Here is a 57,671-nt window from a genome sequence, read left to right as displayed (position 1 = left end):
TTGTTCCTTTGGTTGTCGCAGCAAGTGCAGCATCAATCGCAAGGCGGTACGTTTTCCTATTCCGGGAAGTTGGGACATTTCGTTGACCGCGTTTTCCAATAATTTTGAAGAAAATTCCATAACTGCGAATTTAGTGAAATTTATGGCTTTTGAAAGGTGCTGCCATCCTTCCGAAGAAAAAAACTGCCATCTTTTTGAGATGACAGTTTGTGTTAAATACTGTTTTAATTAGCGCTTAATTGACCATGATTTTTTTAGTGACTTCGCCTTTGTTGGTGTTGACCTTTAAAAAATAAAGCCCAGAGGCAAAGTTTGAAACATCAATTTGGAGTCCGTTTTTGATGTTATCATTTTTATCGTAGAACATGATTTTTCCTTGGGTGTCATAAATTCTTATGGTCACTTCTTCGTTTTGGTCCCATTTTAAATTGATGTCATTAGAGCTGGGATTAGGATAGACGTTCAAGTTTTTCAGCTTAAAATCGGAAACATTCAAAGTGGTATCGTATAAATTTGAAGCCCAAAGTCCGCGACCATACGTACCCACATAAATTTTATCTGTGGCATAATTGATTTCCAATTCACTAATCATCACATTGGGGAGACCGTTGCTGAAGGGTTGCCACTCGCTCATGGTCTGGTCTATGTAAAACACACCGTAATTCATGCCGAGATAAAGGCCGTCTTTCCCGTTATCTTGCCATACCAGCGCTTGGGCGCTAAAATTGGGAAGGTTGATTTTGTAAGAGGTCCAAGAGCTGCCACCATTTATGGAGACAAAGACATTTTGATTGCTGGTGGTGGCAATGGCGACTTTATTGGGGTCTGTTGGGTGAATGGCAATTGCATTGATGTTGCCGCTAAAACCATTTAGTTGTGTCCAGTTTCCGGTGGTGCCAACATTTGTGTTTTTATATAATTTGTTCCCTCTGGCGGCGTATTGAAAATTGCCATTTGTAGGTGCGATTTTGAGGTGGTTCAAGTTTCCGCCGAAACTTTGGGAGACTGACGTCCAGGTATCTCCACCATTTACCGACTTATAGACCTGATCATAACCTGTATAAATGGTATTTGGCTGAATGGGATCTTGCTCAAAAGGCGTAACCCAATTGCCCGATTTGTTTTCGGGAGCGTCCAGTGAAAAAATGTTGTTTCCGCCATCGATGGATTTGTAAAGTGCACCATATTGAACGGTTCCGTACAGGGTGTTGCTTAAGGTTTTATCGACAAAAGATTCCATACCATCAGCACCAAGCCAATCGCTCCAAATCCCATTTGCACCCAATACCGAGCTGCCATTGTCTTGTGAGCCAGCAGTAACAATGACCGGATTGGTTTGGCTCACACCAATCTTGTAAAATTGGCGAATTCCCAATCCTGTGGTAAGATCGGTATAATAGGAGCTGCTTACGCTTGTAGGGTCTTGAGCCACGTATATGCCACCGTCACTGAGCACATAAAGTTGATCGCCCACAAATTCTAGCATATCCACATCGGCATGGCAATAGCCAATATTCTCAAATGCAGCGCCTTGAGGTGTCCATTGGGAACTGATGTTGAATGTGGTACCACCATCGGTTGAGCGCCAAGTGTTGATGCCTGCGAGGTGCACGTCGTCGCTGTTGCTGGGATGCACAGCAATATCCATATCCCGAGGTGCTTGGCCAAAAGTGGCATCTGCTAAATCTTCCGGGTCTGAGCTATACCCAAAATAATTTTTACCCGAGTGGCCGAGTCTTGTGAAGCTGCTACCGCTGTTGGTTGATTTGTGCAGGCCGCCAAAAACGTTATCCACTGCTTCCACTACATAAACGAGTTCAGGATTAGCAGGGGTGACCGCGATCATTTTTGGTCCACCGCCAAAGCTATTTGTTGCCGATTCAAATCCATCTACAAAAACGATGCTTCCTAAGTCATTTCCCACCATGATATCGTCTATGGTTAAGCCGCGACCGTAATTTGAAGTGCCTTCAAAAGCGATATAATACGTGGCGCTGGGGTTGGGGAGGTTTAGGTTGATGTCATTCCACGAAGCAGATTCTGTGGTGTAATTTGCCAACTCTATCCAATCGCCCGAGGCAGTTGTCTTGTACAGTATTTTAAGGGCATCTATATCTCCGGCCCAGCTTACATTGGTAAACGAGAACTTTAATTGCGGATTCGTAATGCCCGATACATCCAGGGCAGGCGTTACCAATTGTGTAATGGGCATCGAAAAATTATCGATACTGAAAATTGCCATAGAATTACCCGTTCTTGGGACTACGGAATTGTTTTGATTAAAAGCCGATGTCGTCCAATTGGTGTTTCCGCTAAGGTAGTTTTGGGACCACACATCCAGTCCGTTAGGGACTTCAAAAGTGTCGCCACCATTGGTGGATATAAAAAAGGCGTTTCCAGAAGCATAAACAACATTGGGATCTCCCGGTTTCAACTCCACATCGTAGCCATTGGTGGCTGCACTGTTGATTGAAGTCCATGTATTGCCCGCGTCAACCGATTTATAAATGCCACCAAACTCTACGCTGCAGTACATTTTATTGGTATTGGATGGGTCAATGAGAATCTTATTCACATTGCCAATGCCGGTTTGTGCCAAGATGTTCCATGTTGCGCCAGCATCTTCAGATTTAAAAATAACGCCTCCTGTGGAGCCCCAAAAATAAGTATTGGTGTTAGTGGGATCAATAGCAAGCGCATAGACACTTAGGTTGGAAAGATTATCGGTCAACACCGCCCAGGTGCCTCCGCCATCCAAGCTTTTCCAAACACCGCCGGTATTTGCGCCTACGATGATGTGATTGGGATTATCACTGGCTGCAGCAAAGGAGGTGATTCGGCCTACACCAGGATTCCAGCCACTGGTTTGGTTGATCGAGAGCGGGCCTAACTGCTCCCAAGTGCCAACCGTGGTTCTTGCTTGAATATTGGCATTGTTGAGGTAACTGTTGTAATCTTCCAACTCCTTAACATAAAACTCTGGGGATTTTAGCATTCCATTTTCGTCCATGCGTCTCAAGGCTTGGTATTCCCAACGCTTGTAAGGTTTGTAGCCTTTACCTCTTTCTCTGCCAACTTGGTCGAAATGAGCTTGGGCTGCTATTTGAATCTCCTGAACGCTAAAGCTGCCAGCAGCAATCATACGTTTGTAGTCCTGAGCATGGCAAAGCACTGAAAGCAAAGCGGCTAAGATTGGAATGTAAATTTTTTTCATATTAGTTCGGGGTTTTATGGGTTGGTTTTAGCAAAAATACTACATTTCGAGGTATTTAATATTAAAACGGTTTTCATGTCCAGCACGCTCATAATCCTGCTCATTGCGTCTTATTTTGCAGTCCTTATATTAATCTCTTTACTCACTGGAAGAAAATCCACCAATGATACGTTCTTTAAGGCTAACCGGCAATCGCCTTGGTTTGTGGTTGCATTTGGGATGATTGGGGCTTCACTTTCTGGTGTCACGTTTATTTCTGTTCCAGGTTGGGTAGAAGCCTCCAAGTTTAGTTATATGCAAGTGGTTTTGGGCTATATTATTGGCTATTTTGTGATTGGCACCGTCTTGTTGCCTTTGTATTACCGTTTGAATCTAACCTCAATTTATACCTACCTTGAAGGTCGCTTTGGTGCTTATTCTTATAAAACCGGCGCCTCCTTCTTTTTAATTTCTAGAGTAGTAGGTGCAAGTTTTAGACTGTATTTGGTGGCTAATGTACTACAAATAATATTGTTTGACGACTTGGGGGTTTCCTTTTGGCAAACCGTAACGATTACGGTCATGTTGATTTGGTTATACACGTTCAAATCGGGCATAAAAACCATTGTTTGGACCGACACGCTGCAAACACTATTTATGCTGGTAGCAGTGGGCGTTGCCATTTATTTTGTAAGTGATGAACTCGGGCTTAGTGGTGGTGGCATTTTAGGCTACGTGATGGACAGCGATCTTTCCCAGGTCTTTTTCTTTGACGACTACAAGTCTAGTGATTACTTTTGGAAACAGTTCATTTCTGGGGCTTTCATTGCCATTGTAATGACAGGTTTGGATCAAGACATGATGCAAAAAAACCTGACTTGTCGCTCGTTGAAGGATGCCCAAAAGAACATGTTTTGGTTTACCATCGTTTTAACGATCACCAATTTTGTGTTCTTGAGTTTGGGACTTTTGTTGACGGTTTATGCGCAACAGAACGGTATTGATGCGCAAAAAGATGATTTGTTCCCGCTGTTGGCTAAGAATCATTTCGGGATAGGGGTGTTTGTTTTCTTTTTACTGGGACTTATCGCGGCAGCATATAGCAGTGCAGATAGTGCGCTTACTGCGCTCACAACCTCCTTCAGTATCGATATTATGGAGATAGAGAAAAATAATTCCGAAGCAAAACAAGTGCGTTTACGCAAACGCATTCACATTGCCTTTTCTTTTGTGCTCATTTTTGTGATTGTAGCCTTTAAATATGTGATCAAAGATGAAAGTGTGATCGCCAAACTTTTTGTGTTTGCCGGCTACACCTACGGGCCGTTGTTGGGATTGTATGCGTTTGGCTTATTCACCAAATGGAATGTAAAGGATAAATTGGTGCCATTTATAGCCATTGCTTCTCCAATACTTTCTTACATTATAAGTTTCTACAGTCAAAAATGGCTTGGATTTGAATTCGGATTCTTCATTTTGATCCTCAACGGACTTGTGACCTTTTTAGGACTAATATTGGTTCGTAGACAACATGACTAAAGTGCAGGCCTCTTGAAAGGGGATATGTGCTTGTTGCAACAAATTCTGAAATTCTGGATTCTCTGTTCCAGGATTGAAAATAACACGTTCCGGCCTTAGTGAAATGATATAGTCATAATAGCTCTTTTGACGCTCAGGGTTGAGGTAAAGTGTTACTGTATGCACATCTTTATAGGCATGTAGGTTGGTGTCAATGTCAATGCCAGCGACCGTACCTTCCCTAAGACCAAAAGCGACCACCTCATTTTTGTAGCTTACAAGTCGGTTAATGGCAATATTAGAATAGCGTTGCGGTTTTAATGATGCGCCAATGACCAGGGTTTTTTTACTCATGGGTTTGAAATTTAGGTTACTGAAATTATTACAAAGTAAGATATACATTTGTAATGTGCCAAACTAATTATAGCCAGTCATGGCGTGTTAAAACCCTGTTAAGCCTCCTAAATTGCGCAACAATAAGACAAATAAATGGTCTATGCTTTAGAAAATGGTCAAGAGGTTCACAAAAATCTTGATTTTTTGATGGCCGCTCAAATTATGATGGTTAGTATAGTATGGTGGACATCAAAGCATAAACCCAAGGTTTTATGGACCTTGGGTTTTTATTAGTAGTGTAACCCAAATGTTAAATTATGAGTTAAAATTTAATTCTGACATAATAAAACTGAAGTTTTCGCGTCTTTATAGTGTATTCTATTATGAAGCCTTAATTTAAAAGGATACAGTTTCATAATTTAATTTGTGTTAGTTAGATTGTTTAATAGCTAAAAAAAATCCGATACTTAAATGTATTGGGTTTTTTTAATTCATATATTCTCGCTTTACTGGAGAAATTTGCTTATACAAATTATGTACTTATACTTGAGAATCTTTATTCTGTTATTAATAATCACCGCAATTGCGTTTTTCGCAAAATGGCAGTTAGGTAAAATTCCATTTTTTAAATCTCGTAGAAAATCATTATATGTCACTTCTGGATTAATTGGTATTATGGCAATTATTGTTTTTGCTGTAGGTTGGACCTATTTCATAACCCGAATGCCTCAAGAAAAATTCAACGAAACTATTTGGGTTAACGATATACAAGAACGCAATAAAATGATAAAGGATTTACTGGAATCGGATTATTTGATAGGTCAAAAATCAAGTCACATCAAAGCTGTGTTCGGCAAGCCTGAAGCTGTTAACCATGAGGAAGGTGTTTTAACCTATACGCTGATAGGTCACACCGCGTTGGATTGGAAAATTATTAGCTTGAAATTATTCATGAAGGATAGCATAGTAAAGAAATTTACCTATGATACTAGAATTGCCCACTAAAAACAATAACGGTGTTACAATAGGAGAAATGTTAATTTCATGACCCAGCCAACGCTATTCATGTAGATAATATCGAAGAATTTGACTCTTTAAGAAAACAGCTCTTTAAGCGATTTAAAAATGTCAAGAAAAGTACAAGCAAGAAAGATTCTTTATAATAATTTGTTTTCTCGTACTTGTTTTTTTCAATATGTTAAAAATTCTTAACTCTAACACCTTTCGGCGCTTTTTCATGACGATCTACGCAGCATATTGAACTCTTATTCAGACCTTAAGTGAAATTGAATTAAAACTCAAAAAGCCGTGATGTGACATCACGGATTTTTTGATTTGTTTCTATGTTTACTTCTGAAAGCATCGCGACGCCCCTGTTTTTGATTTCGAACGATGCCAATTTGATGATGAGATCCCTTTTCTCAAAAGGCGTACGTTACCACTTAATAATCACACTCCCCCAAGTAAATCCACTCCCAAAAGCAGCGAGTACCACCGTATCACCTTCCTTGATTTTGCCTGCCTCCCAAGCTTCAGTTAAAGCAATAGGAATAGAGGCTGCGGTGGTATTTCCATATTTCTGAATATTATTGAACACCTGATCGTCACTTAATTTAAATTTCTTCTGAATAAATTGTGAAATCCTCAAATTAGCTTGATGCGGGATCAACATGTCAATGGCATCAACGCCTAAATTATTTTTCTGTAGGCCTTCCATAATCACCTCGCTAAAACGAACCACTGCATTTTTAAATACAAATTGTCCGTTCATATGTGGAAAATAACTTTCGTCATTAGGGTCATTGTCCTCAAGGATATCGGTTACCCAACGGGTTCCCATACCAGGAGCCTTAACAACCAATTCTTCAGCATGTTCTCCCTGTGAATGTAAATGTGTGGATAAAATACCTTTGTTATTGTCTTCTTCCCTTGATAATACTGCGGCACCTGCACCATCACCAAAAATCACTGAAACGCCTCTGCCACGAGTCGTCTTGTCCAAACCGTGGGAGTGGAGTTCGCTTCCAATCACCAGCACATTTTTGTACATACCAGTTTTAATGAAATTATCTGCTACTGAAATGGCATACACAAATCCAGAACATTGGTTTCTCACATCAAGCGCACCAACTGTTTTAATGTCCAAGGCATGTTGCACTTGCACACCTGGACCAGGAAAATACATATCTGGACTCAGGGTCGCAAACACAATGAAATCAATATCATCCTTGTCGATACCCGCGCGCTCAATGGCGATTTTTGCAGCTTTCACGCCCATGGTCGCAGTGGTGTCACCAGAGCCTTCAACTGCCCAACGACGCTCCTTGATGCCGGTGCGTTCTTGAATCCACGCATCGTTGGTGTCCATCATCTCAGACAGCGCTTCATTGGTAACCACATTATCGGGCACATAATGCCCCAAACCTATTATTTTGGAATTGTACATCTAAAAATTATTTGTTTTTTTCCGCGCTGGCGGGAGTCTTGTTGTTTATTTTATTCTTTTAAGTCCGATTTTACCGAAAGTAAATCATCACGCGAAAATGCGTCACGCAATTTAACCAATTCCACCAAACAATATTTTAAACCTTTGGCTATTCGTTATGCATGCATAGGAAAGCCCTGGGAATTGAAATTGAAGTTGAAATTGAAGTCGACCTGCGAGGTTTCAAAAACCTTGTAGGTCTGAATGTAATTGAAAAATGTCGTGTCAGTTTGTCACGTTTCTAGGCTTGGTACTTTTTTTGACTAGTCTTAGTCTAGTAAATAAAACCAATTATAAACAGTTTCCCGCTTTTGTGGGAATGACAAATAAAATTATTTATCATGACAAAAGGTAATATTAATGTATCGGTAGAGAATATTTTTCCGCTGATAAAGAAATTCCTCTACAGTGACCACGAAATTTTCTTACGTGAGCTCATCAGTAACGCCACAGATGCGACTTTGAAATTGAAGCATTTAACCAGCATTGGCGAAATTAGTGTTGAATATGGCAGCCCAAAAATCGAAATTAAAATTGATAAGGAAGGCAATAAATTACACATTACAGACCAAGGTGTTGGGATGACTGCGGAAGAGGTTGAAAAATACATCAACCAGATTGCATTTTCTGGCGCTGAAGAGTTCTTGGAAAAATATAAGGAAGCTGGAAAAGATACTGGAATCATAGGTCATTTCGGTCTCGGTTTCTACTCCGCATTTATGGTGGCAAGCAAAGTAGAGATCATCACAAAATCCTATAAAGATGAACCTGCAGTGCATTGGATGTGCGACGGTTCTCCAGAATTCTCTTTGGAAGAAACCGAAAAGGCCGAAAGAGGCACTGAAATCATTCTGCACATGGCAGAAGATTCCACCGAGTTTTTAGAGGAAAGTAGAATACGTGAACTGTTGACCAAGTACAACAAATTCATGCCCATCCCTATTAAATTCGGAACCAAAGAAATAAACGATCCTGAATTTACACCTAAGGAAATCAAGGATAAAGAGGGTAAGGAAACCACCGAGCCACACAAAAAGATCAGCGTTGATAATATCATCAACAATCCAGATCCTGCCTGGACCAAGCAACCAGCAGATTTAGAAACCAAGGATTACCAAGAATTCTACAGGGAATTATACCCTATGCAATTTGAGGAGCCTTTGTTCCACATTCACTTGAACGTGGATTATCCGTTCAATTTGACTGGGATTCTTTATTTCCCTAAGATGACCAACGATTTGAACATACAACGCGATAAGATCCAATTGTATCAAAATCAGGTTTTCGTAACCGATAATGTAGAAGGCATCGTGCCCGAATTTTTGACGATGTTGAAAGGGGTCATTGATTCTCCAGATATTCCGTTGAACGTGTCAAGGTCTTACTTACAGGCAGATGGCGCGGTTAAGAAGATTTCGTCTTACATCACTAGAAAAGTGGCCGATAAGTTGAAATCCCTTTTCAACGAGAACCGCGAGGATTTCGAAGCAAAATGGAATGATATCAAGATTGTGATTGAGTACGGCATGCTTTCCGAAGATAAATTCTTTGATAAGGCAGATGCTTTTGCACTCTACCCAACGGTTGATGGCAAGTACTACACCTATCAAGAATTATTCGATAAAACCAAAGAAAAGCAAACCGATAAAGACGGTAAACTGGTGGTGCTTTATGCATCTAATGAAGATACGCAACACTCGTACATCGAAGCCGCGAAAGCGAAAGGCTACGAAGTCTTGTTGTTGGATTCGCCAATCGTGCCGCACTTGATCCAGAAATTGGAAAGCTCAAAAGAGAACATTTCCTTTGCTAGGGTTGATGGCGATCATATTGATAATTTGATCAAGACCGAAGAAACCGCGATTTCCAAATTATCTGACGATGAGAAAAAACAGTTGGAAGACATCTTGAAGGACGCCATTCCTGCGGAAAAATTCTCAGTGCAATTGGAAGCGATGGATAGCGATGCGTCGCCGTTTATCATCACACAGCCAGAGTTTATGCGTCGTATGAAAGAGATGCAACAAACCGGTGGCGGTGGTGGAATGTTTGGGATGGGCAATATGCCAGAGATGTACAATCTTGTCGTGAACACCAATTCTGAATTGGTTGGCGAAATCCTAAACACCAAGACCAAGAAAAAACAAGAACGTTTAATTACCCAAAGTCTCGACTTGGCGCGATTGTCACAAGGCTTGCTCAAAGGTAAGGAGCTAACCGATTTTGTGAAACGCAGCTATGAGATGATCAAGTAGCACATTCCTGCGCAGGCAGGAATCTCATGATAAAAGCACTGAAGCCACTTTGTGAAAACGAAGTGGCTTTTTTCGTTTTTAGACGTTGATTTCAAATTACAGATCCAGTTTTTACGGCACATGCCTGCGCAGGCAAGAATCTCATGATAGAAGCACTAAATTCACTTTGTAAAAACGAAGTGGCTTTTTTCGTTTTGGATATTGATTTCAAATTACAGATCCAGTTTTTGCGGCACATTCCTGCGCAGGCAAGAATCTCATGATAGAAGCACCAAAGCCACTTTGTGAAAACGAAGTGGTTTTTTTATGTTTAGAAATCCCTATGACTGTTCAGAAGAAAGCTCAAATTGGACGAAAGACCAATAATTTTAGGAGATTATATTTTATATAATTGATCTTCAGTTGTATGTGCTTATAATTTGCGTCCCACTACCCACTACCTACTACCCACTACCTACTACCTAAAACACCTAAACCCCACGCCGTCCCTCGACTTCTAACGACAATTTGAGACCAAACCAAAAGCTGAGTTCTGCTGCCATACGCATTCCTAACTCATCGAAAGTTTGGGTTTACGCATCGAAACCTATGCTTGCCTAAATGCTCATTTTTAGATATGCAATAGATGTTTAGGTTTGAAGTACTCTAACACTTAAAACCGTTTGTCATGAAAAATTTAATGAGTTTAAACATCAAAACAGCTTGTTCCGAAAAATTTGACCATTTTACACCCACTGCAGATGGTGGTTTTTGTGGGTCTTGTCAAAAAAATGTCATTGACTTTACACAAATGAAGTCAAAAGACATTGCTGCCCATTTCGAAAACAAATCATCCCATAACACCTGCGGAAGGTTCTATGGTGCCCAATTGGCAATCCATCTTCAAAAACGGAAGCAGATTAACGTTTTAGCCGGAATTGGTATGGCATGTCTGTCAATCTTTTCAATGCTAAGCTCACAAGCCCAGGAATCCATTAAGTCATTGCGCTCATCTCAAAAGGCTCCAACGGGTAAGGAAACGTCCCAATTTCAGAACTATATTAGTGTCAAAGGCAATGTGTCTGAAGGCGATACAGTTCTACCCGGAGTTAACGTTGTTTTAGAGGGAACCACCAAAGGCACTTCAACAAATTTTGATGGTGATTTTGAATTCCCTGATCAACTTAAAGTGGGCGATGTGCTCGTGTTCAGTTATGTGGGTTTCGCTTCTCAAAAAGTCATAATCGAAAATAAAGACTCCGCGTCTAAAATCGACCTAAAAATTGACATGAAAATGGATTCCTGCATCATCATGGGAAAAGTCGCCGTAAAGGAAGTTTACAAATCAGTAAAAGATTAACACCTCATGTTTCTAAAGAAAAGTCTGTTATTTTCCATTTTAATTCTAGTTCTAGGTCAAAGTTATGCGCAAATATCCGATTTTGAATCAATCAATTTTACTAGAGCCGATAACCGTGCTGTGCTGCATGAAGGTCGCAGTTTGGAAAATTTACCAGTACTCGCACATGATCTCACATTCAATTTGGACACTGAGGTTGAAAAGTTCAGAGCCATTTATAGATGGGTTTGTCATAACATCAGCGGCGACATCAGGCAAAATAATATCACGAGTCGTAAACGTGAAAAGTATAGAAACGATAGTATAGCTTATCTCAAATGGAATGCGGAATATAAAAGAATAGCCTTCAAGACCTTATTAAGACGAAAAAAAACGATGTGTACCGGTTACGCCTATTTGATTAAGGAATTATGTTTTTTAGCCAATATTGAAGCGGTAATCGTAGATGGCTACGGAAGAACAGTAGCTTCGAACGTTGAAGCTTTAGACATGACCAACCATTCTTGGAATGCGGTAAAATTAAACGACAAATGGTATCTCTGTGACGCCACTTGGTCCAGTGGTTATATGGTTAATGATGCGCTTTTTATAAACGATTATAATGCCGGCTACTTTCTGGCTGAGCCCAAATTATTTGCGAAAAACCATTATCCCATTCAGAAAAAGTGGTTGCTCAATGCGATACTTTCAGCCTCAGAATTTGTGGAATCTCCATTGATCTATGGCGCTACTTTTGAGCACCAAATCATCCCTGTAAGCCCAACACGATTAACGACTAATACAGGCACAGATACTGAAGTCCATTTCAGTTTTAAGACCTTAGAGCAGGTTGATGGTGAAAGCATTCAGCTTATTCAGTCTTCTGGATCAAGGGAAAAGGCTTTTAAGATTGAAGGGTTCAAAAATGAAAATGGAACAGTTAGGTTTACCACTAAATTTAGGCACAAAGGCACTTATGATGTCCATTTGAAAATAGGGAGCGATGTGGTGGCTTCCTATACCATACGAGTAGATAAGGTATAGCTGAAGATCATGATGCGATTAACAAATTTGCAATTTTGTAATCTCAGAACTATGTTGTGAAAACAAAGTGGTTTTTTGAGTTCGTTTTTTCTTCGGAATAATAAAGTGTAACTTTAACTACTGTTTTTAAATTCCGCATTATGGCCAACCCTATTTTTAAAGCCGTCTACAGCCATCCTGAACTCAAAACAGCAGATTTGGAGGCCATTCAAGCGGCACATGAACCCTTCGGTTTTTCAAAAGGAGAGGTGTTTCTGAAAGCTGGACAGACCGCTAATAATTATTTTTTGATTGAAACCGGATTGTTGCGTTCATTTGCCCATGATTTCGACGGAAATGAAATCACGACAGGATTTACAGGCGCAAATGAAATCATGATCGAAGTGGCTTCTTTGTTTCAGCGGAAGCCTTCCGTAGAAAATTTCATTGCGTTGACCGATGGTGTCGCATGGAAAATAGAGTTCGAGGATTTTCAGAAATTATACCATGACATACCAGCTTTCAACGAATGGGGGCGCGCCTGGATGTCGCATCAGCTTTTTGTTGCCAAGCAGCGCAACATCGATATGCTCACCAAAAGTGCTACCGTACGCTATGTGAACTTATTGAAGGACAAGCCCCAAATTGTTCTGGAGGCACCACTAAAGCACATCGCCACTTATTTGGGCGTTACCAATACCTCATTGAGCAGAATAAGAAAAGAAATTGCGACCTAAAGCCAGAACTTGTCCTATGGCAAGTGCCTTACGCAACATAATTATTAAATTTGAGACTAATTCTTCTTAAAACTCAAAATTATGGCATCTCAAAATCCAATTGTATGGTTTGAAATTTATGTAAAAAACATGAAACGCGCCCAAACTTTTTATGAAGAGGTCTTTGATGTAAAGCTCAGCGAACTCCCAACGCCAGATACTCTGGATGGCCCAATGCAAATGATGGCCTTCCCAAGTGAGATGGACGGACCTGGCGCTGCTGGCGTTTTGGTAAAAATGGAAGGCTTTGAGGCTGGCAATAACTCGACCTTGGTCTATTTTCGAAGTGATGATTGTCAAGAGCAAAAACGCATCGAAAAAGCTGGCGGAACAGTGTGTCAAACCAAACAATCCTTGGGAGAACATGGCTTTATGGTCTTGGCAAAGGATACTGAAGGCAATATGTTTGGGATTCACTCAATGAAATAAACATTTTAAAACGCAAAAAATGAACGCATTCTGGTTTAATCTTCCAATACATAATATTGAAAAATCAAAGCGCTTTTATACTGAAATCGGCTTTATAAATAACGAAAGCTATCAAGACGACGGGTCAGCCAGTTTCTTTATTGGCGAGCACAAGTTCGTCATGATGCTGTTTCAGCACGAACAGTTCCAGCCAATGCTTGGCAACGGGATTACCGACACCGATAAAAGTAACGAAGTGCTTTTCAACTTGAATGCAAATAGTAACAGGAGGTTGATGATTTTGCAATGACCGTTGAAAAAGCTGGTGCAGAAGTATATTCAAAACCTGCCGAATTTCAAGGCTTTATGTATGGTTTTGGATCCAAGGACCTCGATGGCCACCATTGGAATATGTTGTATATGGATATGGCGAAGCCAGCATCGTAAACGATAGATCAAATAAAATGCTAACAAATGAACCATCTTGTGAATACAAGGTGGTTTTTTATGGTCAACGTAGATTTTTACACCAATGGTTGTGCTGCCCTTTTCTTAGTCGATTAAGGGTTTTGAGTGTTGATTTTTGTTTTTTCCTCCCATATTTCAGCAAGTTAAACCAGTGCACTGGAAAAAGTCAAAAAATTCAAATGGCTTTATTGGTATTATAATTTTTTAAATATACCTTATAGCCATCATGACATTGCTATGGAAGAAAAGTTAATTTTAAAGAAAAAACCGGTATATCCCATTACCGATGCACTCTCAAAATACCTCACGGTAGAAGGCAGGAATATCAATATTCCTGTATTTTATGACGACTTGCTTCGTTTTCAAGGCGGGGTCAATATCTTAGACGATAATGATAAGGACACGCTGTGGCTCAGCTGTTATTATTCTGAATTTGAGCGTGAAGAGCTTGAACTTAGCCTGAAACAAATGTACTCGATCCTGCATTCCGATGGGAGTGATTCCATTTTACCATATCTCAGTATTGATAGTATCGATTTTTGCACTTTTGGCAATACCAAGCCTTTTCGGGTCAAGGTGCGAAATATCTTGAATGATAACTACATGTTTATCTACGTCAAAAAAGCCGATGCCTCACGAATATATGGTTTGGAGTTGGAGCATATTTTATCGCCAAACCATATCAATTTCTTGGTGCATAAAGACACCTTGATTGAAGATCATATTTTAGGGATTCCGGGAGATATATTTATTGAAGAGCATCTCGATACCATTTCAGAGCAAGATAAACGGGCGCTCGCGAAAGAATTTGTTAAATTCAATGAGCGCTGTTTTGTAAGACTCTTGGCAGATATGCGCTCTTACAATTACGTCATCGTGATTACCCATGATTTTGATCGCATCCAATACCGCATTCGCGCAGTGGATTTTGACCAACAAAGTTATGAGGGCAACCCAAAGGTCTACAGACTTCAATTTCTCAAGGAGAATAATGCGCTTGTTAAAATGTCACTAGATGTTTTGGCCAAAGAATCCATAGAACAATATAAAAAGGAAGAGCGCTCTTTATTGGCAAAACGGGCTACGAGTGAGAAGGAACGTCTTCAGGAGTTGATAAAATGCATGAGCGAAGATTCTATTTCTTCCCTAGAAAAAGTCAAGGAACTTAGGCGGGGCTTATATCAGCTTACTAACGACGTCAATTTTAAGAAAGCTGTCAACATGGGCGAATTGCTAAATGCAGCTCTTGATTTTATCATTCGTAATTACCAGAGTGAAAATCCATACATCATTAAATAACACAACATAAATAACATCATTACAAATGAAAATCAAAAAGGTTCTAATTGCCAATAGAGGAGAAATAGCGATTCGGGTTTTGCGTGCCTGCACCGAGCTCAATTTAAAAACGGTCGCTGTTTACACCTATGAAGATCGCTATTCCCAACACCGCAATAAAGCAGATGAATCCTACCAGATTGGAGAAAACGATCAGCCTTTAAGACCTTATTTGAATATTGATTTACTCATCAGGTTAGCAAAGTCAAAAGGGGTGGATGCGATTCATCCTGGTTATGGTTTTCTTTCTGAAAACTCAGAATTTGCAAGGCAATGTGCTGCAAACGGAATCATCTTTATTGGTCCAGAACCAGAGGTAATGGATGCTTTGGGTGATAAGATCACCGCAAAAAAAGTGGCGGTAAAATGCCATGTGCCGATTATTGAAAGCAATAAAAAGAAACTCAGTTCGCTCAAAATCGCAATAGCCGAGGCAAAAAGCATAGGCTATCCATTAATGCTCAAAGCTGCATCTGGTGGTGGAGGCCGAGGGATGCGCATCATTAAAAAGGAAGAAGACCTCGAGAATAATTTTGACTCTGCAAGAAACGAGGCGGCTAATGCTTTTGGCGATGACACCATGTTTTTGGAGAAATATGTGGAAAACCCAAAACACATCGAAGTGCAAATTGTAGCCGATAATTATGGTAACATTAGACATTTGCATGAACGGGATTGCTCGGTACAACGCCGCCATCAAAAAGTGGTGGAAATTGCGCCATCGCATAATGTGAGCGATAAAGTAAAGCAAGACCTTTACAAATATGCAGTCGACATCGCAAAACAAGTGAATTATAATAATATTGGTACGGTCGAATTTTTAGTGGACAAAGAAGACCAAATTTACTTTATAGAGGTCAATCCAAGAATCCAGGTTGAGCATACGGTTACAGAAATGGTCACTGGCATTGATTTGGTAAAAACTCAGATTTTCGTGGCTGGTGGGTACAAACTGGATAGCAAACAAATCAAGATTTATGGGCAGGATTCCATTTCAACCTACGGTTTTGCTTTGCAATGCCGTTTAACCACGGAAGATCCTGCCAACAATTTCACGCCAGATTATGGCAGCGTCACTACCTATAGAAGTGCTTCGGGTATGGGGATTCGTTTAGATGCCGGCAGCATTTATCAAGGGTATAATATCAGTCCGTTTTTTGACTCCTTGTTGGTCAAGGTGTCTTCACATGGCAGAACGCTGGATGGTGCCACACGTAAAATGGTGCGTGCCCTAAAGGAATTCAGGATTAGAGGCGTCAAGACCAACATCCATTTTCTTCAAAATGTGATTCAGCACCCTACGTTCAAGGATGGTAAGGCGACGGTTAATTTTATTCAGAATACGCCGTCGTTGTTTAAAATAGATTTGCCTCAGGATCGTACCTCCAAAGTGGTCAATTTTTTGGCGGAAGTGATTGTCAATGGCAATTCCGACGTTAAAAATATTGAAGAGAACAAGGTGTTTAGAAACCCAAAAATTCCGAAGTTCGATTCGGAAGCAACTCATCCAAAAGGCAGCAAAGACATGCTTACGGAAATGGGGCCAGAAAAATTTTGCCAATGGTTGATGGCTGAGAAAAAAATCCATTTTACAGATACCACCATGCGCGATGCGCACCAATCGCTATTGGCCACAAGAATGCGAACCTTTGACATGATGAAGGTGGCCGAAAGTTATGCCAAAAACCATCCTCAAATTTTTAGCATGGAAGTATGGGGAGGGGCCACATTTGACGTGTGCATGCGATTTTTGTACGAGAGCCCGTGGACCCGACTAAGGCAACTACGCCAGGCCATGCCAAATGTGCTGTTTCAAATGTTGTTGCGGGGCTCAAATGCCGTGGGCTACAAAGCATATCCCGATAATTTAATCGAGAAATTTGTTGAGAAATCATGGGAAAATGGGGTGGATGTCTTCAGGATTTTTGATTCCCTCAACTGGGTAAAAGCCATGGAACCGAGCATCAATTATGTGCGCAATAAAACCGGAGGTATTGCAGAAGCTGCATTGAGCTATACCGGCGATATTTTAGATGTCAAGGAGACCAAATACACCTTAGCCTATTACACCCAATTGGCCAAGGATTTGGAGAATGCAGGAGCACACATGATTGCCATAAAGGATATGGCAGGTTTGTTGAAACCTTATGCTGCGACCGAGTTGGTTGCCGCTTTGAAAGACACTGTGAAGCTACCAATTCATTTACATACCCATGACACCTCGTCACTACAATCGGCCACCTATTTGAAAGCGATAGAGGCTGGTGTTGATGTCGTGGATGTGGCATTGGGTGGTTTGTCTGGCTTGACGTCTCAACCAAATTTCAACGCCATTGTTGAAATGATGAAGAATCAACCAAGAGCGCATGACTTTGATATGGTAAAACTGAATGAATTCTCCAATTTTTGGGAAGATACCAGAGAATTGTATTATCCATTTGAGTCTGGCTTAAAAGCGGGTACTGCGGAAGTATTTCAACATGAAATCCCAGGCGGTCAATATTCCAACTTGCGGCCTCAGGCCATCGCCTTGGGCATTGGAGATCGCTTTGATGAAGTCAAGAGAATGTATGCCGCAGTAAATACACTTTTTGGCAACCTTATCAAGGTAACACCAAGCTCTAAAGTGGTTGGCGATATGGCGATTTTCATGGTTACCAATAATCTAACTACCGATGATGTGATGCAACGTGGCGAGGAAATTTCCTTTCCAGAATCTGTGATTAGTTTCTTCATGGGCGATCTGGGGCAACCCACAGGCGGATTTCCTAAAAAACTTCAAAAGATCATCCTCAAAAACCGTAAACCCTTTACCAATAGACCCAATGCGCATTTAGAGCCCATAGACTTTGATGGTGAATTTGAAGCGTTTAAGAAAAAGTTCCAAAAGGGGTTCACAAGAACTATGGAGATGGAAGATTTCCTCTCTTACACCCTGTATCCAAAAGTATATGAGAAGGCGCACGAGAACTATAAAAAATATGGTAATCTTACCTTGGTACCCACCGAGAACTTTTTCTACGGCATGAAACTCCGTGAAGAGATCTTGATTGACTTGGAACCAGGCAAAACGGTTATCATCAAATTATTGTCTGTAGGGATTCCTAACGACACGGGCGTTAGAACGGTGTTTTTCAAAGTCAATGGTGAAAACAGATTCGTTGAGGTTTTGGATACGTCCTTGAATATTAAAGTGGAGCAAAACACCAAGACCGATCCCGAAAACACCAACCATGTGGGAGCGCCTTTACAGGGTTCTTTATATAAGATCTTGGTTAAAAAAGGACAGGCTATCAAGGAAAATGATCCCTTGTTTGTGATTGAAGCCATGAAGATGGAAACCACAGTAACCGCCTTTAAATCGGGGAAGGTAAAAGCGGTAGCGCTTAAGGAAGGTGCCATGGTCAAACAAGATGATCTTGTGATCACTATGGAATAAGGTTTTAATCCCAGAGGCTTGCCCCTAGCTTATTGATTTTTGAGAACTTGATCTTTACGCAGTCAACAGGTTTGGATATTGGTATTTGGAATTTTTTCATTGGAATTTCTTCCGTTGTAACCAATCCTCCAGTCCTGTCGTCCTATTTATAAATCATTCATAGCAATCAAAACAATTTATCTCATGAAACACGTCGCACACATTTTAAAATTAAGCTTAATCTTAGGGTTTATACTTTCAGCAAGCTTTACCAACGCTCAGGATTTGGAGCAACAAATCAATAGCTATGTGGCTTCCGAATATAATGCTGACACACCTGGCGTTTCCATTCTAGTCGCCAAAAACGGAAAAATAATTTACGAGAATGCCTTTGGGATGGCCAATTTGGAATTGGATGTCAAGGCACAACCCAATAATGTCTTCGAAATCGGTTCTATTACCAAACAGTTTACTGCGGTCGCCATCTTGATGCTGGAGGAGCAGGGCAAACTCAAGGTGAGCGATGATATCGTGAAATACATTCCAGAGTATCCAACCCAAGGCAAAACAATTAGGATCCACAACTTATTGAACCATACTTCAGGTATAAAAAGTTATACCAACATGCCCAGTTTCATGAGTTCTGCGAGAACCGACATGACGCCGGTTGAATTGATAGATGTCTTTAAAAATGAGCCTTCTGAATTTGATCCAGGCACGCAATACAATTATAATAATTCAGGATATATTCTGCTTGGCCATATCATTGAAGTGGTGTCCGGCATGAGCTATTCCGATTTCATACAGGCCAATATTTTCGATAAAGTGGGTATGGAAAACTCGTATTATGGCAGCATGACCCAGCTCATTCAAAATCGCGCGAGTGGCTATTCTGAAACAGAGACTGGCTATCGCAATTCCGATTATTTGAGTCTGACCTTGCCTTATGCAGCGGGGTCCATTATGAGTACCACAGCCGATTTATTGAAATGGCAAAACGCCATCAGCGCCAATACTTTGATTGAGAGAAGCTCCCTTGATAAGGCCATCAATGGCAGTGAACTGAATGCTGGCGACGCGATTCCCTATGGTTATGGATGGCAAAAGGGCGACATCAATGGCTCAAAGACGGTTGAACATTCGGGTGGTATTTTTGGCTATTCTTCCAACGGGATCTTTCTGCCAGAAGAAAATGTTTATGTGATTGGCTTGAGTAATTGCGACTGCGGAAGTGTAGGTGGCATTACCGCCAACATTGCTGCCATGGCGATAGGCAAACCCTTTCCGAAGAAGGAAGACGCCATCACATTGACCGAAGCCCAATTGCAAAAATGGGTAGGGGCTTATGCTTTTAACAATGATGTGATCAGGCACGTCTCCCTCAAAGAAGGACAGCTCTACAGTTTGCGCGAAGGCAGTAGAACGATGGAAATCTACCCAATGACAGAGGTCAATTTCATCTTTGACGGTGGCGCAACTACCTATGAGTTTTATACGGAAGACGGAAACCGAATGGTAAAATTCACCGCCAACGGAAACACAGAAATAGGTAAAGGCATTGATAAAGCGCTGCCTTCTGAAAAAGAATCCATAACATTACCAACAGAGACGCTCAAGCAATACCCAGGTAAATATGAGTTACAGCCCACATTCCACATCGTTATTGAAGTTAAGGACGATAAGGTTTTTGCAACCGCAACCGGGCAGCAGCAATTTGAGGTTTTCGCCAGTGCAAAAGATGAATTCTTCCTTAAAGTAGTGCCTGCGGAAATTGTTTTCAACAGAACAGCAGATGGAACTGTCGAAAGCCTGACCTTAAAGCAGGGTGGAAACAATATGCTTGGTAAGAAATTGGAGTAAAGTTGATTAGCCTTGAGCCTTGAGCTATGAGCTATGAGAGTTGAGACCTATACGAGTGAGTACCGACTTTTGCCGTTTAGCGGAATGTAAACATCTGCTGCGTTTGTTCGTCTGAAAGAAGTAGAACATAAAAAGAACAGCGCGAAAAGTAAAAGCAATGATTTAAAAAAATTGAAAAGAAAACAGATCCTGTAAATCTCAGCAGCATCCCATTTTGGTATTATAAGCGTGATAAAAAAAGGAACGATTAATCCGAAAACCTTCAAGCGTTCTATAAATCCAGAATTTAAGATCATAATCACGCATCTTTTTCAGCAGTTTTAGTATAGTCCGCTTAATTTGTAATTTAGTCACAATTGAGTCTTGGCTCTTACGTCTAGTAGCGAAGCGCCTGCCTGCCTGCCGGCAGGCAGGGTCTCATGTCTTTCCGAGTAGCAGTGCTTTTAAAATGAATTTATTCCGCTTAATCTTTAAAAACAGCTTTCAAATCGTTAATTTTGCGTCTTTAAAATCCAAAGGATATGTTCAATAGTTTAAGCGAAAAGTTAGATAAAGCGTTACACGTATTAAAAGGACACGGAAGCATTTCCGAAGTCAACGTGGCAGAAACACTCAAGGAAGTACGACGTGCGCTGTTAGATGCCGATGTCAACTTTAAAATCGCCAAAGAATTTACCAACACGGTCAAGGAAAAAGCAATGGGTCAAAATGTATTGACCAGCTTGCAACCGGGACAATTGATGGTAAAGTTGGTCAAGGATGAGCTTACTCAATTGATGGGTGGCGATGCGGAAGGCATCAATCTTTCTGGTGATCCTACCGTGATTTTGATGTCTGGTCTCCAAGGTTCTGGTAAAACAACGTTTTCTGGAAAATTGGCCAATTACCTCAAAACCAAAAAAACAAAACGACCGCTTTTGGTGGCCTGTGATGTGTATCGCCCAGCTGCGGTAGATCAATTGCATGTGGTAGGTGGTCAAATTGGCGTTGAGGTCTATAGCGATAAAGGCAATACCGATCCTGTGGCGATCGCCAAAGCAGGTATTGCGCATGCCAAAGCCAAGGGGTTGAATGTGGTTATTATTGATACCGCAGGTCGTTTGGCGGTTGATGAGGCGATGATGGCCGAAATTTCGAACATCCATAAAGCCATTCAACCTCAAGAAACCTTGTTTGTAGTGGATGCCATGACGGGTCAAGATGCCGTAAATACGGCCAAGTCCTTTAATGATATATTGAATTTTGACGGGGTCATCCTTACCAAATTGGATGGTGATACCCGCGGTGGAGCGGCGATTTCGATAAAATCAGTTGTAAATAAACCCATCAAATTCATTGGTACCGGTGAGAAGATGGAGGCGATTGATGTCTTCTATCCCTCACGTATGGCCGATCGTATTTTGGGCATGGGTGATGTCGTATCCCTGGTGGAACGCGCACAAGAGCAGTATGATGAAGTGGAAGCGCGAAAAATTCAGAAGAAAATTGCCAAGAACCAATTTGGTTTTGATGATTTTCTGAAGCAGATCCAGCAGATCAAGAAAATGGGGAACATGAAGGATTTGATCGGGATGATTCCTGGCGCTGGCAAAATGATGAAGGATGTGGATATCGATGACGATGCCTTTATGGGAATTGAAGCGATCATCCATTCCATGACTCCAGAAGAACGAAGCAATCCCACGGTTATTAATGCAAGTCGGAAAAAGCGGATAGGGAAGGGTTCAGGCACTTCGGTGCAGGAAGTGAACCAATTGCTCAAACAGTTCAATCAAATGAGCAAGATGATGAAGATGATGCAAGGCGGAAAAGGCAAAGCGATGATGCAGGCGATGAAAGGAGGGATGCGTTAAGGTTTAGTTTTCAGTCTCAGTCCCAGTCTCAGTTTTCAGTCTCAGTATCTGCGGTTGGTTAATGGATTGACTTTAGTTTGATTATTTTTATTTGAAAAATAAAAAAATTTAGAAATATGGATTTCAAAAACTTGTTGGCATATCAAAAAGCATTTGATTTTGCCATGAAATTTTTGAGTTTTCTAAATCTTTTCCAAAGGAAGAAACGTATTCGCTTAAAGACCAAATAAGGAGAAGCTCTCGAGCAGTCAATGCTAATAGGGCTTAGGCTTATAGAAAACGACAGTATCCAAGGCATTTTACTAGTAAAATGACCGATAGCGATGGCGAGAATTCTGAAGCGAGTGCTTGGTTGGATTTCGCATTTGCCTGTAACTACTTATCTGAAGAAACCCATATCAAGTTAACAAATGACTGTGTTGAAATCGGGAAGCTTATCAATTATAGGATTAACAACCCAGAAAAATTTGGAGTGAAGTTAGAGTAAAATTGAAAACTACAACTGAAAACAAAAACACGCAAGAGTAAGCCCTGAAACTGCGACTGCGACTGAAGACTAATTTTTAACTGCAAACTGAAGACTAAAAAAAATGACTATACTAGACGGAAAAAAAGTAAGCAACGACATTAAAGATGAAATCAAGGCCCAAGTGGACAAGATGATTGCCAAGGGCGAAAAAGTGCCACATTTAGCGGCAGTGATCGTAGGTAATGATGGGGCGAGTTTGACGTATGTGGGCAGTAAAGTGAGGGCTTGTGAACGTGTGGGTTTTGAATCTACCATGGTGCGCTTGTCCAATACCACCAGTGAAATAGAATTATTGGATAAAATTGAAGAGCTCAACAAAAATGATGATATCGACGGCTTCATCATTCAACTGCCATTGCCAGAGCAGATCAATACCCAAAAAGTATTGATGGCTGTCGATCCCAGTAAGGATGTTGATGGTTTTCACCCAGAAAACTTCGGAAAAATGGCTTTGGACATGACTACGTTTATTCCTGCAACACCATTTGGTATTTTAGAATTATTGGATCGTTATGGTGTAGAAACCAAAGGAAAACACACCGTTGTAATTGGGCGTAGCCATATTGTAGGCAGGCCAATGAGTATTTTGATGGGACGTAAAGGTTTTCCCGGAAACTCCACAGTGACCCTAACCCATAGCCACACCAAGAACATCACCCAAATCACCTCTCAGGCCGATATTATTATCTCTGCATTGGGAGTGCCAAATTTTTTAAAGGCTGAAATGGTCAAGGATGATGTTGTCATCATTGATGTGGGTATTACCCGTGTCCCAGACGATTCTACATCAAAGGGCTATCGCATTACGGGAGATGTCGATTTTGAAAATGTGAGTAAAAAAGCCAGCTACATAACGCCTGTTCCCGGAGGTGTAGGGCCTATGACCATTGCCATGCTGCTCAAAAACACGCTTTTGGCACGTGAGCAACGCCTTTAGGTCGCGATTTTGATAATAATTCAAGGCAGCATCATCTTAGGCAGGGTTCAACTATTGAGCCTTGAGCACCTTTTGCCAATTCTTTTGGCAGTTGGGGTGTTTTTACTATTGATCCTCCACGGAAAAAGAAGTAGTATTAAAACTCAAAGCCGTCTCATGCATGGTATTGCATTGGCTGTGTCCTTAACGGTTATTGCGTTCCATCTGCATAAAATGCTAACTTCCTACTACGATCTAAGTAAGGATTTGCCCTTGTACCTTTGCAGTCTATTAGCGCTTTTGATTCCAATTTACACTTATTTTAGAAAGTATTGGATGTTTGAGATTTTGGTGTTCTGGATTATTGCGGGCACCTTGCAAGCAGTTATCACGCCAGATATTGCAGAAGGATTTCCTAGCTTCGATTACTTTAGGTATTGGATTGTGCATTTAGGTTTGCTTACGATTATACTCTACAGCATTTTTGTATTGAAGCTAAAGCCAAAATTCACAAGCGTTTTCAAATCCTTTTTTGCATTGCAAGGCTATGTTATTTTAATGGTGATCATCAACTACTTTTTGGATGCCAATTATTTTTATCTGAATGAAAAGCCCAAATCAGCCTCATTATTGGATTATTTTGGCGATTGGCCGTATTATCTAATTGTCACGCAGCTCATTGTTTTTCCCTTATTCCTAATCATCTATTTGCCTTTCAAGCTTTCTGAAGTAAAAAAAAGGAAAACTCATTTAGCAAACAACTGACTCATATCCTTGAAGGCTTTAAATTCTAAAGCATTGCCTGCAGGGTCCAAAAAAAACATGGTGGCTTGTTCACCAACTTGGCCTTCAAATCTAATGTACGGCTCAATTACAAATTCAACATTGTTAGCTTTAAGTTGCATGGAGAATGTTTCAAAAACATCCCATGGCAATACCACACCATAATGCGGGACAGGTACATTTTTGCCGTCGACCAAATTGGCATGTAACTTTTCTTGAGTTTTGGGCTTATAATGGATGACCAATTGGTGGCCGAATAGGTTGAAATCGACCCAATGGTCACTGCTTCTGCCTTCTTCGCAATTGAGACTGTTTTTGTAAAATGCGCGGCATTCCTCGAGGTTGTGTACGGGAATGGCGATGTGAAATGGAGAAACTATTGTACTCATAAATTTACTTTGTTGGTTCGTCTTTTCGGTATTTCAACATGGAAACGCCAGAGATAAAAAAGATACCTCCCAAAATGGCCAAGGCCCAAGGACTCAAAGCGACTAAATTGTTGCCAAAGATGCCCAAAACGCCAAGTACAAGAGCAATCATGCCGCCAATGGTAAGTATTAGAGCGAGTATTCTAATCATGATATTAGTGTTGATTTAAGGTTAAATTTTTTGTGATTTCACTTCCGAATACATCTAAATCAAGTTTAAAATTATTCGAAAGCTCAAGAATTCAAGGCAACTTTTTTTTTGCCTCGTGCTTTTTTGTAGAATCCTCCAACATCGCCTCAAGCGTTTCAAATTCCGTTTTGCTGAGCTCGCGGTATTCCCCAGTGGGCATGTCTAAAGGGATGTTCATGATGCGTGTACGTTTCAAGGCCAGTACTTCATAATTTAAATACTCACACATGCGACGAATTTGACGGTTTAGACCCTGGGTTAAAATGATGCTAAACCTATTAGAATCCAATCTTCTGACCTCGCACTTTTTGGTGGTTTTGTCTAGATCTTCCAAATAGATGCCACCAGCCATGCGCTGTACAAAAGTTTGGGAAATGGTTTTATCAACCGTCACAATGTATTCCTTCTCGTGATTGTTGCTGGCGCGAAGGATTTTATTGACTATATCGCCATCATCTGTCAATAGAATAAGGCCTTCACTGGGTTTATCCAATCTACCAATTGGGAAGATCCGTTTGGGGTAGTTGATGTAGTCGATGATGTTGTCCTTTTCCACGCGAGTGTCTGTGGTGCACACAATACCAATAGGTTTGTTGAAGGCGAGATATACAAAATCTTCTTTAGAGTTTTTGATCAGCTCCCCATCCACATGGACTTTATCATTGGGCGCAATTTTAGTGCCCATTTCTGGGACTTCGCCATTGATGGTTACGCGTCCAGCTTCAATGAGTTTATCGGCAGCACGGCGGGAGCAATAGCCAGCTTCACTTAAGAATTTATTGATTCGTGTCAAATTTTCGTCCATGTTTCAAAAGTACAAAACTATTGAGTAATGAATTCTAAAATGTGGGCATTAACCTCATCGGTTTTTAAACCATGTCCAAGCCCTTCCGTAGTAATCAATTTCGAGGTTTTATAGAAATTTTGGAAGTCCTCGGCATCGCTATATGGGATGATTTTATCGAATTTGTCGTGAATGACTAAGCCTTCCGCAGTGACACCTTCTGCGAATTTTGCAGCATTGAAATGTTCTGGCATGTAACTGAATTGTTCAAATATCAATTGGTTTATGGCCTTAGCGACCCGCTTATTGTAGCCCATCATCTCAACATAGCGCCCAAAAACCCCTTCGAAATTAGAAGGTGCGCCAAGGAGTACGATTTTTTTAACCGAAGGCATCTTGTATTTGCTCAAAAAATAAGCGGTGGACATACCTCCTACAGAATGACCCACAATAATTTGGGCTCCAAAGCGCTGCGCGACAACATTGATGCACTCGGCATAAAGGATGGCGTTGAACTTGTTTCCGCTAGAATACCCATGGGCAGGCGCATCCAAAGCGATGATGTTGTAATCGAGTGTCCTTAGTTTGATAATGAGGTTTTTCCAGCGGAAGGCATTACTTTCCCAACCATGAGCCAGTATAACAGTTTCTTTTTTTCCCAACCAACGGTAGGTTTTGATGCTGAGGTGTTCATAATCGACATCTTCAATGAAGGCGGTATCCAAAAAATCCTTTTGGAGTTCCTTGATTTTGACACGTCGTGGTGAGGAAAATAGTTTCAAGGCTATTTTGCCTGCAGCTTCTGCTGAAACGAAACTCCAAACATTAGTAAAGAACCCTATGGATTTTGCTAAGAACCTACGCATCTAATCTTCGCGATTTACCAAGTCCATCGAGAAAGCAGGTGTGCAAATAGAAATATACTCACAGACTTCAGTAAACGGATTTGAATATTGAACTTTGGTGTTTTTATCAATTTTAATGGATTGTCCGGCTTTGAGAATAATGGTCTCATGGTCGATGATGAACTGTTTTTTACCTTTGAGAATTAAGGTGTATTCATCAAATTGCGGCGTTTGAAAAGGTTCGCTCCAGCCGGCGGGTGCCTTCATGTGCGCAATGCTTATCTCTTTATTGCCGTCTGTGGCAAGTCCGAAATGCTCGTTTATCACTTTGCCATCTGTTGTTGGCACTGCAAAGGGTTGCTTTTGTATGGTGTAAGGTTTCATCTTATTTAAAGGATTTCTTTTTGATCATTCCACCTTTTAAATCTTTAACCACGGTCATGATTGTAAAGGCGTTTTTATCTATTTTTTCAATTTCGGTATGTAATCTAGGTAATTCCAATCTGGTAATGATAATAAAAATAACAGATTTATCATAATGGGCAGTTTCATTTTTATACCCGCCTTTGGCTGGGTAGATGGTGCAGGCGCGTTCCAGTTTTTCGGTAAGCACCTTTCTTATGTCCTCATGAAATTCAGAAATAATGGTCACGCCAATATATTCTTCGACGCCATCTACCACAAAATCAACGGTTTTGGCGGCCGCTAAATAGGTTAGTATGGCGTAAAGTGCAATTTCGATGGAAAGTACATAGGCGCCAAAAGAGAAGATAATAATGTTGATGAGTAAAAGTACATCGCCAATGGTAATGCTCAGTTTTCTGCTTAAAAAAATAGCGAGCACTTCAGTACCGTCAATAACACTGCCACCTCGCATGGCCAGGCCTATGCCCAAGCCCAGAAAGAACCCTCCAAAAATGGCGATTAATAATTTGTCTTCGGTAATTACAGGGTATTCGACAAAATGCACCACCAAAGCCAGAAACATAATGGATATGATGCTTTTTATGGCAAATTTCTTTCCTATGGTTTTGGTCGCCAAAAGTATGAATGGCAGGTTGACTAAAAGTAAAAGGATGCCTAAAGACATGCCGCTCAAATTCTGTATCAATAGAGAGATCCCTGTAGCGCCACCATCTATGAATTTGTTTGGCAATAAAAACCCTTTTAGACCAAAGCCTGCTGAAAATACGCCAATGATTATGAATGCATATTCCTTTATGGCATGCATTAACTCCACGTAAAGATTGTTCGCAATAAGCGCTACCTGGTTTTGAGAGTTCGGGGCTTTTCCTGGTGCCAATTTTTCATCGACACGCTTTTGCGCAATCTTGAGCAGTATTTTAGTGATGAATGGATTCAATGGTTTTTAAAGTGTTTTTAATGGATTAATATTATGCTGAATGGAGTCATGTTCAATGAATTGTAGTTGAGCTATTGAAAAATTCAAAACCTTACCAATGAACCATGAAATATTTGATTTTGGCATTATCAGGAATTTGAACAGCATCAATTTTGAGATCCATGTCAAACCTAAGGTTGGCAGGAAGTTCACTTTTATCAATCGTAAACGAAGCGTTGATTTCATTTACTGAAATCACTACCGTTCTAATCAAATTATTGATGCTCGAAATTTTGTACTGCTCCTGGATGTCCTTAAAGGTACTCAAAGTACTAATATTTTTGGTCGTTTTGAAGCGTTGGTCAAAAAACTGGACACTCTTAATCATAGCCGTGGAATCTTGACGCGTTTTTGGGGTTAGCTCCAATAATTTTTTCCCTGAGCTGTCGTAAATATCAATCTCTGCGTTTTGGCGGTTGATGCCGTTGATGTTGGTAAAGGTCACTATGGAGTCATTGGGAAAGATCAATTCTAAATCCTTGACCTGAGTGGAGTCTGTTAAACTGCCCACATAAGTTTTTCCAACTTCAAAAGGGTCACGCTCTTTTTCTGAGGAACAACTTGTTAAAATGATTAAGCCAAAGATAAGGAAAGTTAATTTTTGCATTGATTTTGATTTAGTAATTTAGAATTTGAGCTTGTTTTTTATTTAAATGCGGACCGATCTATTTCATCATTTTGGTCAAGATTCCCAAAACGCTTCGTATCACGGTTGGACTCGTCAATACCTTTATTAACGGATTTTGTCTGGAGCTATTTCGCCTGTAAGTGCCCCGGCTACTGGCTTTTTCGAGCGCTTCTTTTTCTTCGCGTGCTTTTGCTTTTGCTTCTTCGGCTTCAGCAGCTTCAATTTTTTCATTGAGCATTTCATAAGCGCTCTCACGATCAATGGTTTCGTTGTATTTTCTAGCGAGTTTTGATGTGCTTATTAGCGCGTCCAATTCAGTATCGGTCAAAACATCCATTCGGCTCATTGGAGCGCGCATCATCGTGGCTGCAAGGGGAGTAGGTCTGCCTTTTTCATCCAATGCGGACACTAGCGCTTCGCCAATACCCAAGGAGGTCAAAACCTCTGTGGTATCATAAAAATCTGTTTCCGGATAATTTTGGGCGGTCAACTTAATGGCTTTGCGATCATTGGCGGTAAAAGCCCGAAGCGCGTGTTGTACCTTCAATCCCAATTGGCCTAAAACAGCCTCTGGCACATCGGTGGGATTTTGGGTCACAAAATAAATGCCAACACCTTTACTCCTTATGAGTTTGACGATGCTTTCGATTTGGTTCAATAGTGCTTTTGAGGCTTCATTGAAGATCAAATGCGCTTCGTCGATGAACATGATGAGCTCTGGCCTGTCACTGTCTCCCTGTTCTGGGAAGGTGGAATAGATTTCAGCCAAAAGACTTAGCATGAAGGTCGAGAATAGTTTTGGTCGGTCTTGGATATCGGTAAGCCTAAGGATGTTGATGTAGCCTCTTCCGTCATCATCCACGCGCAAGAGATCATCGACCTCAAAGGAAGTTTCGCCAAAAAAACGCTCGCCACCTTGTTGTTCAATCTCTACGATTTTTCTTAAAATGGCGCCGGTGGATGCGGTTGAGATCCTTCCGTAGGCGTCGGAAAATTCATCTTTACCTTCCTGTGTGGCATATTGAAGGATTTTCTTGAAATCTTTTAAATCCAAAAGCGGGTATTTATGATCGTCACAGTATTTGAAGATCACGGCCACAATACCAGACTGTGTTTCGCTTAAATCTAAAATCCTTGAGAGTAAAACCGGGCCAAATTCACTAACGGTCGCCCGAAGCCTCACACCATCTTGTTCAGAAAGGGTCATCACTTCCACAGGAAATGCTTTGGGCGTGAAGGGGAGACCAATTGAGGCGTGACGCTCATCAATTTTGGCGTGTCCTGCGCTTGGTTTTGCCAATCCGCTAAGATCGCCTTTGATGTCCATAAGTACTACCGGGATTCCTTTTTCGCTGAGATTTTCAGCCAATACCTGTAAGGTCTTTGTTTTTCCAGTTCCCGTTGCCCCTGCAATCAAGCCATGTCTATTCATGGTTTTCAAAGGAATATTCACATAAGCATTGGTCAAGGTTTTGCCATCCAGCATTGCTGAACCCAAGGTAATGAACTCCCCCTTAAAGGTATTCCCTGCTGTGATTTCGGCTAAAAAATCATCGGTTTTACTCATAATTAAAAATTTGTTTAAAAGTAGTATAATTTTGGGACGTATGGCAAGCGAGCTTGGTTTTTAGTCCAGTTTCCAGTTTCCAGTCGCCAGTCTTCAGTTTCCAGTCTTCAGTCTCAGTCTCAGTCTTCATCTTCATCTTCAACTTCATCTTCATCTTCATCTTCATCTTCAACTTCAACTTCAATTTCAATTTCAACTTCATCTTCATCTTCATCTTCAACTTCAACTTCAATTTCAACAGATTTCTAACAACAAATGAATACCTTTGCGCGCTATGACGAGAAGTGAACGACAAGACTTGATAGACCAAGGGCTTTTATTGCCTTTAATGGAAGAATTTTATACCATTCAAGGTGAAGGATTCCACAAAGGCACTGCTGCTTATTTTATAAGAATTGGTGGTTGTGACGTGGGTTGCCACTGGTGCGATGTGAAGGAAAGTTGGAATGCTGAATTGCATCCACCTACCGAAACCGCCAAAATTGTTGAAAATGCTGTAAAATATAGCGAAACCATTGTGGTTACAGGTGGTGAGCCACTAACTTGGGACATGACCGAATTGACCAAACAGCTAAAAGCAAAAGGCTTGCAAACACATATTGAAACTTCTGGCGCCTACGAGCTCACGGGAGAATGGGATTGGATTTGCTTGTCACCAAAGAAAATGAAGCTGCCCACGCAAAAGGTTTACGATAAGGCACACGAATTGAAGTGCATCATATTCAATAAAGATGATTTCCGTTTTGCCGAGGAGCAAGCTGCAAAAGTAAATGGGGATTGCATTCTCTACCTTCAACCCGAATGGAGCAAACGCGATAAAATGGTACCGCTTATTGTAGATTACGTGATGGCAAACCCGAAGTGGAAAGTGTCGTTGCAGACGCACAAGTATTTGAATATCCCTTAAAGTTTAGTTTTCAGTCGGCGGTCTTCAGTCGCGGTCTTCAGTCGCGGTCTTCAGTCTTAAATGAATTTTCAGTAAATATAATTGCATAACTTCTGTAATAAAAAAATGGCCTCTACTCAATTCGTAAAGACCATTTCTACATTTTTTTCTAGCATCTAGCATCTAGCATCTAGCATCTAGCATCTAGCATCTAGCATCTAGCATCTAGCATCCTATTTCTTAAACGGAACTGCAACGCGCATCGTTCCCCAGCCCAAATGCATATCCACGCCACCTTCTGCTTTTTCAAAAGCGATGGAAAAGGCTTCTAAAGACTCCTTACCTTCGGTAACAGGGACGCTTATTCTGGCAACATCTTGGTCTTCCTTGTAAAAATAGCTTCCCCAAACATTGAGGTCCTTATTAATGATGGCGGTCCATTCTTTCTCACCCGGAATTACATAAAATGTGTAAGTGCCTGGCTCGATTTGAGTGCCACCTAAGGTCATTGGTGTATAAAGTGTCAACTCGGCGGCCTCATTGGCTCCGGTACGCCATACTTTTCCGCTTGGCGCGAGATCCTCAATCTTGCGGTCATTTAGTTGTGGTCTGCCGTAAGTGATTCTAATAAGTTTATTGGCATCCTTATAATCTGAAGGAAAAGCAGCGCCGTCCATAGGGCTTTTATCCAGTCCCTTAAAATCCTGCGCACTCATGGATACTGCAAACAACAGCGCCATTGCAAAGCTTAGTCTTGAAATAATTGATTTGATGTTCATAAAATAGTTCGTTTTTAAAATTGGTTAATTGTATGATTTAAATGTTAATCCTCTAAAGGTCGGTATTTGTAAGCGAAATTTACAGTTCACAATAAAAATAATAGAATAAAACGCATAATAGTGTCATTTTTATGGTAAATTATAAAATATACTTTTAAATTGTAATCTAATTAGGGTAAAGTGTTTTATATATGTTACCATAAACCCATATTTGCCTAATCAAATGAAATAAAACTCAAGACTTAAAATAAATGTATTATGTGCGGAATTGTATGTGCTTTCGATCTTAAGCAGAAATCAGAAGAATTAAGACCACAATTGTTGGAAATGTCAAAAACCCTGCGCCATCGCGGTCCAGATTGGAGCGGTATCTATAGCAACGATAAAGCGATCATGGCGCACGAGCGCCTGGCGATCGTTGATCCAGCTTCAGGAAAGCAACCCTTGGTAAGTGCCGATAATAAGTTAGTGTTGGCAGCCAATGGGGAGATTTATAACCACCGTGAACTGCGGAAGCAATTTCCAGATTATAAATTTCAAACGCAAAGTGATTGCGAAGTTATTTTGGCACTTTATGAGAAAAAGGGTGCAGATTTCATTGATGAGATGAATGGCATCTTTGGTTTTGCCATATATGATGCTGAAAAAGACGAATATTTTGTGGCCCGTGACCACATGGGGATCATTCCCTTATATATAGGTTGGGATCAAAACGGCACCTTTTATGTTGCTTCAGAGTTAAAAGCTTTGGAAGGCACTTGCTCTAAAATAGAATTGTTTCCTCCAGGACATTATTTAAGCAGTAAAGACGGAAAGTTCGTGCAATGGTACAAGCGTGATTGGACGGAATACGACGCCGTTAAGGACAATGAAACCAGCATCGCCAAAATCAAGGAAGCGCTAGAGGCCGCAGTGCACAGACAATTGATGAGTGATGTGCCTTACGGGGTGTTGCTTTCTGGCGGATTGGATTCTTCGGTTACATCTGCAATTGCCAAGAAATATGCTTCAAAACGAATAGAAAGTGATGACACCTCTGAGGCTTGGTGGCCACAACTGCACAGTTTTTCCGTGGGCTTGGAAGGCTCTCCAGATTTAGCTGCAGCCCGAAAAGTGGCAGACCATATTGGTACCGTGCACCACGAAATTAAATTTACCATCCAAGAAGGTCTGGATGCGATACGTGATGTGATCTACAACCTTGAAACCTATGACATCACCACCATTCGTGCTAGTACACCAATGTATTTGATGGCTAGGGTCATCAAATCCATGGGTATTAAAATGGTATTGTCTGGCGAGGGTGCCGACGAATTATTTGGAGGTTATCTCTATTTTCACAAAGCCCCAAATGCCAAGGAATTCCATGAGGAAACGGTACGAAAACTCAGCAAACTGCATCAATACGATTGCTTGAGAGCCAATAAGAGCCTTGCGGCTTGGGGCATTGAAGGCCGTGTTCCATTTTTGGACAAGGAATTTATGGATGTGGCGATGCGCATCAACCCGCAGGATAAAATGATCAACGGCGAACGTATGGAAAAATGGGTAGTGCGTAAAGCCTTTGAAGATATGCTGCCCGCAAGTGTGGCATGGCGTCAAAAAGAACAATTTAGTGATGGCGTTGGCTACAGCTGGATTGATACTTTAAAAGAAATGGTTAACGAGGCGGTAAGCGATGAGCAAATTAAAAACGCCCACTTTCGATTTCCATTACAAACACCACAGAATAAAGAGGAATTTTACTACCGTTCTATTTTTGAGGAACATTTTCCAAGTGACGCAGCAGCCTTATGTGTGCCTCAAGAGCCTAGTGTGGCCTGCAGTACAAAAATCGCCTTGGAGTGGGATGAGGCTTTTAAGAATATGAACGACCCAAGTGGGAGAGCAGTTTCTAAAGTGCATGCCGATGCCTATTAATGAGATGCCTGATTTTCAAGACGAAGTTGCAGAAAATTCGGAAAATCGAATCAATCCCGCTAATTAAGCGGGATTATTTTAGAATTATAGTGATTCCAAAATTTCAAGATGGAGTTGCAAAAATATAGCAAATCGAATCAATCGCTCCTAAAACGTATACCCAATTCTCAAATCAAAAAAATCTGCCACATGACGATGTGCTTTTAAGTTAAAGCCTGCAAAAATATGTTTATTGAAACTGTAGGTCAATCCATAGCGCTGGTATACATCATCAGTTGTTCGATACTCATTGAAATAATACACGCCCAACTGCTGGCTAAAGTTTACTCTTCCGAGCCAGAATTCATGCCCCACCAATGCACTGCCCTGCAGAAAACTGGAGTTGCCACCATCTATTTTTATCTGTTCTTTTCTGGAATAATCGAAAATCCATTCCGTGCCTACCATTATAGCACTTCTGTTGCCCACCCATCTACTGTAATTGGCAGTAAGACCAAAAACATAAAATTTGTCCTTATCACCTACATTAGCATTGCTCCAACCGGAAAAATGTATCAATGAGAATCTCGTTTTATCCTCTGGAGCTTCGCGTTTACCTATTTTTGATAGAGACGGATATTGCACATCCTCCAGACTCGTATGCACACCCAAACTCAAAGTGGGAAAGTTCAAACCTTTATTGGGCGTGCTCACACCACCATTGGAGGTATGGTTGTATTTTGCGGCGAGACGGATATTTAATTTTTCGGTCAAACGGTAATTAATCCCTAGGCCAGCCATAAGGGCAAAGCTCAAGTGAGTGCTGTATGATTCGTTATTTGGATTTGAACCCTCGTCAAACGGGTTTGTAAGGTATGCGCCACCAATACCCATCGTTAAAAAAATATTGGTTTTCTTTTGGGTCCTAAAATACGGTTCTACATAACCCATAGCAAGTACGCCATTGCCTAAAACGTCAGGGTTGTCCCAATTCCAATAAGATAGATTAACACCCAGCTTAGGAAAACAATTACAGAAATCCCATGCCTCTTGTGTAAGCAAAAGTTTGCTCAAGTCCACACTCAAGGCACTGGGATGGGAATTGTCCATGTCACGCAAAGATTCGGTGTGCCTGATTAGAAAGCCATAATCCAAATTGACGCCAATAAAAGTCGGTCTACTTTCTTCAATACGCAATGAATCGGTTTGTGAGTATAAACTTATGGAAACGAACAGATAAAGAATGACCGAATGCGATGGTCTTGTCATGAGGAAATTTATTTAGTATCCTAAAAATATGCATTTTTCCAGAGAAGCACTAACTATAAATTTCAGCCATTCATTTACACCTTTTCTTTAAAATCTTCGTAACTGTTCAGGTTTTATTGTGGCTATCGTTTTGAATACAGCCAAAACATTTTGACCATTTTTTATGCACGTACCTGTTACCAACCGAATGCTGGCGTGTGCTCAACAATGCTATCTGGGGCTACTGTCATTTCTATAGTACTGCCCTCGTGCCCTAATTGTCCACCTACGCTTTTGCCCTGACTGAGACGGAGACGTTCGCTTTTTAAAGCTCTATTTTCATCTTTTGATGACGAAACTGGACTATTTCGACTGTTTTTTCGATGCGTTAGGACTTCGATTTTATTCAATAATTTTTCAATCAATGATTCTAAACAGATACTTTTGGGTTCTAGTGCTGCAATGCGCTTTTTGTCAGGGTTCAATTTCTATTTGGTTGATACTAAGAAAACGAACACCAATGAAAAGTTCATAAAACAAATCAGATTGTTATTGATTGGTAATAAACAAATGTTTACAAACAAGTTGTTTTTTTTAAAAACAAAAGTCAAAATTGTTCATAGTTATGTGTTTTTTAGAATAGGCTGAATAGTTACCGGAATTTAAGTGTGTGGATTTAAACGTATAAGATGGAAATCCAGAAGGATTCCTTAATTTTCTTAGCTCAAAATCCAGTCTTTTTGTAGACATCAATTGACTAATTTCAGCTAGCAAACAAGTGTTTATTTTATCAACTCCAGGCGATTGATTGTTTATGCTGCTAAATTATAAGATATCAGAGGATTGTTTTAAAGGGAAAATCATGGAATTTTAAAAATAGGGTTTACCCTTAAATGATTTCTTTTGAGAAGGTTGTTGATATAATTTTGATTTCAGCGAAATCAAATAATTGCTTCTAACAGGTTTTCTGCATTCTCATGATTTCAAAAGATGCTATAAACCTATAAAATCTATTTTAAGCTATGTTTTGATCGTTTTGAGGCACTATCTCGTAATTAACAAATGTTGATAATTATTGCATTCAATCGATGAAATGCTTTTAAAAAGCGGGGTTATTCCTTATATTTGTCTGTCTTACTTGAGGCGCCGGTTGCGTCTTTTTTTATGGTCTTAATTGGCCAAAGTGAGATTGAGAAACAAATAATACAAACCCCATGTATTCCAATAAGCATTCACAGCGTTAAAGCTTATGGAATTCATAAAAAACAAATCATGAGCGAAGAAAACAAAAAGCAATATTCCGCAGATAGTATTCAGGCCCTAGAAGGCATGGAGCACGTGCGTATGCGTCCGTCAATGTACATTGGCGACGTGGGCACGAGAGGTTTGCACCATTTGGTCTATGAGGTCGTGGATAACTCCATCGATGAGGCTATGGGCGGTTACTGTGACAACATAACGGTTACAATCAACGAGGATAATTCTGTGACCACCGAGGATGATGGTCGTGGGATCCCAGTGGATCTACATAAGAAAGAAGGCGTTTCTGCATTGCAGGTCGTTATGACCAAGATTGGAGCAGGAGGGAAGTTCGACAAGGACTCCTATAAGGTTTCCGGTGGTTTGCACGGTGTGGGTGTGAGTTGTGTGAATGCACTGTCTGCACACTTAACGGCTACGGTTCATAAAGATGGCACCATTTGGCAGCAAGAATATGAGAAAGGAAAGGCCATGTATCCTGTAAAAGCGGTGGGCACAACCGATAAAAGGGGTACTGTGGTCACGTTTAGACCAGATCCAAGCATATTCACCCAAACCTTAGAGTTCAATTATGATACTCTGGCCAGTAGAATGCGCGAATTGTCTTACTTGAACAAAGGGATTACCATTCACTTGATTGATAAGCGTTTCAAGAAAGACAATGGCGAATTTGAAGGTGAAACATTTCATTCGAAAGAAGGTCTCAAGGAGTTTATCAAGTTTTTAGATGGTAGTCGCGAGCCAATCATTAAGGAGATCATTTCATTTGAAGGTGAAAAGAACGATGTGCCTGTTGAGGTCGCCATGGTTTATAACACCTCTTATGCCGAAAATTTACACTCCTACGTCAACAACATCAACACGCATGAAGGTGGCACACATTTATCAGGTTTCAGAAGGGGTTTAACCCACACGCTTAAAAAATATGCTGAAAGTACAGGCATGTTGGATAAGCTCAAGTTTGATATTGCAGGTGATGATTTCCGTGAAGGTTTGACCGCAATCATTTCTGTGAAAGTACAGGAACCTCAATTTGAGGGCCAGACCAAAACCAAATTGGGTAACCGGGAGGTTTCGGCATCTGTAAGTCAGGCCGTTTCAGAGATGCTCACCAATTATTTGGAAGAGCACCCAGACGATGCCAAAATCATTGTTCAAAAAGTGATCTTGGCAGCCCAAGCACGTCATGCAGCACAGAAGGCGCGTGACATGGTGCAACGTAAAACGGTAATGAGCCTTGGCGGTTTGCCAGGGAAATTGAGTGATTGCTCCGAGCAAGACCCAAGCCTATGTGAAGTCTTCTTGGTTGAGGGAGACTCGGCAGGTGGAACAGCGAAACAAGGACGTGACCGTAAATTTCAAGCGATTTTACCTTTGAGAGGTAAGATTTTGAACGTGGAGAAAGCCATGACGCACAAGGTGTTTGAAAATGAGGAAATCAAGAACATTTACACCGCTTTAGGCGTTACCATTGGTACAGAAGAGGACAGTAAGGCCTTGAATCTATCAAAATTGAGATACCATAAAGTGGTCATTATGTGTGATGCCGATATTGATGGTAGCCACATTGCTACCCTAATCCTGACCTTTTTCTTTAGATATATGAAGGAATTGATCGAGGGCGGGCATATTTACATCGCCACACCACCGTTATACCTTATCAAGAAAGGCGCTAAGAAGCAATATGCTTGGAGTGACAAAGAACGCGATGGCATTATGAAAGAATTTGGCGAAAATTCAAAAATCCAGCGTTATAAGGGTCTTGGTGAGATGAATGCAGAACAACTTTGGGACACCACCATGAATCCGGAATTTAGAACCATGCGTTTGGTGCAAATAGATAACGGTACCGAAGCAGATCGTATTTTCTCAATGTTGATGGGCGACGAAGTGCCGCCTAGACGTGAGTTTATCGAGAAAAACGCCATTTATGCAAATATTGATGCCTAATTAATGGTTTATTAGAAGTAGAAAAGCAATTGCACGATGCGTGTAGTTGCTTTTTTTTTGCTGAAATTTGACGGGAATCAATAATAATTTGAAAAATCTGAAGCCTGTTTTTGCTTTTGGGCTGTTAGGCTTTTAATGGCACTGCTTATAGAATAAAGGGTCTGGTAGGCTTTTAAGATCAATGCGTTGTTGGTTTGTATTGCCAATGTTGGTGTTTTTCATCCCAATTAGGAGTTTGCATTGCCATTGCTGAAGTTTTCCACCAACAATTCTCAAATTCAATATCGTCCCCAGATATCTATGGAAAAACAAATGATTCCTTTTATTAGTGCTTATCCTAGCAGGTATAGCCTTTCTGCACCTTATAATCGGTCTTTTGATTATGAACTTTTAAGACCTTATCGCTAGATTCCGCAAAGGTTTCTGAAGTTATCAAACTGAACTATTGTATTTTTTGTTGCATTATTTTCGATTCTATGCAGTAAGGTTTCTGTCTTGTGAAATACCCATAAACTTCAACACTAGAAATTGTTAATTCAATCCTGATGGAGTAAATGTTGGGCTTCTGCTGTATCGCAGCTCAGAATTAAGTGCGCAGCTTTCTTCGTTTTAAGCACTGAAATTTGTAATTTTAGGCATTCCATATTTCAGTAATAGGAATTAGAATAAAAATATGAAAATAAGCTCCTTTTTATTCAGTAATTGAATGAAAGCAGAGCTTGTTTTTAGAAGTCATTAATTTAAAATAAAATAAACAGATGAAAGTAACAGTAGTTGGAGCAGGAGCAGTAGGCGCAAGTTGTGCCGAGTATATTGCGATTAAAAATTTCGCAAGTGAAGTGGTTTTATTGGATATTAAAGAAGGATTTGCCGAAGGTAAAGCCATGGATTTAATGCAAACCGCATCTTTAAATGGGTTTGACACCAAGATCACAGGGGTTACCAACGATTATTCGAAGACTGCAGATAGCGATGTTTGCGTGATTACTTCTGGTATTCCTAGAAAACCTGGCATGACGCGCGAAGAACTCATAGGGATCAATGCTGGAATCGTGAAAACGGTATCTTCAAGTCTCATTGAAAACTCTCCAAATACAATCATCATCGTAGTGAGCAATCCTATGGACACGATGACCTATTTGGTGCACAAAACCACCAGCTTGCCTAAAAACAGAATCATTGGGATGGGTGGTGCCTTGGATTCCGCACGCTTCAAATACCGTTTAGCAGAAGCTTTGGAAGCACCTATAAGTGATATTGATGGTATGGTGATTGGTGGTCATAGCGACACTGGGATGGTACCATTAACAGCGCATGCGACTAGAAACAGCATAAAAGTTTCAGAATTTATATCTGAAGCACGTTTGGAGCAAGTCAAGGAAGATACTAAAGTAGGTGGTGCGACATTGACCAAATTATTGGGCACTTCGGCTTGGTATGCGCCAGGTGCAGCAGTAAGTAGTATGGTGCAAGCCATAGCGTGCGACCAAAAGAAAATGTTCCCTTGTTCAGTGCTTTTAGACGGTGAGTTCGGTTTAAAAGACCTTTGTATTGGTGTACCCGTAATTTTAGGACGCAACGGTATCGAGAAAATAGTGAGCATCAAACTGAGTGATGCAGAACAGAAACACATGGAGCAAAGTGCAGAAGGTGTTAAAAAAACCAACGCGCTTTTAGAAATTTAAGCGGCTGTATTTTTAAACAAAAACCTCATGGAACCTTTTAAGTTTATGAGGTTTTTTAGTTAAAAGCCTGATGACAAAGGTTCAAATGCACAAAATATTTCTTTATATTTATCAAAATTGAAACCATTAAAACCATTAAAATGAAAAAACTGATATTAGCCTTATTGGCACTAAACTTATGTTACGCTAGCTTTGGCCAAGATAGCTTTGAAGAAGGAAAGGTAATTTCCAAGCAAACCATGACTAGCGATAATGAGCAAGCCAAGGCGCAATTGGCCATGATAGGAGATGTTGAGACCACGAGTTATTTTAAAGGCAATAAGACCAGAGCAGAAGCCACAAGCCCCATGACGGGGAAAGTTATATCCATTATTGATGGCGATTCCAACAAAATGCTCATGTTGATGGATAGTCCGTCAATGGGCAAAGTTTATATGCTACAGGATATTTCGCTTAGTGAAGCCGATAAAAAAAATATGGAGATCAAAAAAGGAGATGAAACTAAAAGCATTCTAGGTTATGAGTGTCAGCAATATTTTGTGACCATGACCAAAGATGGGCAGACTATGAAAATGGAAATGTTTACCACCGATGCTATTTCTGCAATGTCGCAACAAACAGCGACGTTTAACGATAAGATTTCTGGATTTCCAATGTACATGTCTATGGATGTGAATCAAATGGGGATGAACATGACCATTACCAATGAAGTCACTTCTATTGATGAAGAAAAAGTGGATTCAGGTATTTTTGACCTCACGCCTCCAGAGGGCTATAAGGACATGCAGCCAAAATAAGCCATTTCTATTTTTTAATGGGTTCTTGGATTCGTTCATTCCATATTACAGAAAAGCCATCTCATTTGAGCTGGCTTTTTTGTTTCAGATCACAGATAAAAATTCAGAAATCCGCGTAAATCAGTTTCATCCGCGTCATCAGCGTTCTATTTTTGGAACACCGATGACACAGATCTTGCAGATGCCCACAGATAAAAACTCAGGGATTCGCGCAAATCAGTTTAATCCGCGTCATCAGCGTTCTATTTTTGGAACACAGATAACGCAGATCTTGCAGATGTTCACAGATAAAAACTCAGGGATCCGCGCAAATCAGTATAATCCGCGTCATCAGCGGTCTATGTTTGGAACACAGATGACACAGATCTTGCAGATGTCCACAGATAAAAATTCAGAAATCCGCGCAAATCAGTATAATCCGCGTCATCAGCGTTCTATTTTTGGAACACAGATAACGCAGATCTTGCAGATGTTCACAGATAAAAACTCAGGGATCCGCGCAAATCAGTTTCATCCGCGTCATCAGCGTTCTATTTTTGGAACACAGATGACGCAGATCTGGCAGATGATCACAGATAAAAACTCAGGGATCCGCGCAAATCAGTATAATCCGCGTCATCAGCGTTCTATAGTTGGAACACAGATGACGCAGATCTTGCAGATGCCCACAGATAAAAATTAAGGGATCCGCGTAAATCAGTTTCATCCGCGTCATCAGCGTTCTATTTTTGGAACACAGATGATGCAGATCTTGCAGCAGTTCACAGATAAAATTCAGAAATCCGCGCAAATCAGTTTGATCCGCGTCATCAGCGTTCTATTTTTGGAACACAGATGACGCAGATCTTGCAGCAGTTCACAGATAAAAATTAAGGGATCCGCGTAAATCAGTTTCATCCGCGTCATCAGCGTTCTATGGTTGGAACACAGATGACGCAGATCTGGCAGATGCCCACAGATAAAAAATTCAGCGATCCGCGCAAATCAGTTTAATCCGCGTCATCAGCGTTCTATAGTTGGAACAAAGATGACGGAGATCTGGCAGTTGCTCACAGATAAAAATTCAGGGGATCCGCGCGAATCAGTTTGATCCGCGTCATCAGCGTTCTATGGTTGGAGCACCGATGACGCAGATCTTGCAGATGCTTGCAGATAAAAAATTCAGCGATCCGCGTAAATCAGTTTGATCCGCGTCATCAGCGTTCTATTTTTGGAACACAGATTACGCAGATCTTGCAGATGTTCACAGATAAAAATTCAGGGGATCCGCGCAAATCAGTTTCATCCGCGTCATCAGCGTTCTGTTTTTGGAACACAGATGACGCAGATCTTGCAGATGTTCACAGATAAAAACTCAGGAATCATCGTAAATCAGTTTGATCCGCGTCATCAGCGTTCTGTTTTTGGAACACAGATGACGCAGATCTTGCAGATGTTCGCAGATAAAAATACAGGAATCCACGCAAATAAGTTTAATCCGCGTCATCAGCGTTCTATTTTTGGAACACAAACGACGCAGATCTTGCAGATGTTCACAGCTAAAAATTCAGGGATCCGCGCAAATCAGTTTGATCCGCGTCATCAGCGTTCTATGATTGGAACACAGATGACGCAGATCTTGCAGATGCTCACAGCTAAAAATTCAGGGGATCCGCGTAAATCAGTTTGATCCGCGTCATCAGCGTTCTATTTTTGGAACACCGATGACGCAGATCTTGCAGATGCCCACAGATAAAAATTAAGGGATTCGCGTAAATCAGTTTAATCCGCGTCATCAGCGTTCTATTTTTGGAACACCGATGACGCAGATCTTGCAGATGCCCACAGATAAAAATTAAGGGATTCGCGTAAATCAGTTTAATCCGCGTCATCAGCGTTCTATTTTTGGAACACAGATGACGCAGATCTGGCAGATGCTCACAGATAAAAATTCAGAAATCCGCGCAAAACAGTTTGATCCGCGTCATCAGCGTTCTATTTTTGGAACACAGATGACGCAGATCTGGCAGATGCCCACAGATAAAAATTAAGGGATTCGCGCAAATCAGTTTGAGGATCAGTTTGAATACAAGTTATTTGCTGCCCTAAGTGGCGATATATTCGATATTCGAGAGGCGATTTGTATTGAGTATTGGCGAAGCAAACGGACTCAAATCTAATACCTTTATCAATTTTTTTTTTATATATTTGGCGCATGAATTCAAAATGGTACATTAGTACTTTGATTCTTGTACTTTGTGTTTTGGGGATTTCCAAACAACAGAGAACAATAGTCCCAAATCAGGAAATTGTCTTGCAATTTTCCAATGATGAGGTTGATGCATCCCTTACTGAACATGCCATTGCGAATGTCAAAAAACAACTGCATGCCCTTGGCGTTTTAAAGATCAACGTTTCCAAGCCAGAAGCTGGTCTTTTAAAGATCTCCTATTTTAGTCAGCTGGATGTTTCCGCGATAAAATGTTTGCTTTCCAAAGAGCAACATGCCAAAAATGGCTACGCATTTCCTTCTGAAAAAACCAGTCGTGGCAATGGATTTCCTTCCGAAGATAACGATACTACGTATTATGAGCTGAAAGTGTTTGAATTGCATCAGGCCAATGAGATGGATGCCAGTATAAACGGAAAATTAGCCTTGGAATCCCGAAGTGATAAAGATCGGTTTTTTAACCCAAATGACTTTGTTGCCGTACAGGTTCAAATTCAAGACCTTCAGCTTCCAATTAAAGACAACAGGCTTCAAACAAAGCTTGTGAATGCCATTGCATTTGATGATTTGTTCCAAAAAATACCAGAGGTGCGAGCGGGACCTTCAGCTTAATGAGTAGCTGTTTGTAGCTAAAACTATTTAGGGAAACCTCAAATAAATGCTATAAACCCTCAAAATAAGACTTAATGATCTTCAAATAAGTCTTCTACATTTCAAAATCCAAACTATAAAAATAATTGTCAGGTCTACTGGTAAATTCTATATTTGCCCGTTAAAAAAAATCTGACTAATAAAAAACATTACAATGCAAAACAAAGGACTAGTAAAGCTTTTTGCACTGCTATTTGGTTTAGTAAGTATCTACCAATTAGCTTTTACTTTTAAATCCAATCAATTGGATGAAGACGCGAAAACTTACGCAGTAAATAAGTACGATGACCCAGAGCAAATCAATGATGCTGAGGTTCATTACATGGATTCAATTGCCAATCGCGAAGTTTACGATATTGGCATTGCCACGTTTACAGGCAATGAAGTTAAAGAGAAAGCCATGAATTTGGGGCTAGACCTTAAAGGAGGGCTTAATGTGATCCTACAGATTTCGGTTAGGGATATTCTTCAAGGATTATCCAATAACTCTAAGGACCCTGCTTTCAATAAGGCATTAACAGATGCCGTTGAAATTCAAAAAGACGCACAAGAACCTTATTTAGAGTCTTTTTTCACAGCTTGGGAACGCGTGAAAGGTGATAAAAAATTAGCGTCTCCAGATATTTTTGCCAACAGAAATATGGATGATGTTATCGATATCTCCATGAGCGACGATGATGTAAAATCTAAATTAGAGGAAAAAGTTGACGAATCTATTATTTCTGCTTTCGAGGTACTGAGAAAACGGATTGACCAATTTGGTGTGACTTCGCCAAACATTCAACGTCTGGGTAATTCTGGACGCGTATTGGTGGAATTACCTGGTGTTAAAGACATCAAGCGTGCCACGGAATTGATCACAACCACTGCTCAACTTCAATTTTGGGATGTGGAAACACCACAGGTATTGAGCGATTTCTTTGGTGCAACCAATGAAACGCTTAAAACGCAGTTGGGAACTGAAACCACTGAAACTGTTACAGAACAAGATTCGACTGCAACAAATCAGGACAGCAAGATTGATGACCTATTGGGCGAAACTTCAACCGATTCTATTTCGACTACCGGTGCTAATCCATTCTTTGAGATCGTTGGTCCACCGCGAAGTGGAGGCATGTTAGCGCTCAAGTTGGAGGATAAGGAAACCATGAAGTCCTATTTAGCAATGGATGCGGTTAGAGCAAATCTTCCGGCAGAATTGAGATACACCAAATTCGCATTTGGTTTGCCAAGCTTAGATCCAGAAACCAATGTGGAGTATGTTGATTTATATGCACTCAAAGGAAACAGAGATAATGAACCAGATTTGAGCGGAGGCGTTGTAACCGATGCGCGCCAATCTTATAGCCAAACCAACAGACCAACAGTATCCATGCAAATGAATGCCAAGGGTTCTAAGATTTGGGAGGAAATGACTGGTCGTGCCTCTGCGCAAGGCAGTCAGATTGCGATTGTTTTGGATGATATTGTCTATTCTGCGCCAACGGCTTCCAACGGAGCGATTTCTGGTGGCAACACTGAAATTTCAGGAAACTTTACAGTTTTGGAGGCAACCGATTTAGCGAATGTCTTAAGAGCTGGTAAATTACCGGCAAGAGCAGAGATCATTCAAGCAGATCAAGTTGGTCCCTCTTTAGGTAAGGAAGCCATTGAAAGTGGTACGAAATCCTTTCTATTGGCATTGTCATTGGTATTGATATGGATGATTCTATATTACGGTAAAGCAGGTCTTGCCGCAGATATTGCCTTGATCTTCAACATTATTTTGATCTTTGGTGTACTATCTGGCTTGGGTGCCGTATTGACACTTCCAGGTTTGGCAGGTATCGTTTTGACCATCGGTATGTCTGTAGATGCAAACGTGCTTATTTTTGAACGTATCAGGGAAGAGCTTAACAAAGGCAAAGCTCAAAAACAAGCGATCAAAGACGGTTTCTCAAACGCTTTGTCTTCTATTCTTGATGCTAACATTACCACAGGTTTAACAGCATTGATCTTATTTATATTTGGTACAGGACCTATTAAAGGTTTTGCAACGACCTTATTGATTGGTATTGTGACCTCTTTATTTACAGCGATCTTTATCACGCGATTGTTGGTAGATTGGTATGCGAACAAGAACAAGACCTTGGATTTCTCTACGTCTATCACTAAAAATCTATTCAAAAACAACAGCATAAACTTCATTGGGAAACGTAAAATTGCTTATGTGGTTTCAGGGATTATGATTGTTGTGAGTTTGATCTCTTTGTTTACTAATAAACTGGATCAAGGTATCGATTTTGTTGGAGGTAGAACCTACCAAGTACGCTTTCCAGAAGCTGTAAACGCTGGAGATGTTGATAAAGACCTTACTGTGCTTTTTAAAAGTGTTGAGGTCAAGACCATTGGTGGCGACCATCAATTGAAGATCTCGACCAAATATAAGGTTGATGAAAACTCTGTTGACATTGATGAGGAAATTCAAAGGATGTTATACGGTGGCTTGGAAAGTCATCTTCAAGGCATGAGCTACCCCGATTTTGCTGCAGGTAAAGATGGTTTAGGGAAAGTGTTATCCAGTAAAGTGAGTCCTACCATTGCCGATGATATCAAGACCGAATCATTCTGGGCAGTATTGGGATCGCTTTTGGTGGTGTTCCTTTACATTCTATTGCGATTTAAAAGATGGCAATTCTCATTGGGTGCTGTTGCAGCGGTATTCCATGATGTGATCATTCTTTTGGGTGTGTTCTCGCTTTTATATAAATTCATGCCATTTAGTATGGAAATTGACCAAGCCTTTATTGCAGCGGTCTTAACCGTAATTGGTTATTCGCTTAATGATACCGTGGTTGTATTTGATAGAATTCGTGAAGAACTGGCCGAAAAGGAAGGATTCAAGGGAGGTTTCAACATTAATACTGCTATAAATAGCACATTGAGTAGAACCTTGAATACCTCGTTAACCACATTGGTGGTATTGTTCGCGATGTTCCTATTTGGCGCGCAATCCTTGAAAGATCTATTGTTCGCATTGATCGTAGGGGTCATCATAGGTACCTATTCCTCGGTGTTTATAGCAACACCTTTAATGTATGACACTTTAAAAGATAAGGGTAAAGCTCCGGAAGGAGAGGCAGACAATGCTTAAAATTATAATTCATTTTATATTTAAAACCATTTCTTCGGAAATGGTTTTTTTTTGTGGGATACCGTAATGCTAATCTTGAGTTAGTTCTTCGGGTCTGTGAAAAAATTAAATCAAAACCAATAAGGGGTTAGGGGTGGGGTTTCGGAAGCATTGTTTCTAAAAGCACAGCTTTCTTGATTCGTTTCCGGGCAACACTATTTCTGAATAAAAATTTCTAGAACTCAAATTCGTTCCAAAACGCCTAAATCCGTAACAAACGCTAATGGCACTCGTCGAAACTACAGCAAGAATCTCGAAAAACCTATGTTTATGTCTTTATGGACGCCATTGATTTGGCTGGCAATCATCACACCTCTTTTATTAATAGCACAACTTACCACTAAGGAAACCAATCTCAAATACCTGTTGCTTTTTGCAGCCTATTTCTTGGCAGATGCTTACCTGCGCATTTTAGGCTTTGAAATAATCAATTTAGAATTTTTGAACCTCAATCTCAATTGGAGCGGAACCCTGCTGAGCTTGGCATTGGCATTGCTCTTTGTGTTTTGCCTTTCCAAATCCATTCGTGAAGACATTGGTTTTACAACAAATTCAATAAAAGAACTTTGAAACTGGGTGTTTTAATTTTCCTCGGAATCTTAATCTTCGATTTTGGCGTCAAGATGCTACTCTTCCCAAAAGGTGGCGATTTTGATCTGGAACAGTTTTGGTTCCAAGCGAGCATGCCCGGCCTGTCTGAAGAAATTGTGTATCGCGGCATCCTCTTATGGATTTTGAGCAAGGCTTTTATTCCGAAGAAAAAAATCAAGGGCATCGCCTTTGGTTGGGGCTTTGTTATTGTTACCGTGTTATTCGCAATGATTCATGGCGTTGTTTTAACAGAAACGATGGATTTTAAAATCGACCTCGTCACGATCGTATATCTTACACTCGTGACCTCGCTGAGTCTGGGGATTTTAAGAAAATTTTCAGGGAATTTGTTATGGCCAACTGTGGGTCATAATCTTGTTAATCTTATGAATTGCTTTATCAGGCTAATTTAATTGAATCTGAATTGAAGATGGTCTATGTTCAAGAAATACGCTCTAGATGGCGGAGTTAAAACGATAAATCTAAGCTTTCATTTTGCTATTTATTGCAAAAAACGAGCGTCTATTTTTATCTGCATAAATCTGCGGGAAATATTAGCCCCATTCGGTTTCAGTTGCTTAGGCCCATATCCGCAGACTTTTTGCTATATATGCTTTGATCTCGGGTACTTCAAAATTCAGCAAGCTTTAATCATTAAGATCAAATACAGCTAAATCGCCCAGTTCCAAGCCCCAAGCATCACTCAAGCCTGCATTGACCTCTAAAACATATTTTGCAGGGGCTTCAGAGGGTAGCGAACCTTCATCCATAGCCTTTGCGTTTTTTTGGATACTTACTATAGTTTTTTTCTCATCTATATAAATGATATCAAGTGCAAATTGAGTGTTTTTCATATAAAAGGAACGCATCTCGCTTTCTGGAAAAATAAAGAGCATCCCGCGATTGGCAGCCATGCTGTGGCGATACATCAATCCTGTTTGGGTTTGATAATCATCATCGGCTATTTCTATGTCCAACGAGACCAGCAAAGAATCGGTCTTTGCCTTTTTTAGCTGAAGTTCGCCTTCCTTTTGAAATTTGACTTCAATGGGTTTTATGGCTGAAGCTTTCGATTCCTCCTTACACCCGTTGAATGGAAGAAAAATTATTCCGAAGCCACAAAACAATGCAATTTTAAGAACGTGTTTTTTCAACATCACTGCGTTTAGATTTATAAACGAACATAAAATAAAGTCCGATCAAGATAAATGGAATACTCAACAATTGGCCGGTATTAAAGCCCATGAGAATAAAATACTCATCGCCTTGAGGTTCTTTCATGAACTCCACGAAGAATCTTACGGTCCAAAGCAGCACTAAAAACAAGCCGAACAGAAAACCTTCCTGTTCGCTCTTTTTGGTTTTCCAATAAAAATACATCAAGGCTAAAAACACAAATACATAACTGAATGCTTCATACAATTGTGCTGGATGCCTGGGAAAAGTCTCGCCCAATTGCTTAAACACCACACCAAAATCGCTGCCCGTTGGCTTCCCAATGATTTCTGAATTGATGAAATTACCTAAACGCACAAACACCGCTCCCGATGCTACGGGAATGACCACGCGATCCAAAATCCAGAGTACCGTTTTGTGCAGTACTTTTTTATTGTAAAGATACATGGAGATAATCATGGCGATGGCGGCACCGTGGCTCGCAAGACCTTGAAATCCTGTAAACTCAAAGCCGCCCTTGAACTTAACGGGCAAGAAAATGCTGAAGAAATCCTCTGTAAACAACTCAGGCTGATAAAAGATCACATGCCCCAATCGTGCCCCTAACATTATGCCCACCACCGAATAGATAAAGAGGGAATCCAAGGATTTTTCCGATTGACCTTCGTGTTTATAGATGCGTTTCATGATGTTGAGACCCAGCAAAAATGCCACGATCCACATCACACTGTAATAATGTAGCATGAAAAATCCAAGATCGAGACCTTTGGAAGGATCCCATACTATTTCTAAAGCGAACATAAAATTTAATTTGGTGCCGTAAAGATAGTATTTATGCTGAAAAAGCGATTACGCTTAGCAGAGTTTTAGGGATTTTACAGACTTCAATTCAGATCTTAAGATTAGAAGTTCTAGCTTCGGAAAATGGGCATGTTCAAAATTTTTATAGTTTCCAGAATGCTTCCGTGAATTGATAGATCAAAGCTTTGGTTTTTAGAATCTTATTGAAATGGACCTGTAGGTTTTTTAGTCCCCAACTGCGGGGTTGGCAGAACTAAATCAAAAAACTTTCTTTCCAATGCAGCAATACCATTTCGTTTAATTTAGAACTTCTAGTCTCTAGTCTCTAGTCTCTAGCCTCTAGCTTCCAGCTTCCAGCTTCTAGTTTAGATTTTGAAGCATTGAAATTTAGGTTTTGGAATTTTCCGCATCATCCTTACCAGGAACAGGGTCATATCCAGAACCTCCCCAAGGCGACGTAGCGTAAAGAAAATGTACGGGGTACATTTTTAGCGAACGGGCGAGCAGGCGCGGCTGGAAATTTTTAGTTGTCATCCTTTTTAGGAACGGGGTCATATCCAGAACCTCCCCAAGGCGACGTAGCGTCAAGAAAATGTACGGGGTACATTTTTAGCGAACGGGCGAGCAGGCGCGGCTGGAAATTTTTAGTTGTCATCCTTTTTAGGAACGGGGTCATATCCAGAACCTCCCCAAGGATGACAACTAAAAATCCTTATCACAGCCAATTTGCCACCTTTCCAAATCCCATGAATAAGCAAGGCCTCCTTGGCATACTGTGAGCATGTGGGTTGAAACCGACAGCTTGCAGGGAAAAAGGGCGAGATCAAACTTTGATACACTTTGATCAAGAACAGAAAGGGATAGGTCAGGAGTTTTTTCAAGTATCGTGAAGGTGTAAAGTTGTTTTTTGTGGAGTTGTTCGTTGTTGAGTGGTTTGTTATGGAGTTAGTACGAGATGTTTATTAGAACTATTTCACAACAATGTTTTAAATTTATGATCCGTCTAATGGGTTTCAAACTATGCGTTCAGATTAGTTTAGCCTATAGCGTTTTGCCATGAATTGAACGAATTTACACAAATTTCTGCGCTCTAAAATTATAAACACTATAGCATAGCATCTATTCCGCGAATAAACAAGCTTTTCACTGCATATAAACCTACGTTAACTTCGTAAACATTGATGTGGTGTATCAATAAGCGCTAAGTTTATTTTTTTCCAATCTTGGCAAGTCCTTTCTTTTGGAAAGGATTTAGGATAGGCTGCTACTTCACATCAAAGGTCGTGCCTTCCTTGCTATCATTCAACTGAATTCCTTTTTCGGCCAATTGATCACGAATTTTATCAGACAAAGCAAAATCCTTGTTGGCACGTGCTTGTTGGCGCAGTTCAATTAAAAGTTCTACGGCGCCAGCCAGTTTTTCGGAGCTTGAATCTGTAATGCCTACGTTTTCCAAACCAAGGATATCGAAGCAAAAACTATGCATACTGCTTTTTAGAAGTTCTAGATCTTCCGCAGTTAAAGTTGCAGTGCCCTCCTTGAGTTGATTGATGTATTTAACCGCTTCAAATAAATTGGCAATCAAAATTGGGGAATTGAAATCGTCATTCATCGCATCATAACAGCGTTGTTGCCATTCAGCAATGTCAAACGTAGAGGCCGTGCCAGCCTTGAGCTCATCTAGCGCATTGATCGCATCCATCAAGCGCAGAAATCCTTTTTCGCTGGATAGAAGTCCGTCATTGGTTAAATCCAAAATGCTTCGGTAGGACGATTGGGCAATAAAAAATCGAATCACGCTCGGGCTGTAAGCTTTAGACATGATATCGTTTTTACCTGAAAGTAATTCCGCAGGATTGATGATATTTCCAGTGGTTTTAGACATGCGTTGCCCGTTGAGTTCCAACATATTGGCATGCATCCAAAAATTGACTGGTGATCTGCCAACCGCTGCTTCATTTTGCGCGATCTCACATTCGTGGTGTGGGAATTTCAAATCCATGCCGCCGCCATGAATGTCAAAATGCTCGCCCAGATATTTGGTGCTCATGGTGGTGCATTCAAGATGCCAACCGGGGAAACCGTCGCTCCAAGGGGAAGGCCAACGCATGATGTGTTGTGGTTCGGCTTTTTTCCAAAGGGCGAAATCCTGAGGATTCTTCTTGTCGCTTTGTCCGTCCAAAGCACGCGTATTATGAATCAAGTCTTCAAGCTTGCGTTTGCTCAAAATGCCGTATGTGTAGCTTTCATTGAATTTGTGGACGTCAAAATAGACCGATCCATTGACTTCATAGCCAAAACCATTGGCGATGATCTTTTTGACCAGTTCAATTTGTTCAATGATGTGGCCAGTCGCTGTTGGCTCTATACTTGGTGGCAGAAAATTAAAGGTGTTGAGTGTGTTGTGAAAGTCAACGGTATAACGCTGCACCACTTCCATGGGTTCTATAGACTCGAGTCGCGCTTTTTTTGTGATTTTATCCTCGCCGGCATCAGCATCGTTCTCTAAATGACCGGCATCGGTAATATTGCGTACATAACGTACTTTATAGCCCAAATGCTTAAAATACCGAAACACCATATCAAAGGACATAAAGGTGCGCACATTGCCCAAATGCACATTGCTGTAAACCGTAGGGCCACACACATACATGCCAATATGACCTGGCTCAATTGGCGTAAAGGTCTCTTTTTTGCCAGAGAGCGTGTTGTAAATCTTGATCTGCTGTTCCTTATGCAATGACATAACTATTAGAATTAAAAAAGGCTAACCATAGGATCACCCTTGAAAGTTGTTTCAATACTTAAAACTACTGTTTTTTTTAATGCTTCGGAAGAAGGACAACTTAAAAAGCGGTGTCTAATTTGATATAGTCCAAAAATTCGCGCTTGGTATCCTTGTTTTTGAATTGGCCTCCAAATTCTGAAGTCACGGTGCTGCTATCCACATCACGAATACCTCGGGAATTGACGCAAAGATGTTTTGCATCGATCACGCAGGCCACATCTTCGGTTTTTAGAACTTGCTGAAGCTCCTTTACGATTTGAATGGTCAAACGTTCTTGAACCTGTGGTCGTTTTGCGAAATAATCAACAATGCGGTTCATTTTAGAGAGTCCTACCACTTTGCCGCTTGAGATATAGGCGATATGGGCTTTGCCAACAATGGGCAACAAATGATGCTCGCAAGTGGAGTAGAGGTTGATGTTTTTTTCAACCAGCATTTCACCATATTTATACTTGTTGTCAAAGGTGGAGGCACTGGGTTTGTTGTTGGGGTGCAGTCCAGAAAAAATCTCGTTCACAAACATCTTTGCTACACGATTTGGCGTGCCTTTTAGGCTGTCGTCATTGAGGTCCAGCCCCAAAGTTTCCAGAATGTGATGCACATCTTTTCTAATGATCTTAATTTTTTCTGAATCTGAAAGTTCGAAAGCATTCTCTCGAAGTGGCGTATCTGCCGATGTGCCAATGTGATCGTTTCCAAGGAGATCTAACTCCTCTATGTTTTTTTCTATACTCATAAAATCTGTTATAGGCTCTTAATCAATATCACGTGATTAGGAAATAAACACCAGTGAATAATTGCGATAAAGCTTAGGTTTAAGCGACTGCAAAGATAAGCAATTAAAAAAAATCAAAACAAGGCTACTGCCTCTAATTACAATAATTGAAGACAATATATCGGATACTTAAACCGATCATCCAATTTAACAGCTGGTTTGCTGTGGTTTCGCCATAAATTCATTATTTTTCAGTTCTACTAAAAAAGTGTTAATATGCTACTTAAATTACTCCCCTCAATGGTGTTTTTGTTGTTTGTTTTTGGAACGTCGACGCATTCTTATTCGCAAACTGATAATCAGGTTAAACCGCTTCAACAAATTTTTTTTGACGCAAATGTGGCATCTCCCTTAACTCAAAAGGAACTAGGTTTTATTCGAGAAGTGTATGGCGATAATTCAGAATCTGATATTTTGAATCGGCCACAGCGACTTAAGGATGTAAAAAACATTCTCAGAAATAGGGTTGAATTCATGCACGCTCCTAACAAAGATCTTTCGAGTTTCGCGAAACTTTCTAGCGTGCCACTTTTTGATTTTTATAATAAGTCATTAACGCGAGATGTGATTCTGGATAAAACCAATTTTAACCCACTCAAATATCAATTCGCTTTTGATTCTCGTCAAAAAACTAAAATGTATCTATTCGATAACTCTTCGTATTTGGTTGTAATCAAGTCACAAAATCCTCAATAAGTGATAACTCTTATGAAAAAACAGATACTTCTATTTTTAGTGTTGCTTTCGATTTTATGCGCTCATGGGCAGGATATCTCCATGCAAGACGGTACTTTCAACCAATGTCAAGATCGATTTTTTGATTCTGGTGGTGAGTTTGGTAATTATACTAGTAACGAAAACTTTGCTCTCACAATCTGTCCAAATAATGCCGGCGATGTGATAGAACTGAGTTTTACAACCTTTAACACCCAATTAGTGGATGTAATGACTATTTATGATGGGGCTGATAATACAGCGCCATCCTTAGGTTCGTATTCTGGTATAAACTCGCCATTGATTGTCGAAGCCTCTAGCCCTTCTGGCTGTTTAACTATTGAGTTTGTTTCTAATGCTACTGGAGTTACCATAGGATGGGCGGCAGATATCGCTTGTTTAACGCCATGTCAAGATATCGTGGCCAATTTGGATAGTACCAATCCTGGCTTCGATGTCAACAATATTGTAGTTGCTGATGTTGATGAAGTCATTACTTTCAATGGAAGTGGTGCATTTTCGGTTAACGGATCTGGAGCTACTTATCTTTGGGATTTTGGTGATGGAAACACCGGATCTGGTGCTACCGCTACACATCAATATGCTACGGCAGGAGTTTATGATATTACTTTGACAATCACAGATACAAATCCCGCGGGCTGCTCTAGTACCAACGCCATTGACTTGACAGCACAGATTGGAGCCTCGGGACCTGGGAATCCTTATGTGAATGCAGGAGATGACGTCGTAATCGATTGTGCCGATGACTGTGCTGAAATTTCTGCGGAATTTCTTGAAATTGGAGAAACGAACACATATACGGTGTCCCAAATTCCTTTCGTGCCGCCGTTTCCTTTTCAAGGTTTATCCAATCCATTGAATCCGAACATTGATGATGCTTGGTCCAGCGTTGATAATTTGCCCTTCGATTTTTGTTTTTTTAATAATATTAGAACGCAATTCCAAGTTGGTTCTAATGGGGTCATTAGTTTTGATGTGGACCCTTCTGATAATTCGAATGAGTATGGGTTTACTCAAACATTGCCAAATAATTCAAACACTACTTTATCAGAAGCGAATATTTTTACACCATGTCACGATATCAATCCGGCAGTCGGTAGTAGTGAAGAAATTGGTTGGGAAATCATTGGGACAGCCCCCAATAGGGTTTTAGCAGTATCTTTTTACAATGTACCTCTTTATAGTTGTACAAATTTAGTTGCGACACATATGGCTGTATTTTATGAGACCACCAATGTGATTGACATTTATATTAAGGATAAGCCATTTTGTGCAAGTTGGAATAATGGCAATGCGGTAGTAGGTATTCAAAACGATGCAGGAACAATTGCCTTTGTGCCTCCAAACCGCAATACAGGACAATGGTCAACGACAGATGAAGCTTGGCGCTTTACTCCATCTGGTCAAAGCATTACTGATTTCGCTTGGTTAGATGAATCTGGTACCGTGATTGCTACTACTCCTACTTTTGAAGTTTGTCCAGCCACCCAAGCCACTTATACGGCTCAAGTAACTTACATCAATTGTAATGGCGATGAAGTAATAGTTACAGATGATGTCGTTGTTAGCAAAGACACACCGTTTGATGTTGAATTGGGCCCAGATCAACAGTTGTGTGAAGGTGATCCAGATGTTATTTTAGATGCAGATATTGCATCGCCCACCGCGCAATATATTTGGTTTTTAGATGGCATATTTATTACGGGTGAAGAAAGTCCGACTTTAACGGTAGCATCTCCCAACTCTGGCGTTTATTCCGTGCAAGTTACAGATCAAAGTTGTGCTTTATTGAGCGAGGTGGAGGTTAGCTTTAATGGCGTTCCAGATACAGCGTTTAGCCTATCGCCTAATTGTAACGGTGCCCTCGCAACAATTTTGGGGAATACCGGTGGTACTTTTACTTTTAATCCCGCAGCAACCGACGGCGCCAACATTGATGCCATAACCGGGGAAATCACAAATACAACTTCAGGCGCCTCTTATACGGTAGAATATTCTATTGCAGGTCTGTGTCCAAGTAGTTCTACACAAAATGTGACCATTACAGACTTAGACAACACCTCCTTTACCTTAACCGCAACCTGTGATGGTGCAATAGCCACTATTGATGGCAATTCGGGTGGTGTGTTCACTTTTAATCCGCTCCCAGCAGATGGAGCTATGATTGATGCTGCAACAGGTACAATCACTGGTGGAACTTTTGGTACGGTTTACACCGTGCAATATGCAACATCTGGAGTTTGTGCCTCTTCAAGTACAGAGACTGTTAGTATTGTCCCTGCCGATGATCCTGCGTTTTCCTTACAGCCAAACTGTGATGGTGCTACTGCCACAATTTCGGGCGATACAGGTGGTACCTTTACTTTTAATCCGGTACCAACCGATGCCGCAACCATTGATGCGAGCACGGGAACCGTTTCAAACGCAGTGCCAGATGCTACCTATACGGTTGAATATACCACAGCAGGGCCATGTGTTCAAACAGCACAACAAAGCATAACGGTATTTTCTGCGGAAGACGCTTCGTTCACCTACACGCCTAGTTGTGATAACGCAATTGCGACCATTACAGGTGATTTGGGCGGAAGCTTTGCCTTTGACTCCAATTCCCCATCTGATGGGGCAGTTTTGGATGCAGTAACAGGCGAAATTACAAATCCAGTTTCGGGCGAAACATATGCCGTAAATTACAGCAGCTCCGGGAACTGTCCGGAAACAACAACCGTATCTGTGACCATATTGCCGCAAGACGATTCTAGCTTTACCATTGCACCAACCTGTGATGGCGCCACCACGACTATTACAGGCTTAGTTGGAGGCACATTCAGTTTAAATCCAGTTCCCACAGATGGAACGATCATAAATACTAGTTCAGGTACTGTAACAGGTGGCGCGTATGCTACTGAATATACGATATCATATACTACTAATGGTGCTTGCCCTACAACAACGACCCAAAGTTTCACTGTTTTTTCTCAGCCCATCATTTTTGATCCCACCCCCTTGGAAGTCTGCGACGACGGCGTGCCAGACGGGCTGACCTCGATCGACCTGAGCATGAAGAACAGCGAGGTCACGGGCAACAATCCCGGCTACACGGTAAGTTACCATAAGGACCAAGCCGATGCCGACAGCGATACAGACGCATTACCGGTCCCCTACACAAACGAAGCCAACGGCCAGGTCGTCTTCGTCAGGGTAGAGGACAACACCACAAGTTGCCATGCGACCACGAGCCTGGTGCTCACGGTGCAGCAGGCTCCGGTCGCGAACGACCCTGCCCCTCTTGAGTACTGCGATCCCGACAGCGACGGCTTCGGGGTCTTCGACCTCACCTTGCGCGACGCCGAGATCACCGGCGGTGTTGCCGGCCTTGAGGTCAGCTACCACGAGACTTTTGCCGATGCCCAGAACGGCGTCAACGCAGTGGGCAGCCCCTACAGCAACATCGTGGCCGGCACCCAGGTGCTGCACGCGCGGGTTGAGAGCGCCACCGTGGCCACCGGCTGCGCGACGCTCGTGGAGCTGGTCCTCATCGTGAACCCCACGCCAGCGGTGCCCGCCGAGATCAGCGACTACGTGTTGTGCGACAGCGATGCCGACGGGGTCTCACAGTTCGACCTGGGCACCAAGGAGGCCGAGATCACGGGGTCACAGCCCACCTTGGCGGCCGATCTCGACCTGATCCTGACCTACCACCTGAGCGCTGCGGACGCCCTGAGCGGCAACGATGCGATCTCCAATGTGGGCAACTACACCAACACCGGCAACCCGCAGACCATCTTCGTGAGGCTCGAGGGCGAGAGCAACGGCTGCGCCGACACCGGCAGCTTCGAGATCCGCGTGGACCTGCCACCGGTGGCGGTGCTGCCAGCGCCGCTGCAGCTCTGTGACGACGGGGTTGCCGATGGAGTGACCGTCTTCGACCTCAGCGTCAGGGACAGCGAG

The 57,671-nt window shown here is 41.1% G+C and carries 50 protein-coding genes and 1 pseudogene (1 of these 51 running past the window's edge); 29 read left to right on the top strand and 22 right to left on the bottom strand.

Annotation, left to right across the window (positions count from 1 at the left end; all coding sequences use genetic code 11):
• Together recR and ESY88_RS04575 are read right to left on the bottom strand one after the other, a co-directional pair.
• Positions 1 to 120: the start of a recombination mediator RecR gene (recR, locus tag ESY88_RS04580; protein WP_147085468.1), read on the bottom strand. It extends 498 nt beyond the left edge of the window; only the first 120 of its 618 coding nucleotides appear in the window; it begins with the start codon at positions 118 to 120; its stop codon lies beyond the left edge, outside the window.
• A 115-nt stretch (positions 121 to 235) separates the two neighbouring features.
• Positions 236 to 3,214 (bottom strand): T9SS type A sorting domain-containing protein, encoded by a 2,979-nt coding sequence (locus ESY88_RS04575; protein ID WP_147085467.1) that lies wholly within the window; start codon positions 3,212 to 3,214, stop codon positions 236 to 238.
• Positions 3,215 to 3,289: 75 nt separating this feature from the next.
• Here ESY88_RS04575 and ESY88_RS04570 point away from each other — a divergent pair, with 75 nt between their 5' ends.
• Positions 3,290 to 4,732 (top strand): sodium:solute symporter, encoded by a 1,443-nt coding sequence (locus ESY88_RS04570; protein WP_147085466.1) that lies wholly within the window; start codon positions 3,290 to 3,292, stop codon positions 4,730 to 4,732.
• On the opposite strand, the gene ESY88_RS04565 is transcribed toward ESY88_RS04570, so the two are convergent.
• Positions 4,703 to 5,065, bottom strand: coding sequence for a CoA-binding protein (locus ESY88_RS04565; protein WP_147085465.1), 363 nt, complete (start codon positions 5,063 to 5,065; stop codon positions 4,703 to 4,705). The two genes, ESY88_RS04570 and ESY88_RS04565, sit on opposite strands and share 30 nt — an antisense overlap.
• A 657-nt stretch (positions 5,066 to 5,722) precedes the next feature.
• On the opposite strand from ESY88_RS04565, the gene ESY88_RS04560 reads away from it, so the two are divergent.
• Positions 5,723 to 6,052: a hypothetical protein gene (locus ESY88_RS04560; protein WP_147085464.1), complete on the top strand. Its 330-nt coding sequence runs from the start codon at positions 5,723 to 5,725 to the stop codon at positions 6,050 to 6,052.
• Positions 6,053 to 6,482: 430 nt separating this feature from the next.
• On the opposite strand, the gene ESY88_RS04555 is transcribed toward ESY88_RS04560, so the two are convergent.
• Entirely contained in the window at positions 6,483 to 7,493 is a 1,011-nt protein-coding gene (locus ESY88_RS04555; RefSeq protein ID WP_147085463.1) for a 3-oxoacyl-ACP synthase III family protein, read from the bottom strand.
• 380 nt (positions 7,494 to 7,873) lie between these two features.
• On the opposite strand from ESY88_RS04555, the gene htpG reads away from it, so the two are divergent.
• The 14 genes and pseudogenes from htpG to ESY88_RS04490 all read left to right on the top strand — a co-directional run bounded on the left by htpG (position 7,874) and on the right by ESY88_RS04490 (position 24,459).
• Positions 7,874 to 9,787: a molecular chaperone HtpG gene (gene htpG / locus ESY88_RS04550; protein WP_147085462.1), complete on the top strand. Its 1,914-nt coding sequence runs from the start codon at positions 7,874 to 7,876 to the stop codon at positions 9,785 to 9,787.
• Positions 9,788 to 10,454: 667 nt separating this feature from the next.
• Complete coding sequence (locus ESY88_RS21335; protein ID WP_223270719.1) at positions 10,455 to 11,126, top strand: carboxypeptidase-like regulatory domain-containing protein; 672 nt, start codon at positions 10,455 to 10,457, stop codon at positions 11,124 to 11,126.
• 6 nt (positions 11,127 to 11,132) lie between these two features.
• Positions 11,133 to 12,149, top strand: coding sequence for a transglutaminase domain-containing protein (locus tag ESY88_RS04540; protein WP_147085461.1), 1,017 nt, complete (start codon positions 11,133 to 11,135; stop codon positions 12,147 to 12,149).
• A 140-nt stretch (positions 12,150 to 12,289) separates the two neighbouring features.
• On the top strand, positions 12,290 to 12,865 hold the full coding sequence (locus ESY88_RS04535; protein WP_147085460.1) for a Crp/Fnr family transcriptional regulator: 576 nt from the start codon (positions 12,290 to 12,292) through the stop codon (positions 12,863 to 12,865).
• Between the two features lie 81 nt (positions 12,866 to 12,946).
• Positions 12,947 to 13,333: a VOC family protein gene (locus tag ESY88_RS04530; protein WP_147085459.1), complete on the top strand. Its 387-nt coding sequence runs from the start codon at positions 12,947 to 12,949 to the stop codon at positions 13,331 to 13,333.
• A gap of 19 nt (positions 13,334 to 13,352) precedes the next feature.
• Positions 13,353 to 13,622: a VOC family protein gene (locus tag ESY88_RS04525; protein ID WP_147085458.1), complete on the top strand. Its 270-nt coding sequence runs from the start codon at positions 13,353 to 13,355 to the stop codon at positions 13,620 to 13,622.
• Positions 13,619 to 13,759, top strand: coding sequence for a hypothetical protein (locus ESY88_RS20875; protein WP_189702521.1), 141 nt, complete (start codon positions 13,619 to 13,621; stop codon positions 13,757 to 13,759). The genes ESY88_RS04525 and ESY88_RS20875 overlap by 4 nt, the downstream gene beginning before the upstream one ends.
• 258 nt (positions 13,760 to 14,017) lie before the next feature.
• Complete coding sequence (locus ESY88_RS04520) at positions 14,018 to 15,079, top strand: hypothetical protein (protein ID WP_147085457.1); 1,062 nt, start codon at positions 14,018 to 14,020, stop codon at positions 15,077 to 15,079.
• 25 nt (positions 15,080 to 15,104) lie between these two features.
• Positions 15,105 to 18,557 (top strand): pyruvate carboxylase, encoded by a 3,453-nt coding sequence (locus ESY88_RS04515; RefSeq protein WP_147085456.1) that lies wholly within the window; start codon positions 15,105 to 15,107, stop codon positions 18,555 to 18,557.
• 183 nt (positions 18,558 to 18,740) lie between these two features.
• Positions 18,741 to 20,396 (top strand): serine hydrolase, encoded by a 1,656-nt coding sequence (locus ESY88_RS04510; RefSeq protein WP_147085455.1) that lies wholly within the window; start codon positions 18,741 to 18,743, stop codon positions 20,394 to 20,396.
• Positions 20,397 to 20,917: 521 nt separating this feature from the next.
• On the top strand, positions 20,918 to 22,249 hold the full coding sequence (gene ffh / locus ESY88_RS04505; RefSeq protein WP_147085454.1) for a signal recognition particle protein: 1,332 nt from the start codon (positions 20,918 to 20,920) through the stop codon (positions 22,247 to 22,249).
• 169 nt (positions 22,250 to 22,418) lie between these two features.
• Positions 22,419 to 22,736, top strand: a pseudogene (locus ESY88_RS04500) (four helix bundle protein).
• A gap of 103 nt (positions 22,737 to 22,839) precedes the next feature.
• Positions 22,840 to 23,715, top strand: coding sequence for a bifunctional 5,10-methylenetetrahydrofolate dehydrogenase/5,10-methenyltetrahydrofolate cyclohydrolase (locus ESY88_RS04495; RefSeq protein ID WP_147085453.1), 876 nt, complete (start codon positions 22,840 to 22,842; stop codon positions 23,713 to 23,715).
• A 9-nt stretch (positions 23,716 to 23,724) separates the two neighbouring features.
• The gene (locus tag ESY88_RS04490) at positions 23,725 to 24,459 is read left to right on the top strand and encodes a YwaF family protein (protein WP_223270718.1); all 735 of its coding nucleotides are present in this window, start codon (positions 23,725 to 23,727) and stop codon (positions 24,457 to 24,459) included.
• Here the strand turns inward: ESY88_RS04490 and ESY88_RS20870 are convergent.
• The 9 genes from ESY88_RS20870 to ESY88_RS20865 form a co-directional block, all read right to left on the bottom strand.
• A complete protein-coding gene (locus ESY88_RS20870; RefSeq protein WP_189702520.1) occupies positions 24,441 to 24,866 on the bottom strand; it encodes a VOC family protein in 426 nt (141 codons plus the stop codon). The genes ESY88_RS04490 and ESY88_RS20870 overlap by 19 nt on opposite strands.
• Positions 24,867 to 24,870: 4 nt before the next feature.
• Positions 24,871 to 25,056: a DUF2207 domain-containing protein gene (locus tag ESY88_RS04480; RefSeq protein ID WP_147085452.1), complete on the bottom strand. Its 186-nt coding sequence runs from the start codon at positions 25,054 to 25,056 to the stop codon at positions 24,871 to 24,873.
• Between the two features lie 91 nt (positions 25,057 to 25,147).
• Complete coding sequence (locus tag ESY88_RS04475; RefSeq protein ID WP_147085451.1) at positions 25,148 to 25,900, bottom strand: pseudouridine synthase; 753 nt, start codon at positions 25,898 to 25,900, stop codon at positions 25,148 to 25,150.
• 17 nt (positions 25,901 to 25,917) lie between these two features.
• Complete coding sequence (locus ESY88_RS04470; RefSeq protein ID WP_147085450.1) at positions 25,918 to 26,745, bottom strand: alpha/beta fold hydrolase; 828 nt, start codon at positions 26,743 to 26,745, stop codon at positions 25,918 to 25,920.
• Positions 26,746 to 27,108, bottom strand: coding sequence for a cupin domain-containing protein (locus ESY88_RS04465; protein WP_147085449.1), 363 nt, complete (start codon positions 27,106 to 27,108; stop codon positions 26,746 to 26,748).
• A 1-nt stretch (position 27,109) separates the two neighbouring features.
• Positions 27,110 to 28,087: a YitT family protein gene (locus ESY88_RS04460; protein ID WP_147085448.1), complete on the bottom strand. Its 978-nt coding sequence runs from the start codon at positions 28,085 to 28,087 to the stop codon at positions 27,110 to 27,112.
• Positions 28,088 to 28,178: 91 nt separating this feature from the next.
• Positions 28,179 to 28,733: a hypothetical protein gene (locus ESY88_RS04455; protein WP_147085447.1), complete on the bottom strand. Its 555-nt coding sequence runs from the start codon at positions 28,731 to 28,733 to the stop codon at positions 28,179 to 28,181.
• 58 nt (positions 28,734 to 28,791) lie between these two features.
• Positions 28,792 to 30,321, bottom strand: coding sequence for a helicase HerA-like domain-containing protein (locus tag ESY88_RS04450; RefSeq protein ID WP_147085446.1), 1,530 nt, complete (start codon positions 30,319 to 30,321; stop codon positions 28,792 to 28,794).
• Positions 30,314 to 30,553, bottom strand: a complete 240-nt coding sequence (locus ESY88_RS20865; protein ID WP_189702519.1) for a hypothetical protein — start codon at positions 30,551 to 30,553, stop codon at positions 30,314 to 30,316. Before ESY88_RS20865 ends, ESY88_RS04450 begins: the two co-directional genes overlap by 8 nt.
• 42 nt (positions 30,554 to 30,595) lie before the next feature.
• Between ESY88_RS20865 and ESY88_RS04440 the strand changes: the two genes are divergently transcribed.
• Positions 30,596 to 31,228 carry a 7-carboxy-7-deazaguanine synthase QueE gene (locus tag ESY88_RS04440; RefSeq protein ID WP_147085445.1) on the top strand — a complete coding sequence of 211 codons (633 nt, stop codon included), beginning with the start codon at positions 30,596 to 30,598 and terminating at the stop codon, positions 31,226 to 31,228.
• A gap of 212 nt (positions 31,229 to 31,440) precedes the next feature.
• On the opposite strand, the gene ESY88_RS04435 is transcribed toward ESY88_RS04440, so the two are convergent.
• On the bottom strand, positions 31,441 to 31,986 hold the full coding sequence (locus ESY88_RS04435; protein ID WP_147085444.1) for a DUF2911 domain-containing protein: 546 nt from the start codon (positions 31,984 to 31,986) through the stop codon (positions 31,441 to 31,443).
• Positions 31,987 to 32,244: 258 nt separating this feature from the next.
• Here ESY88_RS04435 and asnB point away from each other — a divergent pair, with 258 nt between their 5' ends.
• Complete coding sequence (asnB, locus tag ESY88_RS04430; RefSeq protein ID WP_147085443.1) at positions 32,245 to 33,906, top strand: asparagine synthase B; 1,662 nt, start codon at positions 32,245 to 32,247, stop codon at positions 33,904 to 33,906.
• 147 nt (positions 33,907 to 34,053) lie between these two features.
• On the opposite strand, the gene ESY88_RS04425 is transcribed toward asnB, so the two are convergent.
• Positions 34,054 to 35,154 (bottom strand): acyloxyacyl hydrolase, encoded by a 1,101-nt coding sequence (locus tag ESY88_RS04425; RefSeq protein ID WP_147085442.1) that lies wholly within the window; start codon positions 35,152 to 35,154, stop codon positions 34,054 to 34,056.
• Positions 35,155 to 35,330: 176 nt separating this feature from the next.
• On the bottom strand, positions 35,331 to 35,618 hold the full coding sequence (locus ESY88_RS04420) for a DUF6444 domain-containing protein (RefSeq protein WP_147085441.1): 288 nt from the start codon (positions 35,616 to 35,618) through the stop codon (positions 35,331 to 35,333).
• A 787-nt stretch (positions 35,619 to 36,405) separates the two neighbouring features.
• Here ESY88_RS04420 and gyrB point away from each other — a divergent pair.
• Positions 36,406 to 38,343 (top strand): DNA topoisomerase (ATP-hydrolyzing) subunit B, encoded by a 1,938-nt coding sequence (gyrB, locus tag ESY88_RS04415; protein WP_147085440.1) that lies wholly within the window; start codon positions 36,406 to 36,408, stop codon positions 38,341 to 38,343.
• Between the two features lie 77 nt (positions 38,344 to 38,420).
• Here the strand turns inward: gyrB and ESY88_RS21660 are convergent, their stop codons facing one another.
• Complete coding sequence (locus ESY88_RS21660) at positions 38,421 to 38,549, bottom strand: hypothetical protein (RefSeq protein ID WP_262713066.1); 129 nt, start codon at positions 38,547 to 38,549, stop codon at positions 38,421 to 38,423.
• A 552-nt stretch (positions 38,550 to 39,101) separates the two neighbouring features.
• Between ESY88_RS21660 and ESY88_RS04410 the strand changes: the two genes are divergently transcribed.
• The 8 genes from ESY88_RS04410 to ESY88_RS21325 all read left to right on the top strand — a co-directional run bounded on the left by ESY88_RS04410 (position 39,102) and on the right by ESY88_RS21325 (position 47,861).
• Entirely contained in the window at positions 39,102 to 40,028 is a 927-nt protein-coding gene (locus ESY88_RS04410) for a malate dehydrogenase (RefSeq protein ID WP_147085439.1), read from the top strand.
• Between the two features lie 140 nt (positions 40,029 to 40,168).
• Positions 40,169 to 40,825 carry a hypothetical protein gene (locus ESY88_RS04405; RefSeq protein WP_147085438.1) on the top strand — a complete coding sequence of 219 codons (657 nt, stop codon included), beginning with the start codon at positions 40,169 to 40,171 and terminating at the stop codon, positions 40,823 to 40,825.
• 25 nt (positions 40,826 to 40,850) lie between these two features.
• Positions 40,851 to 41,507 carry a hypothetical protein gene (locus tag ESY88_RS04400; RefSeq protein WP_189702518.1) on the top strand — a complete coding sequence of 219 codons (657 nt, stop codon included), beginning with the start codon at positions 40,851 to 40,853 and terminating at the stop codon, positions 41,505 to 41,507.
• Positions 41,508 to 42,161: 654 nt separating this feature from the next.
• The gene (locus ESY88_RS04395; RefSeq protein WP_147085436.1) at positions 42,162 to 42,494 is read left to right on the top strand and encodes a hypothetical protein; all 333 of its coding nucleotides are present in this window, start codon (positions 42,162 to 42,164) and stop codon (positions 42,492 to 42,494) included.
• 525 nt (positions 42,495 to 43,019) lie between these two features.
• Positions 43,020 to 43,646 carry a hypothetical protein gene (locus tag ESY88_RS04390; protein WP_147085435.1) on the top strand — a complete coding sequence of 209 codons (627 nt, stop codon included), beginning with the start codon at positions 43,020 to 43,022 and terminating at the stop codon, positions 43,644 to 43,646.
• A gap of 193 nt (positions 43,647 to 43,839) precedes the next feature.
• Positions 43,840 to 46,818 (top strand): protein translocase subunit SecDF, encoded by a 2,979-nt coding sequence (gene secDF / locus ESY88_RS04385; protein WP_147085434.1) that lies wholly within the window; start codon positions 43,840 to 43,842, stop codon positions 46,816 to 46,818.
• Between the two features lie 309 nt (positions 46,819 to 47,127).
• Positions 47,128 to 47,427, top strand: coding sequence for a hypothetical protein (locus ESY88_RS21330; protein ID WP_223270717.1), 300 nt, complete (start codon positions 47,128 to 47,130; stop codon positions 47,425 to 47,427).
• Positions 47,424 to 47,861: a CPBP family intramembrane glutamic endopeptidase gene (locus ESY88_RS21325; RefSeq protein WP_223270716.1), complete on the top strand. Its 438-nt coding sequence runs from the start codon at positions 47,424 to 47,426 to the stop codon at positions 47,859 to 47,861. Before ESY88_RS21330 ends, ESY88_RS21325 begins: the two co-directional genes overlap by 4 nt.
• Before the next feature lie 234 nt (positions 47,862 to 48,095).
• Here ESY88_RS21325 and ESY88_RS04375 read toward each other — a convergent pair whose 3' ends face one another.
• The 5 genes from ESY88_RS04375 to folE form a co-directional block, all read right to left on the bottom strand.
• The gene (locus ESY88_RS04375) at positions 48,096 to 48,605 is read right to left on the bottom strand and encodes a DUF192 domain-containing protein (RefSeq protein WP_147085433.1); all 510 of its coding nucleotides are present in this window, start codon (positions 48,603 to 48,605) and stop codon (positions 48,096 to 48,098) included.
• A complete protein-coding gene (gene lgt / locus ESY88_RS04370; RefSeq protein ID WP_147085432.1) occupies positions 48,583 to 49,425 on the bottom strand; it encodes a prolipoprotein diacylglyceryl transferase in 843 nt (280 codons plus the stop codon). Before lgt ends, ESY88_RS04375 begins: the two co-directional genes overlap by 23 nt.
• 644 nt (positions 49,426 to 50,069) lie before the next feature.
• Positions 50,070 to 50,306, bottom strand: coding sequence for a membrane protein insertion efficiency factor YidD (gene yidD, locus ESY88_RS04365; RefSeq protein WP_147085431.1), 237 nt, complete (start codon positions 50,304 to 50,306; stop codon positions 50,070 to 50,072).
• Positions 50,307 to 50,689: 383 nt separating this feature from the next.
• Positions 50,690 to 52,171, bottom strand: a complete 1,482-nt coding sequence (gene cysS, locus ESY88_RS04360; RefSeq protein ID WP_147085430.1) for a cysteine--tRNA ligase — start codon at positions 52,169 to 52,171, stop codon at positions 50,690 to 50,692.
• 100 nt (positions 52,172 to 52,271) lie between these two features.
• The gene (gene folE, locus ESY88_RS04355) at positions 52,272 to 52,949 is read right to left on the bottom strand and encodes a GTP cyclohydrolase I FolE (protein ID WP_147085429.1); all 678 of its coding nucleotides are present in this window, start codon (positions 52,947 to 52,949) and stop codon (positions 52,272 to 52,274) included.
• 255 nt (positions 52,950 to 53,204) lie between these two features.
• Here folE and ESY88_RS04350 point away from each other — a divergent pair, with 255 nt between their 5' ends.
• Positions 53,205 to 53,684, top strand: coding sequence for a hypothetical protein (locus ESY88_RS04350; protein ID WP_147085428.1), 480 nt, complete (start codon positions 53,205 to 53,207; stop codon positions 53,682 to 53,684).
• A gap of 12 nt (positions 53,685 to 53,696) precedes the next feature.
• On the top strand, positions 53,697 to 57,671 hold a 3,975-nt coding region (locus ESY88_RS04345), incomplete at its 3' end, for a PKD domain-containing protein (RefSeq protein ID WP_147085427.1).

The organism is Subsaximicrobium wynnwilliamsii (assembly GCF_007997225.1).
GTDB classification, from domain to species: Bacteria; Bacteroidota; Bacteroidia; order Flavobacteriales; family Flavobacteriaceae; genus Psychroserpens; species Psychroserpens wynnwilliamsii.
This window is presented reverse-complemented; position numbering and strand designations above follow the sequence as displayed.

Coding starts and splice junctions, on each gene's coding strand:
- ESY88_RS04575 (WP_147085467.1), bottom strand. CDS start 3,214: ATGAAAAAAATTTACATTCCAATCTTAGCCGCTTTGCTTTCAGTGCTT.
- ESY88_RS04570 (WP_147085466.1), top strand. CDS start 3,290: ATGTCCAGCACGCTCATAATCCTGCTCATTGCGTCTTATTTTGCAGTC.
- ESY88_RS04565 (WP_147085465.1), bottom strand. CDS start 5,065: ATGAGTAAAAAAACCCTGGTCATTGGCGCATCATTAAAACCGCAACGC.
- ESY88_RS04560 (WP_147085464.1), top strand. CDS start 5,723: ATGGCAATTATTGTTTTTGCTGTAGGTTGGACCTATTTCATAACCCGA.
- ESY88_RS04555 (WP_147085463.1), bottom strand. CDS start 7,493: ATGTACAATTCCAAAATAATAGGTTTGGGGCATTATGTGCCCGATAAT.
- htpG (WP_147085462.1), top strand. CDS start 7,874: ATGACAAAAGGTAATATTAATGTATCGGTAGAGAATATTTTTCCGCTG.
- ESY88_RS21335 (WP_223270719.1), top strand. CDS start 10,455: ATGAAAAATTTAATGAGTTTAAACATCAAAACAGCTTGTTCCGAAAAA.
- ESY88_RS04540 (WP_147085461.1), top strand. CDS start 11,133: ATGTTTCTAAAGAAAAGTCTGTTATTTTCCATTTTAATTCTAGTTCTA.
- ESY88_RS04535 (WP_147085460.1), top strand. CDS start 12,290: ATGGCCAACCCTATTTTTAAAGCCGTCTACAGCCATCCTGAACTCAAA.
- ESY88_RS04530 (WP_147085459.1), top strand. CDS start 12,947: ATGGCATCTCAAAATCCAATTGTATGGTTTGAAATTTATGTAAAAAAC.
- ESY88_RS04525 (WP_147085458.1), top strand. CDS start 13,353: ATGAACGCATTCTGGTTTAATCTTCCAATACATAATATTGAAAAATCA.
- ESY88_RS20875 (WP_189702521.1), top strand. CDS start 13,619: ATGACCGTTGAAAAAGCTGGTGCAGAAGTATATTCAAAACCTGCCGAA.
- ESY88_RS04520 (WP_147085457.1), top strand. CDS start 14,018: ATGGAAGAAAAGTTAATTTTAAAGAAAAAACCGGTATATCCCATTACC.
- ESY88_RS04515 (WP_147085456.1), top strand. CDS start 15,105: ATGAAAATCAAAAAGGTTCTAATTGCCAATAGAGGAGAAATAGCGATT.
- ESY88_RS04510 (WP_147085455.1), top strand. CDS start 18,741: ATGAAACACGTCGCACACATTTTAAAATTAAGCTTAATCTTAGGGTTT.
- ffh (WP_147085454.1), top strand. CDS start 20,918: ATGTTCAATAGTTTAAGCGAAAAGTTAGATAAAGCGTTACACGTATTA.
- ESY88_RS04495 (WP_147085453.1), top strand. CDS start 22,840: ATGACTATACTAGACGGAAAAAAAGTAAGCAACGACATTAAAGATGAA.
- ESY88_RS20870 (WP_189702520.1), bottom strand. CDS start 24,866: ATGAGTACAATAGTTTCTCCATTTCACATCGCCATTCCCGTACACAAC.
- ESY88_RS04480 (WP_147085452.1), bottom strand. CDS start 25,056: ATGATTAGAATACTCGCTCTAATACTTACCATTGGCGGCATGATTGCT.
- ESY88_RS04475 (WP_147085451.1), bottom strand. CDS start 25,900: ATGGACGAAAATTTGACACGAATCAATAAATTCTTAAGTGAAGCTGGC.
- ESY88_RS04470 (WP_147085450.1), bottom strand. CDS start 26,745: ATGCGTAGGTTCTTAGCAAAATCCATAGGGTTCTTTACTAATGTTTGG.
- ESY88_RS04465 (WP_147085449.1), bottom strand. CDS start 27,108: ATGAAACCTTACACCATACAAAAGCAACCCTTTGCAGTGCCAACAACA.
- ESY88_RS04455 (WP_147085447.1), bottom strand. CDS start 28,733: ATGCAAAAATTAACTTTCCTTATCTTTGGCTTAATCATTTTAACAAGT.
- ESY88_RS04450 (WP_147085446.1), bottom strand. CDS start 30,321: ATGAGTAAAACCGATGATTTTTTAGCCGAAATCACAGCAGGGAATACC.
- ESY88_RS04440 (WP_147085445.1), top strand. CDS start 30,596: ATGACGAGAAGTGAACGACAAGACTTGATAGACCAAGGGCTTTTATTG.
- ESY88_RS04435 (WP_147085444.1), bottom strand. CDS start 31,986: ATGAACATCAAATCAATTATTTCAAGACTAAGCTTTGCAATGGCGCTG.
- asnB (WP_147085443.1), top strand. CDS start 32,245: ATGTGCGGAATTGTATGTGCTTTCGATCTTAAGCAGAAATCAGAAGAA.
- ESY88_RS04425 (WP_147085442.1), bottom strand. CDS start 35,154: ATGACAAGACCATCGCATTCGGTCATTCTTTATCTGTTCGTTTCCATA.
- gyrB (WP_147085440.1), top strand. CDS start 36,406: ATGAGCGAAGAAAACAAAAAGCAATATTCCGCAGATAGTATTCAGGCC.
- ESY88_RS04410 (WP_147085439.1), top strand. CDS start 39,102: ATGAAAGTAACAGTAGTTGGAGCAGGAGCAGTAGGCGCAAGTTGTGCC.
- ESY88_RS04405 (WP_147085438.1), top strand. CDS start 40,169: ATGAAAAAACTGATATTAGCCTTATTGGCACTAAACTTATGTTACGCT.
- ESY88_RS04395 (WP_147085436.1), top strand. CDS start 42,162: ATGTTCACAGATAAAAACTCAGGAATCATCGTAAATCAGTTTGATCCG.
- ESY88_RS04390 (WP_147085435.1), top strand. CDS start 43,020: ATGAATTCAAAATGGTACATTAGTACTTTGATTCTTGTACTTTGTGTT.
- secDF (WP_147085434.1), top strand. CDS start 43,840: ATGCAAAACAAAGGACTAGTAAAGCTTTTTGCACTGCTATTTGGTTTA.
- ESY88_RS21330 (WP_223270717.1), top strand. CDS start 47,128: ATGTCTTTATGGACGCCATTGATTTGGCTGGCAATCATCACACCTCTT.
- ESY88_RS04375 (WP_147085433.1), bottom strand. CDS start 48,605: ATGTTGAAAAAACACGTTCTTAAAATTGCATTGTTTTGTGGCTTCGGA.
- lgt (WP_147085432.1), bottom strand. CDS start 49,425: ATGTTCGCTTTAGAAATAGTATGGGATCCTTCCAAAGGTCTCGATCTT.
- cysS (WP_147085430.1), bottom strand. CDS start 52,171: ATGTCATTGCATAAGGAACAGCAGATCAAGATTTACAACACGCTCTCT.
- folE (WP_147085429.1), bottom strand. CDS start 52,949: ATGAGTATAGAAAAAAACATAGAGGAGTTAGATCTCCTTGGAAACGAT.
- ESY88_RS04350 (WP_147085428.1), top strand. CDS start 53,205: ATGCTACTTAAATTACTCCCCTCAATGGTGTTTTTGTTGTTTGTTTTT.